The organism is Sporosarcina sp. P16b, from assembly GCF_002743065.1.
Taxonomy (GTDB): Bacteria; Bacillota; Bacilli; order Bacillales_A; family Planococcaceae; genus Sporosarcina.
Map to the genome: position 1 here is coordinate 1 of NZ_PDYO01000014.1, position 57671 is coordinate 57671.

Below are 57671 nucleotides of genomic sequence, written 5' to 3' on the forward strand. Positions count from 1 at the left end.
TGTTCTTGTTCTCTTGTGGTAAACAATCGTTCAGTCATATTTATCCGCTCCCACATCTTTTTTCTTAATTATAAACAAAAGTACCCCATAGGATAGACTTTTTTCAAAGTGTCTATCGTATAGGGTACATTTTATCTCCCTTAGCCTGTCGATCCCGTAGAATCTGCTGCTCCTCTTCAGGAGAGTTTCGCAATACAGCCATTTTCGTCGCATTCCCAACACCATGGATCACGCAGTCGGTGCGACTATATAACTCCAGCATCTCTTTCGCAGCGGGCTCATGCTGGAATACCGCATGTGCTTCTTCACTAAGAGTATCTGGATAATAAAACGCTTTATACGTTGCATGACACGCTTCTGCAAACGAAGCAGCAATCATATTCGCCTGTAACCCAATTTCTTCCCCCACGCCACCTCTTGCTGCGATGAATTGCACATCTGGCAACTCATCTTGCTGCATAAACGATGGAATCGCGGCTACTGAACTGCCGCCAGTTACTGCGACAATTTCATTACCTGTAATACGCGAGCGGAATTGTTTTGCTGCTTGCATACCGAGTAGTTTTTTCGTCAGGGGTGAGTCATCGGAATTCCCTTCCACTACATGTACTTTTAGAATGCCAAGGCGCTCCGCCAACTCATTCGCAAGTTGTCGTCTGCCCGATCTTTCCTCCATCGTATCATGCAATGCAAAGAGCACTTCTATACCTTTTTCCGTAGTTGACACGCCTTCTTTCGCAATATGCACCAATTCCTGCTCTTTCAATAAATCGAGCATCGTACGCGTTTCCCTCTCGGAATAACCAGAGACAGAGCTAAGCGTTCTTCTGCCAACAGGGCCCGACGCTTTGATCAGTTTCAACATATGATAGCGTTGCTCGATCAACAGTGGAAGTTCAGGTATAAGTGCGAGTTGCGCTTCATAAAATGATAAGTTCACTCACATCACTCTTTTCAAGTGGGTTGTATTTGATCCCGGTTGATTAATAATGTCCCACCTAGTGTAAAAAAATACTATACATGAAGTATAGCATATTCAGAAATGAAACACAACAAGAAAGCGTTTACATTATTCAATTAATTCCAAAATATCGATATAGCCGATATTTCCATAGGCCACCACTTGTCCCTCGTGCTCAACAACTGGAATCATCAACATATATTTCTCATGAATTTCGTCATCTTCCTCTATATTAATCCTCTGCCACTCGAGTGAATGATCTTCCGCGACCAAACGAAGCATTTGTTCCGCTTCTTCGCACAGCCCACAATTAGGTTTCGTGTAAAATTGAATTTTCATATGTCGGTCACCTCGTTTTTATTTATGATTACATGAAACTGTTTATATTTCTAGGGATTTGACTTTTTTGGGGTGGTGGCTGGGTTGGGTGGGATGGCGCGGCGGATAGAATGTAGGAATATAAGGTATAGGGCCGCGGGCATTGAGCGGATGCAAGGCTTCATTGAGCGGGTAACGGGAAACTATGAGCGAATGCGAATTGCGATTGAGCGAATAACGTTACGCATAGAGCACTTGCAGGGGCACATAGAGCGGATAGCGTGCTACATTGAGCGGCGCGCACCGCAAATGCCAAAACTAGATGGCGCGGCGGATAGAATGTGAGAATATAAAGTGTCGGACCGCGGACATAGAGCGGATGCAAGGCTTCATTGAGCGGGTAACGGGAAACTATGAGCAAATGCGAATTGCGATTGAGCGGATAACGTTACGCATAGAGCGCTTGCCGAATCACATAGAGCAGATAGCGTGCTACATTGAGCGGCGCGCACTGCAAATGCCAAAACTAGATGGCGCGGCGATAGAATGTGAGAATATAAAGTGTCGGACCGCGGACATAGAGCGGATGCAAGGCTTCATTGAGCGGGTAACGCTACGCATAGAGCGCTCGTGGAAATTCATTGAGCGAATAACGCTTCGTATAGAGCACTTGCAGGGGCACATAGAGCGGATAGCGTGCATCATTGAGCGCGCGCCACGGACATAAAAAAAAGTGACGATCACTCACGAATCGAGTTATCGTCACTTCCTGAGAAGCAAGCTATTACCAACTTCGGCCTGCTCCGCCACCACCACCGGAACCACCGCCGCCGAAGCCACCAAAGCCTCCGCCGCCACTTCCACCTCCGAAGCCGCCACCACCGGAGCCAGGGAAGTATATCGGTCCGACGCTAGATCGACCACGTGGACCGCCACCACCGCCTCTTCCTCCACCGCCAAAAAAGACGCGGAAGATAATGTAGAGAACGATGATCACTATAACAAACGATGGAATGCCAACGTCTTCTTCACCTTGTTCGGGGTATGCGATTGGCAACTCATCACCTTCAAGTCCGTATTCCGCCGCTATTTCATTATAGAATGCTTTGTATACTTCCATAATCGCAAGGTCTGGTTGTTCTTGCCTTAAATAGGGCATCGCGAGTTCATCAATATAACGTCCGACTTTCCCGTCAGGAAGTGCTCCTTCCAAACCGTAGCCGGTCGTTAAATAAAATTTGCGCTCAATACCTGCCGCTTCATTTTTCTCTGTGGAAACGACAAGTAATGCGCCATTGTCCATTTCTTTATCGCCTAATTGCAATTCACGAAGCAAGCGTAGGGCATAATCCTCTACAGGTTCACCTTCTAGGGAATACACTGTACGAACAGCAAGTTCTGCTTTCGTAGCCGCTTGCAAGCGAATGCCATACTCTTCTATTTCCGCTTCTTGAGCGGGTGATAAAATATTCGCATCGTCGACTACTACTTCTGTAATCGCATGAACCGTCGTAGTACCAGTAAGGGCCACTAGTAGCGCTACGAGGAACATGCAGACGCGGTTCATCACTTCACGTCATCCCCAAAATCGACTGATGGCGGTTGTTGCGCCCCTTCGACCGCTTTGAAGTATTCTTTTTCATCGAATCCAAAGATCGAAGCCACGATTTTACCTGGGAATCGTTTAACGGTTCTATTGAAGACAGACACGACGTCGTTATAATCTTTACGTGCCACAGCGATACGATTTTCCGTGCCTGCTAATTCATCCATTAGCTGTTGGAAATTTTGGTTCGCTTTTAAATCTGGATAATTTTCCACCACTACTAATAAACGACTCAATGCGCTCGATAGTTCTGAATCTGCCGCTGCTTGTTCTTCAGGACCTCGTGCGCCGGCCATTTTACTACGTGCGTTCGCAATGTTTTCAAGCACCTCTTTTTCATGTGAGGCATATCCTTTCACCGTATTCACTAAGTTCGGGATTAAATCTACTCTACGTTGTAATTGCGTTTCAATCTGTGCATACGACTGGTCGACGTCTTCTTCCAAGTTTACTAACTTGTTGTAAGAAGGAACGATCATAATCGCTGCGATGATTAATAACACTATAATGGCTATAAGCGGGCCAGCTATTTTCTTCATACATCACTACTCCTCTCATCATTTCATTAGTATGTACTTACCCTACTTCTTTCACTCACCAAACTTCCTGTCGCGATATTTTAAAAGTTATTGGTTAGGTCTATGCCCCATTTACTTCCTATATATAAGCATAAACTACATACAATATGATGCATCTAATCAATCATTTATGCTTTTAGATAAAATCGGCAAGAATATTTTTCTAAACTACTTTACAGACAATTTTGAGTAGGCTATACTAATAAAAGTTGTACGAAGGAAACAATATAGTACCAACCATGCATTAGAGTTGCATAAGGGAAACTATTGTTTTATATTATTACCTATAAAAAAAACTATACTGCTTCTTAACTAAAATAAAAGTTGTATTCCTTTTATCTGAAAGTTGCACCAGGGAAAGAAAAGAGGAGGAAACTGGATGATACATCCGATAACAGTCAATAATATAAGTGTTTCGTATGACGGCCATGAAGTCGTAAAAGACGTTTCATTTTCATTTGGATCCGGAAGTTTGATTGGTGTTCTCGGGCCGAATGGTGCGGGTAAATCTACATTGATGAAAGCGATGCTTGGCTTAATCCATAAAGATCACGGAGATGTAAAGATCGGTAGCGAGACGGTGGATTCCATGCGTAAGAAAATTGCCTATGTTCCTCAGCGTTCCAATATTGACTGGAACTTCCCTATCGTTGTAAAAGATACGGTTTTGCTTGGAACCTATCCAAAAATCGGCTTGCTCAGACGTCCACGTAAAGCGGATAAAGAGTGGGCAATGGAATGTTTAAGGCAAGTAGGAATGGAGAGCTTTGCCAATCGCCAAATTGGTGAATTATCAGGCGGGCAGCAACAGCGAGTGTTCCTTGCACGTGCACTAGCCCAAAAGGCGGATTATTTCTTTCTCGATGAGCCTTTCGTGGGGATTGACGTATCGAGTGAAGAAATCATTATTGGGATTTTGCGTGAAATGCAAGCGAATGGCAAAGTGATTTTCGTAGTTCACCACGACTTGTCAAAAGTGAAGAAATATTTTGATGGGCTAATTCTTATTAACAAAGAGTTAATTGATGCAGGTCCAACGAATAAGGTATTCCAATCAAGCAATATGGCGAAAGCATATAACCGTGAATTTATGATCGACGGCTTGGAGGTTTCTATGTAATGGAATTTATTCAAGACTTACTGACGTACGGCTTCTTACAAAAAGCATTGATTACGTCGATCATGGTTGGCATCATTTGTGGGATTATTGGTAGTTTCATCGTCCTTCGGGGCATGGCATTGATGGGCGATGCGATTTCCCACGCAGTTCTACCGGGTGTTGCCATTTCGTATATGCTTGGAATTAGCTATTTCTACGGCGCAGTGTTTACGGGTGTTCTTACAGCATTCAGTATCGGTGCCATATCCCAAAATAGTCGAATCAAGAATGACTCTTCGATTGGCATTGTCTTTTCAGCGTTTTTCGCTCTTGGGATTATTTTAATCACACAAGCTAAAAGTGCGACAGACTTGACGCAAATTTTATTCGGTAACGTGTTGTCTGTCCGCAGTTCCGATATGTGGCTGACATTGATCGTCGGTGCCATTGTGATTTTGGTAGTCATTCTGTTCTTTAAAGAACTACTCGTTTCCAGTTTCGACGAGACGATGGCTGCAGCTTACGGTTTAAAAACACGTTTGATTCACTACGCGATTATGTTTTTACTCACACTGGTTACAGTCGCTTCCCTACAGACTGTCGGGGTGATCCTCGTTGTATCTTTATTGATTACACCAGCTTCTACAGCGTATCTGTTAACCAATCGACTATCGGTCATGGTCGTATTGGCAGCATTTTTCGGTGCCCTGTCATCCATCACTGGACTGTATTTCAGCTTTTTGTACAATATGCCATCGGGGCCCGTGATTGCCTTGACAGCGACAGCCATCTTCATGTTGGCATTTTTATTCTCACCTAAACAAGGAATTGTCGTTGGTATGTTCCGCAAGAAGTTTAAACGTAAATCGATTACAGGCGCAACCAACTAAGCGACTAACCGTCCCGACAGAAAAAATTAGTATTCATAAAGGAGTAGAATGTAATACATGAAGAACTTAGCAAAATGGCTAACACTGTCATTGCTCGCTGTATTTCTGTTAGCCGCATGTGGGAATGAAAAAGGTACGAACGCTGGTGACAAAGCAGCGGAAACAGACGACAAGCTGAAAGTCGTTACTTCATTTACCATCATTGCGGATATGGCACGCGAAATCGGTGGGGACTACGTGGAGGTATATAATTTAGTGCCAACCGGAACGGACCCTCATGAATATGAGCCTTTGCCAAATGATATCAAAGCCGCAACCGATGCAGACGTATTATTCTACAACGGTTTAAATCTTGAAGGCGGAGAAAAAGGCTGGTTCTTCAAAATGATGGATTCCGTTGGTCAGAAAGACGAAAACATCTATAGCTTAACCGAGGAAGTAGAACCTAAGTATATTGGTGGAAAAGACGGGACTGACGAGGAAATCAACCCACACGCGTTTATCGATCCAGCTGTTGGTGTGAAAATGGCAGAAGCTATGCGTGACGCATTGATTGAAAGACACCAGACAGAAAGTGAAAAAATTCGAGAGCAAGGCGATGCGTACGTACAACGTCTACAAGAATTAGATGATGAATTTGCGGAGCGCATTTCTACGATACCTGAAGAAAATCGTGTGCTCGTAACAAGTGAACGTGCTTTCCAATACTTGAGTGACCACTATGGCTTAAAAGAAGCGTTTATCTGGGAAATCGATACGGAAGAGAATGGTTCTCCTAAACAAATCAAAGAGCTCATTCACTATATCCAAGAACATAACGTGCCTGTATTATTCGTGGAATCTAACGTAGATACACGCCCGATGGAAACTGTTTCTGCAGAGACTGGTGTTCCAATTGCTGAAAAGCCCATCTACTCTGACGAAATTGGTAACCCTGGTGACGCAATCGATACGTATATAAAATACTTGAACTACAATATGAATCTCATCCACGATGAGTTAAGCAAAGAACGATAATTAGCACGATTTATCAACTTGAGACAAAAAGGAAGCCAAACTACCCTGTTAACGGGTTCGGAACACAGGGAGAAAATAGTAAACAACATACTGATTGGGGACATAATTCGCATATGAATTGGTGTCCCTGTTTTTGTTGTTATATCAACGTTTAAAGGGTTTTTATAGACGAAAGGCAAGGCTGAAGCAACAGCGGGAGGAATTTTAGGAGTTGAAACGTGGGATGTTTGCGGCAGCCGGTTTGGATAGGAGAGGGGGCGTTTTCTGCCCCCTCTTTTTTCCATCGCTTTGTTTATTTAGGACCACCGATATCGTTATGTATGATGGTAATTGGCTTACCTTTTTTCTTTTTATAACTTGAATCACTATACATTTGAATTTCGTGTTTAACTTGGAAAACGTGACCAGCCATACGCATAGATCGTTTATCAATAAAGTAAGCTGTTTTCATATTCTCACTTATAATTACTGTTGCGAATGCAGAGAGAGGTGCAGTGTATGGAAGTGGAATAGCCAATAATGAACCTAGTGCTGCAATTCCGCCTTTAGCTAATATGTCATTAGCCTTTGTGCTTCTTTTTTTGGTATCGACGTAAATCCAACTTGAAGCTTCAGCTTTACTGGTAACTAACTGAATACCATTGCTGTCCTTTGTCAAATTGACTGGCGCTAAAGATAAGCTAAACATCATTAGTGCGGCAGTACCTGTAAGTAAAAATTTTCTCTTAAGCAATTTCATTTCTCCATCTCCTTAATATATTAGTATTGTAATCAAATTGTTTTACTGTATTATTTTACTACACTATTAAAAAAAACAAAGAGGCTTAAAGGAGTAACAACTACAACTAAATACCAGTCTTTAGTTGTAGTTGTTAGTAGTTTGATAGTAATAATTGAACCTCAGGGTTATCTTTTTACCACTGGCATGAACTTCACTTAATGTTTTTTAATGATACTAAACAAATCTAAGGAGAATCAGAAATGAAAAAAATGCTTCTTAGTCTAGTTACCGTTTCAGTTATTCTACCTTCACAAATACACCCTGTGAATAAAATTGAAGAGTTGCCACCTTGTTCAGCAATACTTAAATCAACAAAAAACGTACCTAAAAATGCCAGAGGAGTAGCACGGATTTATACTATTGAAAGAAAGTCTACTGATGAACGAACAAGTCTAAGTGTTCATGCTGATTAACCTGTTATTCACGTTGGTAATTGGACTTTCCTCCCCAACAACCGAACCCGTTACTCCCCTGTGGCTTCCTATTTTGTTTGTCTAAAAGCATTGAACATATAAGCCCTAACTTATATGATATAGATACTTATAATGAAAGGAGTATTTTATGAATCCTAAACAAATGGAACGTTACTTAAAAACCATTGGAGATCAATCCCGATTACAATTACTGAAAGCATTGGAGCAAAAACCTTTATGCATTTGTGATTTGAATACTGTACTAGACGTATCACAACCCGCAATCAGTCAGCATATGCACAGACTAAAAAGCGATAAAATTGTGCTGAATGAACGACGTGGACGCTGGGTATATTGGTCACTTAATCGTTCCCATCCCCACTACTTCTTATTACTGGAACTATTGAAATTATTGCCGGTTCCTACTATTGAATGTAGCAAGGAGGAGAACCCATGCAAATAATACTGGCTTCCTTAATATTTCTTCTTACACTGATCTTGGTCATTTGGCAACCACGCAACCTATCCATCGGCTGGTCTGCCATCGTCGGTGCAGTTCTCGCTCTACTTGCGGGTGTCGTCAGTTTTACTGATGTCATCGACGTAACGTCTATCGTATGGAATGCTACATTGACGTTCGTCGCACTGATCATCATTTCATTGATCCTTGATGAAATCGGATTTTTCGAGTGGTCCGCATTACATATGGCGCGCTTCGCCAAAGGCAGCGGCGTGCGCATGTTTTTACTAGTCATCCTACTTGGCGCTGGTGTATCGGCTTTATTCGCGAATGATGGAGCTGCATTGATACTTACTCCCATTGTCCTAGCGATGGTGCGTGCACTTAATTTCAAAGAGAAAATGATTCTCCCCTTTGTCATGGCCTCAGGATTCATTGCGGATACTACTTCCTTGCCACTTGTCGTCAGTAATCTCGTGAATATCGTCTCTGCCGACTTCTTCGGTATTGGTTTCGCTGAATACGCAAGCCGTATGATTATCCCGAACTTCTTCAGTCTTGGGACAAGTATTCTCGTGTTGTATATGTATTTCCGTAAATCTATACCGAAACGTTTCGATGAAAAGTTGTTGCGTACACCTGCGAGCGCGATACGCGACCATAAACTGTTCAGCATTTCATGGATAGTGCTCGGTTTATTACTGATCGGCTACTTTATAAGTGAATCATTAGGTTTACCCGTCTCCTTCATCGCCGGTTCCATTGCGATTATGTTCTTGCTAATTGCGAGAACGAGCGAAGCGGTGCAGACTAAAACGGTAATCAAAGGTGCTCCATGGGCTATTGTGTTCTTTTCCATCGGGATGTACGTAGTCGTCTATGGCTTGCGCAATGCAGGATTGACGTCTGTTCTGACCGCGTTGATCGAGTGGACATCGAGCCATGGCTTGTATGCCGCTACGATTGGCATGGGGTTTATTGCGGCAATCCTGTCATCGTTCATGAATAATTTGCCGACTGTGATGATAGATGCGCTAGCGATCCAGGATGCTGCGGTTCCGCCCAATGTGCGGGAAGCGTTGATTTATGCCAATGTAATCGGGTCTGATTTAGGTCCGAAGATGACACCGATCGGTTCGCTCGCCACATTACTGTGGTTGCATGTGCTGTCGTTAAAAGGCATACGGATCTCTTGGGGATATTATTTCAAAGTGGGTATTGTATTGACTGTGCCTACTCTCCTCATTACGTTGACAGGGCTATGGTGGTGGCTTTCAGTTTCTTAAATCGGTTGTCAGTTAGACAGGAAATATACTTGATTAATATAGGCCCCACTCGGTGAGATAACCTCTTTTCTCACTGTGTGGGGCCTATATATATTGATCGAATCCTTATAAGCAATAATTAGATGGTAATTCAGGTGCAACGATGACAACTGTATTATCTATAATGAATCTTCTGAAATGACTTCTAGAATTTCTGTTATGAAAATTAATTGGTTTATTCTTCCAGTAAGCGTAGTTCATGTGGTATTTTTCACTTCTGGCTATTACTAACGTCAGCATATGTTTTTATAAAAAAGCCTTCTGTTTTTGACCATTCGCAATACAATATATTTTGAAGATTCACATGCCCTATGTGTTCCATTTCAGCATAAAGCCATGACTCCGTTTTGCCAATAAAGTCTAAGACCTCTTTCTTAATTTGTCCCTCATCGATTAGTAGGACGGTCGGTTCTTCTTCTCGGTTCTCCAGGTTCATATCCTGAACAGCCACGGGTTTATACTTGGCGTATTGATTAATTGAAATATCTCCCCCTGGCTCAATAAATAAGTCCCGTACTTCTCTCAACGAAAAAATGCCTTGCATACGAAGCATCGTTCTCAACTGCTCCATTTCTAATTGGTTTTTTTTCATCAATTTTTTATTGATTTTCCCATCATGGATCAACTTGTCTGTTTCTCCTTTAATCAATATTCGTAACGGATTAGATAAGGTGACAATTTTCTCCACGGCATAAATGGCAGTTGCCCACACCACAACCGAAAATAAAAACATTGGGATGGATATCTTTTCGTCATAGAGGCTCTCTTCAAGAACGCCACCGAATACGAGGAGATACACCACATCATAAGGTGTCATTTGACTCAAGTGTTTTTTCCCTAGTAATCTTATGACAACTAGGAGAGCCACCAAGCCGATTACAAGCTTGCTACCATTCAGTAAGTAATCCACCCTAAACACCTCCAAACTTATTCACAACTAACAAAAAAACAGTTAGCTAGTGAGCTGAGCTGCCTACAACTCTTTTCTCTTTATTTTACCTAGCATTTTTTTCACTTGGTAGTTGATTTAACGTAGTTTCAACTATAGCACTTACAGATAGCATTTCCCGTTTGCACAGTGACCTAAACAAGGAAAGTCCGTTTGTTTACTTACCCCATTTTATGCAAAGGAAAGATCATCTTCTGATTGCGGAATTCTCAAACGAAACCCAAGATTGCCAAGAGATATTTAGCAACGAAGTTTAAAAGAAGTGCCTGACGGGGAAAATAAGAATAGAAAGCCGAGAGCAATAGAAATTCGAGCATAAAAAAAGCGTTTGAGCATAATCGCAAAATGCGAACTGTTCAAACGCTTCACTATGATGCCCTCGGCGGGAGTCGAACCCACATTTCAAGCTTCGGAGGCTTGCGTGCTATCCATTGCACCACGAGGACTAAACGTGTAGTATCAAGCTTTAACTATAATTACTCAACTACAGAAAAAAGCTTTTCTTCTGTAAGAGACATCTTCCATTATATCGTAGAATATAATGAAAAGCAATGTGTATTTTTAAGGCAAATGATTTGACCTTTGTTGACCTTAATAGGTAAAATACAGTTATAGTTGAAATACGAAATGATTTCAACCGAACGAATATTATGAAGTGATTAAAGGAGGAAGTCTAATTGAATCTAATTCCTACAGTTATTGAACAAACAAATCGTGGTGAGCGAGCGTACGACATCTACTCTCGTCTATTAAAAGACCGTATTATCATGTTGGGGAGCGGCATTGACGACAACGTGGCAAACTCCATCGTTGCACAACTGCTATTCTTGGAAGCTGAAGATCCAGAAAAAGATATCTCCATTTACATTAACAGCCCAGGTGGAAGTATCACAGCAGGTATGGCAATCTACGATACAATGCAATACATCAAACCAGACATCCGCACAATCTGTGTAGGTATGGCAGCATCTATGGGTGCATTCTTGCTAACAGCTGGTACAGAAGGTAAACGTTACGCTTTGCCAAACGCAGAAGTAATGATTCACCAACCACTAGGTGGCGCACAAGGTCAGGCAACTGAAATCGAAATTGCTGCAAAACGCATCTTGCACCTACGTGAAAAACTAAACCAAATCCTTTCAGATCGCACGGGTCAGCCAATCGACGTCATTGCAAAAGACACAGACCGCGATAACTTCATGACTGCCGAACGCGCTAAAGAATACGGCCTAATCGACCACGTTCTAGAACGCAGCGAAATCGAAAAGAAATAATCACTATAGGTTGTCCGGAACGCCAAATGGCCTTCCGTGACAACCTTTTTATTTTGTATTTTTATATAGGTTTGGTTTGGGTTGGGTTGGGTTGGGTTGGGTTGGGTTGGGTTTTTACCAATCAAATGCACTAGCTCTCTAACTCCAGAAAGAGACACTTGTTGGCCGGAGTGGAAGGCGGCGACTCCGAGAGGATCAGCGTGAGTTCGAGACCCTGGACAGGTGCCTTAATTTCTGCAGAGTACACAGAAATACGGCAAAGCGAACCCTTCGCTGTTCGCTTGGCTCGGGCCACGCCCTCCGGAAAGCGTCCGCCTGGAACGCAGACCAACAACTTCTCCACGTCTCCCTTTACTAAGCGAAAAGATAAAAAAAGATGACGAAACCTCACAAGGTCACCGCCACCCATTTCTCATACTATTCAACTTACTGCTCCTCTTCCACTATGTCAGCCAAATTCTGAAGAGCCAAATCTTCATCAATCCCGTCTGTAATCAACGTGATCTCCGTCCCTTTCGCAATCGCCAAACTCATAATCCCCATGATACTCTTTGCATTCACTTGACGATTATCCTTCTTCAAATAAATATCAGCCGTATACTTATTGGCCTCCTGCACAAATAACGCCGCCTGTCTCGCTTGCAAACCAGGTTTAATTCCTACTTTCACTGTTTTTTCTACCATATTGTGTGCTCCTTTTCTTCCTCTTCTTTAGAAGGATCTACTAATAATTTACCGTAAACGATCTGCGATTTCTTCAATCTTACGCAACCGATGATTGACACCCGATTTACTAACCGGTGTACCGGTTACTAGCTCGCCTAGCTCTTTTAGCGTCACATCTTGATGAGTAACACGTAATTGAGCAATCTCTTGTAGACGTTCCGGTAATTGATCTAAACCAATCGTGCGCTCAATCAATTTAATATTTTCTACTTGCCTTTGTGCTGCACCAATCGTCTTATTCAGATTAGCGGTTTCGCAATTCACTAGCCGATTCACACTGTTGCGCATATCTCGCATGATTCGCACATCCTCAAACTTCATTAGGGATACATGTGCACCGATGATGCCCAAAAAATCGGATATTTTTTCTGCTTCTTTTAGATACGCGATAAATCCTTTTTTGCGTTCAATAGATTTTGCGTTCAAATGAAAATGGTTCATCAACTCAACAAGTGATTGACTATGTTCTTGATAGCTCGAGAAGACTTCCAAGTGATAAGAAGACGTCTCCGGATTATTAACGGAACCTCCTGCCAGGAAAGCTCCCCGTAAGTATGCGCGTGCACAGCAGTCTTTTTCAATTAGCTGTGGATCGATCGTGTTAATCATTTGGAAGTCATGTGTCATAATGGATAACTCTTCCAGTAAGTGCTTGGCTCCATCACGAATCCGGCAAATATAGACATTGTTTTTCTTTAAACGCATTTTTTTCCGTACAAGCAATTCCACTTTATATGGATACAACGCCTTCACATTCGAATACAAACGACGCGCAATAGAGGCATTTTCCGTTTGAACGTCAAGACTAAGTTGTTTATTTGAAAAAGACATAACGCCATTCATACGGATGAATGCCGCAATTTCTGCTTTCGTACAACAATCATCCGTTTCAATCTGCGTCAATTCTTTCTTTGTTTTGGATGCAAAAGACATGATATTCCCCCTCTTCGGCGATTTTCACATCTATCCGCCTTCTACGTTCTCTCTATATAACGCATCAACATATCTGACACTTCCATTGTTTTATGCATAACCGTCCCATCGATAAGAGACGCGATCTCTTGCACAAATACTTCAGGCACTAGCGCTTGCAGGCACTCCAAATCATTTTCCACAAGCCAAGGCTCTTCATTTTCAGCCAGGTTATGCATACGTCTGAACGCTTCTACATTATTCACTAGAACTGCATCAAGAAACGGTGCTCCCGCATGATCATAGAGTGCCTGAACATGCTCAGAAGCAGTATAGCGATACGTTTCGCCACGTTGTGTGGTTAAGTTACCAACATAGACTTTTTTTGCAGCACTTTCGAGAATCGCTTCGCGAATGTCCTGCACTAAAAGTGTTGGCAAAGTACTAGTATACAAGCTTCCCGGTCCAAATACGATTAAATCTGCATTTTTTATCGTATCGGCTGTTTCCGGTAATGGTTTTACATCTTGAGGCGTGATGAAAACGTTACGGATTTTCCTTCCATAGAGAGGAATTTTCGATTCGCCTGTAATGATTGAACCATCTTCAAGCTCTGCATGCAAGGTAATTCGCTGATTTGCAGCAGGTAATACGGTTCCTTTAATATTCAGAACAGCACCCATCTGCTCGACTGCACGGGCGAAATCACCAGTAATCGTTGTTAAGGCCGTAAGCATCAAATTCCCAAGAGAATGTCCCTTCAATCCATCTGATCCCTCAAAACGATGCTGGAACATTTTTTCAATCATAGGTTCGACATCTGAAAGCGCTGCCATAACCTGTCTTATATCTCCAGGTGGCGGGACGTTGTACTGGTCCAATAAACGACCTGAACTTCCCCCATCATCCGCCACCGTCACAATAGCTGTCAATTCAATTGGATAACGCTTTAAACCGCGAAGGATATTAGATAATCCTGTACCGCCTCCGAACACAACAACGCGTTTCTTTATAGTGGATTGCATATTCATGTCAACCCTTTCTTTTTTCAACATCCCGATGCGATACATGTGTTGGGTAATCGCCTTTAAAAACGCCTGTAAAGTATTCAGCGAGTGTAACAGAACGGTGTTGACCACCTGTACAACCGAACGCTATGACTGCCTGACCTTTTCCTTCTTGTTTATACTGTGGAATTAAGAACTTGAATAAGTCCGTTAGTTTCTCAATTAATTCTTTCGTGTCCGCCCATTTCAATACATAATCCGATACTTCATGATTTAAACCTGTCAACGGACGTAATTCTTCCAAATAAAACGGGTTCGGTAAAAATCGTACGTCGAATACTACATCTGCATCAATCGGCATCCCATGCTTGAAACCAAATGATACAAAATTCAAGGTGAAGTTCGGCTCGCCTGCTTCAGAAAACTCCCGTGTGATTTTTTCCCGTAAGTGCTTAGGCTTTAATTTCGATGTATCAATAATAGAACGTGAAAGTCCTTTTATTTCAGTCAGCAAATGACGCTCTTTCCGAATCCCTTCGAGTAACACGCCACCTTCAGATAATGGGTGTGATCTGCGCGTTTCTTTATAACGTTTCACAAGAGCTTCATCATCTGAATCCAAGAACAATAAGCTGGTTTTGACATCTTCCATCTTGAATAACCCTTCGAGTGCAGTAATCATGGAATCAAATAAACTTCCACCGCGCGTATCCATCACTGCGGCAATACGTCTCATCTGATTATTCGACTTCATCATCAAATCGAGGAATGTTACAAATAGTTCGGGTGGCAAATTGTCGATACAATAGAATCCCATGTCTTCAAAGCATTGCATAGCGACTGTCTTACCTGCACCTGACATACCCGTAATAATTACCACTTCATATTCATTTACCACTTGTGGTTGATCCATAAATATTATTCACCTTCCATTGATTGTTGAAGTGATTCCCGCAAGAGGCGGAATTGCTCTGTATAATAGAATGTTCCATACTGCATGCCTTTCTGATTAACCGCAAAGAGCAAATTCTTGCGATCACCTTCCGCCATTGGCAGTGTATGCAAACTTTCTAGCGGATGCCATTCTAATTCACCTTCGATAGTTGTCTTCATCAATTCCCCAGAATAATCATGTGCGACAAATGTGAAGAGTAACCATTCGTTCAATAATTCTATACCCTCATCGTCCATAATCATCATCGTATATATGCCTTTTACATGTGGCGAGATTGCCTGCGCACCGGTTTCTTCGAGAAATTCACGATGAGCTGCTTCATAGACCGATTCACCTTCGTCTATTTTCCCTCCCGGTGCCACATACCATCCACGCCTCGGCTTCTTTAGTAATAGGACTTGACCGTCTTTCACCACGAGCAAGTTAGCAATTTTTTGCATATGTAGTTCCCCACTTTTCAAGTATGTATGTATAGTATACAACGCTTTCATTGAAAACGAAAAAAAAAGACGGCTATTCACGGAAGATTATACCGTAAATAGCCACAAAGTTGCTATATTATGAAAGGGGGTGTCTTTCTTTTTCTATTATCCCTCTCTTATATTGCAAGACGATTACACACACGTTACAATTTCAACGATCGTTTATGCCTTTGCTTCTACTTCTTCCGCCAACTCTTCAATATACTTCTGAGCTGCTTGAGCTGCAATACTGCCGTCTCCTGTAGCCGTCACGACTTGGCGTAATAATTTCTCCCGCACATCGCCAGCAGCAAAAATACCAGGAATTTTTGTTTCCATAATATCATTCGTTTCGATATAGCCGTTTTCATCCAAAATGCCGAGATCTTCGAAAGGCCCTGTTATGGGATCCAATCCTATATAAACGAACATACCTTCCGTTTCCATTTCGCGTTCAGAACCGTCTTCAGTTGAGACGAGCGTCAAGGAACCAATCTTACCATCCTTTTCATTCACTTGCTTAACCGTTGAATTCCAAATGAAATCAATCTTCTCATTTGCGAATGCACGCTCTTGTACGATTTTTTGTGCACGCAATGTATCACGACGGTGGATGATTGTTACCTTGTTAGCAAAACGTGTTAAGTATGAACCTTCTTCTACCGCCGAGTCACCGCCGCCAATTACGACGATATCTTTATTACGGAAGAATGCTCCGTCACATACCGCACAATAACTCACACCACGACCAGTCAATTCTTCTTCGCCCGGAACGCCTATCTTGCGGTATTCAGCACCTGTTGCCAAGATGATTGCACGTGCTTTATATTGTTTCTCGCCCACATAAATTGTTTTGAATTCGCGGCCGTCTTCGATTTTCGTTACGTCACCGTAAGCATATTCTGCACCGAAACGTTTCGCATGATCGAACATTTTTGTGGAGAGATCTGGACCTAAAATACTCTCAAATCCAGGATAGTTCTCTATCTCTTCTGTGTTGGCCATTTGACCGCCTGGCATGCCTCTTTCTAACATCAATGTAGACATATTTCCTCGTGATGTATAGACAGCCGCTGTCATACCTGCTGGTCCTGCACCCACGATGATTACGTCATAAATCTTTTCTTCCGTCGTCATAGTCGTTTTCCTCCTTCAAAATATGCACCTTATTTGGTGTTATTCACTTCGTCAAAAATTTCATCTGACTGGCAGATAAAACTATCGCTATATAAAATCGTACGAGAAACACACTCGAATTTCAACTTAAATGCAACTTCTGTAAGTAGTTATTCTTTTGTATAAGGCAGAAATTGAAGCAATTCCTGAATATACTTGGATAGCGTTGAAACGGATACGTTATAGTTTTCTGCTACAGATTTCTTTGTCACTTTTTTGTCATGCGATGATTGGAACATATAATCTGCCGCAGCAGCAAGTGCATGCACGTTACTGAACATATATTTCTGTTCAAGTGCATGTTCACATAACGTAAACCACATTTGAAAGAATTGTACACTTCGCTCATCAAGCGGTTTATACTCTTCATACAATAGATCGCAAATAGCTAGCGCTTTTTTCAAAGCCTTTTCGAATGGATTCGTCACTTGGAATGAATAACTCAGGCTATGCGCTAAAAACAACTGTTCCGCAGCAGTCAATTTTTCAACGTCTATATATCCTGGATGCGAAAGGATTTCCTGTAAATGTGACGACTTTCCCACTACATATAAGCCGAACATTCGCTCACTGCGATAAGGACTCGAAATCTTTTCAATTAGAAACGGAACATCCTCTTCGTAAGAATCTACGTCCACCTCTTCGTCCAATGATTTCCATGGTTCAAAACCTTCTTTAGTAGGGTCCAATTTCAGCAAGGCTTCATTTGCCTGCTCCGCTACTTTTCGGTGACCTGTAAAGTATGCAGCATTCGCCAGCCAGAAGTAGTATCCGACATCACCTTCAAATCCGCGTTTTTGTAGACTGCGAAGCCAGTGATACGCTTCTTCATAACGACCTGTCAGCGCAAATGTCGCTCCTAATTTATAGCGTTGTTCGAATTGATACGGTTTAATCTTCGACAACAGTTCCATCATGCTGTTCAGACGCTCTTCATCCCGATTGTAATAAAAGAACACTGCCAAGTTACACAGCGCATGGATATTGCCTTTTTCCTCACGTAAGACATTGTATAGAATATCTTCCGCATGTTTTTCTTTACCTATATAAAAATACGCAAGCGCCAAATTATTATGGACAGCCCATGTCTTTGGATAATCCACTAATAAATCTTCAAGCACGTCAATGGCATCTTCAAAGTCCCCTTGTTCCATCATACGGCGCGCTTTTTCTTGCCTAAATATGACTTCCCCATCAAGCTGTTCGCCTTCTTCAACAAACATTTCTTCTTGATCGGCGAATTCAGAGATTTCATGGGCTTCTTCCACAAATACGCCATCCGGTGCTATAGCAACATATTTCAATGCATACTGCTTCGCTTCACGCAGTAGGCCAAGATGTGCGTGAACTTCTGCTAAATAGAATGTCGTCTCTTCATTGTTTGGATCCAGGTCATCAGCCGTTTGCAGAAGTTCATAAGCATCTTCAAAGCGGCCAACTTCCATAATAAACACACCGTATTCCATATGTGTCAGTGCATCTTCTGGATTCAAATCCAGTGCACGTTTATAATATTTTTCCGCATCAGAAAATTGTTCACGTTGCATAGCTTGCATCGCGCGTTTACGATAAAAATCACCGTCAGGCAGGAATGATATAATTTTATCTTTTTTAAAACGTTGGTTGTTTTTCAATCGAACTCCTCCGAAAAAGTAAGAGGAACGCACTTGACGTCCCCCTGCAATGTATCCTCTAGTATAGCACAACTACATAGCCCGTCATTCATTTGCTTTCACGTGCTGCACGTTCTACCATTTGTTCGGCCGTATATATAATACGCACTGGATTTCCGCCAGCAAATGTACCGGCCGGAATGTCTTTATTGACGAGTGATGCAGCGGAAACAATGGCACCATCACCAATTTTCACACCCGGCAAAATCGTTGTATTGGCTCCAATCAGTACATTATTGCCTATTTCCACATCTCCAATACGGTATTCGTCTATCAAGTATTCATGCGCTAAAATCGTCGTATTAAACCCAATTATGGAGTTTTCACCGACAGAGATTCGTTCCGGAAACATGACATCCGGTACAACCATTAGCGCAAATGCCGTATGTTTTCCAACTTTCATCCGCAAGAACCATCGATATAGAACGTTTTTCCACGAAACAAATGGCGTGTACCGCGCAATCTGAATGACGATGAAATTTTTTGCTACCTTAAAGATCGAGATTGTACGGTAAATATGCCAAAGTGAATTTGCATCTCCTTTGGAAGGATGCCGTTCCGTGCGTCTCATAGTTTGATTCCCGCGGTGATTTTAAGTAAGTCGGACATATGTTGCAACATAAAGTCGGGTTTAAATGTCTGCAAATATTCTTCCCCTTTTAGTGCCCATGCAACTGCCGCAGTTCGTGTTCCTGCATTTTGTCCTCCGAGTATGTCGTGGAAGTTATCCCCAATCATGAGTGACTCTTCTGCTGTTCGATCAAGGCGTTTCAATGCCAGTAAAATCGGCTCTGGATCCGGTTTAGGATTGATTACATCATCCAGTCCAATCACAGTCTCAAAATAAGGTGCAATGCCTAGAAGGTTGATCCCTCTTTCTACCATATCGCGCTTCTTTGTGGAAACGACTGCCATCTTCAAGCCTAGATCATATAATTTACGAAGCGTATCTGTCACACCTTCGAATTCGGTTACATAATCATCGTGATGCGCTAGATTCCATTCACGGTATTCTGCTACCAGTTCTTCTGTCTTATCCGGTGCAATCGAGGAAAAAGTATCATGTAATGTAGGTCCGATAAACGGTAACATCTCTTCTCGCTGGAAACGTCCAGGGAAATGTTTTTCCAATACATACTGGAAAGATGAGAGTATTAACTCATTTGTATCGGCAAGCGTTCCGTCAAAATCAAATAGTAATGTAGTAATTGGTTGATTAGTCAATAACAGCTTCCCCCTTCTCTCTCGGCTGCTTCCATAAAATACTCACTGTGATCGTCAATACAATGGCGGTCACAAGCCGAATTATCAATAATGGCCAAATCGGTATACCGAGTGGCAGGAATAACAGTGTATCCTCAATTACCGCATGGCATGCCATCAAGAAAATGAAGGCCAGTGTAATATCGCGTTTCGATACGCCATCTTCCTGCACTGCTTGAATCATGACACCTGCACCGTATGCCAAACCGATCAATAATCCCGCAACGAGTGTCATCGACGCATTGGGTTTCACACCAATCATTTTTGTAAACGGTGCCAACCCAGTAGAAAAACGCTCTAAGTAATTGCGATCTTTCACATACTGCACAACTAACATTAATGGAATGACGATCAATGCCAACTGCAAGACACCAAATGTTGACTTTTCAAGTCCAAGTATGAAAATCTGCAAAAAGCCTTCTGGCACAACTTCCGCTTGCGGCGTTAGACCGTATTGCGCGATTTCATTGCCGCCTGTCCAGAATATATTAATCAGCACTCCAGCTAGCACAGCCAATCCAAGTCGAACGACAAGCACTGTCCATAGTTTAACGCCTACTTTTATGGCGACAGCTGTCTCAATGAACAGATTATGCGCAAAGCTGATCATCACAGCAATGATGAATACTTCTTTAACCGTTAATTCCAATGAAATGATGCCCGCAATTCCAGCATATAAGTTTAATGCATTACCAAGCACGAGGGGCACAGCTGCTTCACCACGCAAGCCAAATAGATGCATAATAGGTTCAACCAATTGCACAAGCCAAGGTAAGATAGGTGTAAACTGCAAAATGGTTACAAGCAAAGTAATAGGGAAAATGATCTTGCCGAGTGACCATGTCGTTTTTAATCCCACTTGTAAACCATTTTTCAATGTATTGGATAGTGCGATATTATGTTTATTTGTCATCATAGTTCTCTTTCACTTTCATTACATATCTACGATACAACAAGATGGCAAGACCTACGACAATTCCTGTTACAGATACTAATTGTGCTGCCCGCAAACTACCGATGACATATAGACTATCCGTCCGCATCCCTTCAATATAGAATCTACCGATTGAATACCAAATGACGTAAAATAAGAAAACTTCGCCTCGTTTCATCTTCAGCATTCTTCGGATAACTAAAATCAAAATGAGTCCGACTACATTCCATAACGACTCATACAAGAATGTCGGATGATACGTTATACCCTCAATCGTCATTTGATTCATAATCCAGTCAGGAATTATTGTGTTTTCCTTAAACGTATCTGAAACCGGTCCACCATGGGCTTCCTGATTCATAAAATTTCCCCAGCGACCGATAATTTGTCCAATTAATAAACCAGGTGCCGTAATATCTGCAACTTTCCAGAAGGATACCCCACGCTTCCTACAGAAAATCACCGCTGTAATGACCGCACCTATTAAGGCACCGTGGATGGCAATCCCGCCATTCCAAATTTGAATGATTTGGTCCGGATGATCACGATAATAATCCCATGTGAAAATAACATAGTAAATTCGTGCACTGATGATGGAAATAGGAATCGCCCAAATGAGCATGTCCGTTAGTAAGTCGGGGTGCATTCCCCGCTTTAGCATTTCTCGTTGAACTACCATAAATCCTAAAATAATTCCGAGCGCGATCAAAATACCGTACCAGCGAACTTCTAGGCTGCCAATACTGATCGCGACTGGATTAATCGCTAGCATGGATACATTCACTTAGTCGCGCTCCTCTTCTTCTAATAGTTCTGCATTGTCTGCGATTGCTTGATCCAAACGCTTGGTAAATTCCTCTGCAGCATTAACGCCAAGACGTTTCATGCGATAATCCATTGCCGCTACTTCAATGATCACCGCGATATTCCGACCTGGTCTTACGGGGACGGACAATTTCGTAATTTGCGAATCGAGTATCTCGACCTTCTCTTCATCAATTCCTAGACGATCATAATGCTTTTTATCATCCCAAATCTCTAAATCGACCGCTAACAATACACGCTTATCATCTTTCACGGAACTTGCACCAAATAACGTCATCAAATCGATAATACCGACACCGCGAATCTCTAGCATATGCTTCAACAGTTTCGGTGACGTTCCGATTAAGATGTTATCGGATACTTGACGAATCTCAACAGAATCATCTGCAACTAGTCTATGCCCTTTTTTGATGAGTTCTAACGCAGTCTCACTCTTACCTACCCCGCTACCACCTGTTATTAAAACCCCTACGCCATATACATCGACTAGCACACCATGAACTGTCGTCATCGGAGCGAGTTGCCCGACCAAGTAATTCGTCAGCATTCCAGAAAACTGTGTAGTCTTATAATCCGTCCGAAGAACAGGAATGTTTTTCTCTTCAGCTAATTGGCTCAATTCTTTTGGACCTTCCTCGCCATGAGCAATAATGAAAGCCGGCGTATCATCCGAGCAAAGTCGCTCTAAGCGTTTTCTTCGCGTAATGGCAGACAATGTTTCAAGGAAAGACATCTCCTTGCGCCCGATCAACTGCACACGTTCGGCAGGATAATAATCAAAATAGCCCGCCATCTCAAGCCCCGGCCGTGAAATATCACTCATTAGGATCTGCTTATGAATGCCTGCGTGTCCAGCAATCAATTCCAATCCAAATCGATTCATAATATCTTCTACTGTTAATTCACCCATGAAGTTCCTCACTTTCTGCTACGATGTACGTATTCCGGCAATCTTTTGCCGAATCATCGTTTCCTGTGCTTATGTACAAATCATTCAAACCTATTTTACCATGAAGGAAATGAAAAGAAATGGATTACTTCTTGATCTATATTCCCTTTTTGTATCCTTTTCAAAAGTCTTCTCTATATAGAGGATAAAGGAGAGTGGACAGAATTGACACTAATCATTCTTGATGCAGGTCACGGGCCAGATACACCAGGCAAAAGAACGCCTGATGGAAAGCTTCGTGAGTACGATTTTAATGCAGCAGTAGCTGTACTGGTCGGAGAGTTTTTAACGAAGGAAGGTATGACAGTAAAGTATACGCATGCGTCTACACACGACGTACCTTTAGGTGAACGAACAGCTTCGGCTAACCGTATGAGAGCGGATGCCTTTGTTTCAATCCATGCAAATGCATTCGGCAATGGCTGGAATACGGCACAAGGGATTGAAACGTATATGTATCCACAAGCAAGCAAAAGTTCCGCAGTTCTCGCCTCTGCGGTACAGAAAGCTTTAATTTCTGCTTGCCAACGTCCCGATCGCGGCGTGAAGAAGGCCGATTTTGCGGTCCTGCGTGACACCAACATGCCCGCGATTTTAGTTGAGTGTGGCTTCATGTCAAATCAGACAGAGGCTACTCTATTGCAAAGCAAAACGTATCAACTTCAATGTGCACGAGCTATAGCTTTTGGCATTTTGTGTTGGGAGTATGTTAGATGAATTGGGGAGATGCGGGAGGCAATGAGCGAATATGAGTCGTGATTGATCGTGTATTGCGTAGGTATGAGCGGTTACAGACCGTGATGGAGCGGTTAGCTCGTGTCATAGGGCGGTTAGCTGATGTCATAGGGCGGTTAGCTGATGTCATAGAGCAGCTACGCAAGAACTATGAGCGTTTACACGAATTTTATGAGCGCCCTAAGCGACTGCCCCCATCTAATTACAAACATACAAAAAACACCTGCACCGCCAGAAACGGCAAATGCAGGTGTTTCATTAAGCTATCAATCCATATCGACAGAGTTATAACGGACCATAACAGTACCTGTCTTGGATTCACCCGTAACATGCAATGGCTCTTTCGTTGCGTCCTCCACATTCTTGCTGAAACGGATTGTACGGTGCAAGAACTGCTCTTGCTCTTCCACACGTGATACGTCATTCAACCGTAAGTCAAGCTTACCCATGTTGGATGAAATCTCTCCCTTTAGACCTAAAGATGACGGGAAGTAAATTTCAACCGTACCGCTGATAGACTTCGCTTCTAATCTTTTTGCATCAGGGGATGAAGTCGTCAACGTCACGTTTCCGTTTAGGGATTTTGCGTCTACATCATTTACCGCGCCATCTACATAAACTCGACCGTTTAATGTTTCAGCCTCTAACTTTTCACCGGTAACTTTTAATAAACGTACCATACCATTTGCAGTTTCCAGCTTCGCTTCATCGAATTTACTATCTGCACATTCGATTTTACCATTCGCAGTTCTAATACGTAGATCTTTAAAATCTACACCATCCACTGAACAGCCACCGTTTACTAAACGTACAGAGAGTTTACTATACGGTGTGGCAGTCGGTACATACAGATCGACATTTACTTGTAACATCTTCAAGTCGCTTCCGATGCGCAACTTATTGCCGTCTTTTACGAACAATAACTTTTCAAGGAACTGACTAAGCGCGTCTGCTTCGGAATCATTATTAAAATGCTTTACAGAGAACTTCGCCATGATCTCGTCATTGTCAGAAGGATGAACTTTTACAGTACCATGGTCAATATGGATGATAATTTCTTCGATATCTTCTACCGATTTACTTTCCGTATGTGTAAAGGAGACAGATTTGCTGAATGGTGCTTCGAAATCGAATTTTTTCACACGGTGTACGGCCGTATCCATAAATTGCATGAAGCGGTCACCTGCTGTGACGAATTCTTTGCGGATATCCTCGAAGAAAGCATCAGCTGAAGAGTTCTCTTCTGCTGTTCCTTGTTCAGATTCTTTACCCATGGCTTCCAGTAATTTCAATGCTTCATCAGCTGTGATTTTACCTTCTTCAAGCATCGTTAGTATTCGTATGCGTTCATTTTGCATATCCGGATTCCTCCTCGTTTTGACTAATTTTTTTAGCAACTATCTATTTATACGGTTCTGCGGAACAAAAGTTTCATTTTCTATTTCGTTACTACACTTTGAATTTGTTCCTTCATCCGATTTCGATCTCTTTCTAAGATGGTTTTCAAATATTTCCCTGTGTAGGACTCTTTAACTTCTGCTATCTCTTCCGGTGTCCCCGTTGCAACAATTTCTCCGCCTTTGTCTCCGCCTTCCGGACCGATATCGATAATATAATCAACCGTCTTAATGACATCCAAATTATGCTCAATAACGAGAACCGTGTTACCCCCATCAACTAGACGTTGAAGAACTTCAAGTAACTTGGCAATGTCATGTACGTGCAAACCCGTTGTCGGCTCGTCTAAAATATAAAACGATTTACCCGTGGAACGTTTATGCAATTCCGAAGCCAATTTCACACGTTGGGCTTCCCCACCTGATAGTGTCGTTGCGGGTTGACCTAATTGAACATAACCTAAGCCTACATCAACTATCGTCTGTAATTTACGGTGGATTTTCGGGATATTCTCGAAAAACACCACTGCATATTCCACGGTCATCTCCAGTACGTCCGCAATATTTTTTCCTTTATATTTCACTTCCAGCGTTTCCCGGTTATACCGCTTGCCGTGACATACTTCGCATGGTACATATACATCCGGAAGGAAATGCATTTCGATTTTAATGATTCCATCTCCACGGCATGCTTCACACCGTCCACCTTTTACGTTGAAACTAAAGCGACCTTTTTTATAGCCCCGAACTTTTGCTTCATTCGTCATCGCAAAGACATCACGTATATCGTCAAAAACGCCTGTATACGTAGCTGGATTGGAGCGTGGTGTCCGTCCGATTGGTGATTGATCAATATCGATGATTTTTTCCAAATGTTCCACACCACTAATACTCTCGAACTTTCCAGGTCTTTGTTTGGAGCGATTCAATTTCTGAGCCAATGTTCTATGCAAAATATCATTGACCAATGTACTCTTACCTGAACCAGAAACACCAGTAACTGCAATAAATTGACCGAGAGGGAATTCTGCGTCGATATGCTTTAAATTGTTCTCCGAAGCACCTTTAACGATAATGCTGCGTTCATCACGTGATCTTCGTTCAATCGGAAGTGGAATGAATTTCTTTCCGCTTAAGTATTGTCCGGTCAGCGATTTCTTGTTTTTCATAACTTTTGCAGGTGTACCTGCAGCTACCACTTCTCCTCCTGCCACACCAGCGCCAGGACCGATATCAATTAAATAGTCCGCAGCCATCATCGTGTCCTCATCATGTTCTACAACAATCAATGTATTACCGATATCTCGCATACTTTGTAACGTGCCAATTAGTCTGTCATTATCCCGCTGGTGAAGCCCGATTGAAGGTTCATCCAGTATATATAGAACACCCGTCAAACGTGATCCAATTTGTGTAGCCAAACGAATTCGTTGTGCTTCTCCACCAGATAATGTCCCTGCTGAACGAGATAAATTCAGATAGTCGAGACCTACGTTCACCAAAAAGCCCAAGCGTTCCTGGATTTCTTTTAGGACCATATCTGCAATTTGTGTATCTTTCTCGGAAAGAATTAATTGGTCAAAGAATTTTGTCGTTTCAACAATCGAGCGTTCCGTGATTTTTCCGATATGCTGACCATTCACTAATACCGCAAGTGATTCGGGCTTTAGGCGGTAGCCTGTGCAAGTAGGACATGACTTTTCTGTCATATATTTACTCATCTGCTCACGAATGTAGTCTGATGATGTCTCATGATAACGTCGTTCAACGTTGCGCAAAACCCCTTCGAAATAAATATCGCTATCACGGGTATTACCAAATTCATTTGTATAGCGGAAGCGAATCTTTTCTTTTCTCGATCCTACCATCAGTTTTTCAATATCCGAGTCAGCCAATTCGCTAACCGGTACATCCATTGGAATTTTATAGTGCTTCGCAATCGTCTTCAGGAGTTCTGGATAATACTGCGAGCTTGTTGGCTCCCATGGGGCAATGGCGTGTTCTTTTAGCGTCAAATCACTATTTGGAATGACTAAATCTGGATCCACTTCGAGTTTCATTCCAAGTCCGTCACATTCAGGGCAAGCGCCGAATGGGCTGTTAAATGAAAACATACGTGGTTCGAGTTCGCCAATAGAGAATCCACAAATTGGACATGCGTGGTGTTCACTGAAAAACAGTTCTTCTTCACCGATTACATCTACCAGCACATTTCCGTCAGCTAGTCGCAAGGCGGATTCCAACGAGTCACTTAGACGTGTTTCGACCCCTTCCTTCATGACAATTCGATCGATGACGATTTCAATCGTATGTTTTTTATTTTTATCTAACTCTATATGATCATCCAAATCAATCGTTTCACCGTTGACTCGAACGCGTACATAGCCTTGTCTTTTGATATCTTCAAATAATTTAGCATGCGTCCCTTTACGTTCTGAAATAATTGGAGCCAAAATTTGAATTCTTGTACGCTCAGGCAATTGAACTACACGATCCACCATCTGTTGAATCGTCTGCGTAGAGATTTCAATGCCATGATATGGACAATGTGGTTTCCCAACTCTCGCATAGAGTAAACGCAAGTAGTCATAGATTTCTGTCACCGTTCCTACAGTAGACCGTGGATTTTTACTAGTTGTTTTTTGGTCAATGGAAATGGCGGGTGACAATCCTTCTATAGAATCCACGTCTGGTTTATCCATCTGTCCAAGGAACTGACGCGCATATGCGGATAATGATTCCACATAGCGGCGCTGCCCTTCCGCGTAGATCGTATCAAAAGCTAGTGAAGACTTGCCTGAACCCGACAGGCCCGTAAGCACAACCAGTTTATCGCGTGGAATCTTCACCGTAATATCTCTCAGGTTATTCGCTCTCGCTCCCTGTATTACAAGTTCTTTATTTTTCATGCGGACTCTACCTTTCTGCTTTCAGTTCTATTACGGTATCGCGTAACTCTGCAGCTCTTTCGAAGTCCAAGGCTTTTGCTGCATCTTTCATTTCTTTTTCCAATTTGATTAGCAATAAGCCTTTCTCGTCTTTCGATAACTTCTTGCCGTTCGTCACCTTTTGCAAATACGATTCCGTTTCTTCAGCCACTTGAGTCGCACGGATCAATTCACGTATCGGTTTGACAATTGTCGTTGGCGTTATACCATGTTCTTCATTATAAGCTATTTGAATTTCACGACGACGTTCCGTTTCATCAATGGCTTTCTTCATCGAATCTGTCATTTTATCTGCGTACATAATGACGCGCCCTTCTGAGTTACGTGCTGCGCGACCAATTGTCTGGATCAACGCACGTTCTGAACGCAAGAATCCTTCTTTATCCGCATCCAAAATCGTAACCAATGATACTTCCGGGATGTCGATCCCTTCACGCAGTAAGTTGATCCCAATTAATACATCATACGTACCGACCCGTAACTCGCGAATAATTTCTGTACGTTCCAGTGTCTTAACGTCAGAATGGAGATACTGAACTTTAATCCCGATATCTTTTAAATAATCCGTTAAGTCTTCTGACATTTTTTTCGTCAGAGTGGTAATCAATACACGTTCATCTCGCTCGATTCGAAGATGTATTTCATCCAATAAATCATCAATTTGTCCTTCAATAGGACGCACTTCAATGATTGGATCCAGTAATCCTGTAGGACGTATAATCTGTTCTACCATTTCGTCTGTATGCTCAATTTCATAAGGGCCCGGCGTTGCTGAAATATACATCGCTTGGCGAATATGCTTTTCAAATTCTTCAAACATCAATGGTCGGTTGTCCAATGCAGAAGGCAAGCGGAAACCATGTTCTACCAATACTTTTTTCCGCGCTTGGTCTCCATTGTACATGCCGCGAATCTGCGGCAAAGAGACGTGACTTTCATCCACGACAATCAAAAAATCGTCAGGGAAGTAATCTAGCAATGTATAAGGTGTTGCACCTGCTTCACGCAACGTTAAATGTCTGGAGTAGTTCTCAATGCCAGAACAGAAGCCCATCTCTCGCATCATTTCCAGATCATAACGCGTCCGTTGTTCTAAGCGTTGCGCTTCCAATAACTTATCGTTATCTCGTAAATATTTAAGCTGTTCTTCCAATTCAATTTCAATATTTTCAATTGCTTTTAATAATTTTCCTTCACGTGTAACGAAGTGGGAACCAGGGAAAATAGCCACGTGATCACGATCACCGATGACTTCACCTGTTAAGGCATCCACTTCACGGATTCGTTCAATTTCATCTCCGAAAAACTCTAGACGTATACAACGCTCATCACGTGCCACCGGGAAGACTTCGACTACATCGCCTCTGACACGGAATGTACCCCGCGTAAAATTAATATCATTGCGTTCGTACTGAATGTCCACCAGCGTGCGCAATAGTTGATTACGCGGTATTTCCATTCCCTTGCGTAATGAAAATACCATTTCATTATATTCCTCTGGTGAACCAAGACCGTAAATACAAGATACAGATGCCACAATCAATACATCATTACGCTCGAATAAAGCACTAGTTGCGGAGTGACGAAGTTTATCGATTTCATCATTGATCGATGAGTCCTTTTCAATAAAAGTATCCGTCTGTGGCACATACGCTTCCGGTTGATAAAAGTCATAGAAGCTAACAAAATATTCTACCGCATTATCTGGAAAAAATTCTTTGAACTCGCTATATAATTGGCCAGCCAACGTTTTATTGTGGGCAATGACCAGTGTAGGTTTATTGATTTCCGTCAGTACATTAGAAACTGTAAATGTTTTACCTGTCCCCGTTGCACCAAGTAACGTTTGATGTTTCTTGCCTTCTTTTATGCCGTTAACAAGGCTATTGATCGCTTTTGGCTGATCTCCTTGCGGTGTATATGGTGCCTGCAATTGAAATGTTTCGTTCAAATGGTTCCACTCCTCTTCTTAAACACCTATCCTTCTATTTTACCACAACTATTGTTTTTTCTAAAGAAATAACGAACGTACGTTTTAAGCTAACTCTCTATGTACTTTATTGTACCCTTGTACTTTGTGAAAGAAACTTACAGCTAAGACATTCTATACAAATAAAAAACACTGCCAGGATTTTGTCCTAGCAGTGCCTATAAATAAATTATTTCGTTTTAAGTTCGTATCCATGTTCTTGTGAAATGTCGAGCAATTGTTGTGTATACAGGTCGAATGCTTCTTTGTCATTTTGATCCAGCGCATCGTCAATCAATAACATGATTCGCGATTGTGTTTGTTCCCAGTGAATGTGTTGTAGAAACAGATCCCAATAGATTTCGTTCAGCAGCTTTTCCGCTTGGAGAGAAGTGCTATTATTACCTACCGCTTTCAAAAATTCAGCATATGAGTTGTTATTATTCATCTCTCTCACCCCTGATACCTTTTAGTAATTATATATGCAATAGAATATAAATCGCAACCATTATTCTAACTATTCGAACTTTTGAATTATTTCAATGTGGTTAGTGGAGTATTTACTAGGCACATATATTCAGATGATTCTGTGACAATTCTTATATTATGAACTTTAGTTCAACTTTACTAGTATCTATTATCAAATTTCTATCATTTGCTCTTTGGTCAATCGGATCGTTGCCTCACCGACAATGAGTGCGATAGCCGCAATCAAAACAGGTATAATGCTTAGGCCGTATAACGGTAATGCCGCAAGTAATAGAATGATTGCATGTAGCCAAATCAGTTTTCTCACTAACGAACGAACCGCTTTGATTTGCGATTTTTCCTGTTCTTCGGGAAACAGCTGATCCATAGTAAACTCGTCTCCACCTTCAAGTGCCAATATCAACTGAACAGCAGTCGCAAACGCTAGCGCTCCTACAAAGATGAAAGATACAATTGGTAACGGTATTAAGAACGCACCCAATGCAGACAACGCCGTTAATCTAACCCACAACCAGAATGTATCATCTGTACGAATAAATGTCCTGACGATTAAGTACTTTTGCACATCCTTGCGCTTGAATGTAGAACGTTTCATAGCCATCGTTAACCAGCTACGCTTACTCACGGATCCAACTAGATGCGGTACTTCCGTGAAGTAATTCGCAAATCGATAAAAACGCATCATACGATTTTGTTCCAATTCAATAAACTGCTCATACGGAAACGGATAACGCGCTGCTTGTTTATCCCAAAACTTTGCATAGAGCATGGCGATAAGAATTCCGATAAAGATGGCAACTGTACTCCAAGTAAGTGCGAATTGAATCGTTAAAAATGTTAAAACCAGTCGAAGAACACGATCCGGCCAAACGAAGTCATGATTCGCAATACGAACGCTGTATTCAGTTCCTACAAACAGTCCTTTAAACACAATGATCACCAACAATACAAGAAGATAATCAATGCTCGTTCCCACTTCTGTTGCCTTTAATAAAGGCAACGCAATTACCATAGCAATCAATGGTAGCGGAAGTTGTGAAAACGTCGACCAAGTGATCGAGCGTCTCATATAACTCGACAATTGATTTTCTAATGGCAAGAAAAAAACAATGTCTGCCGGCTTGAGTAACGTGGTTGGTGCAGCTTTCATTAACAAAAGCGCAAGGACAACGGATATGATTAAGGCAGAAGGGAATGTAACAGGCACTTCTTTTAGCCATTCACTATATGCATACCCACCCGCTCCAATGGCAAACATGAAAACGATAGCCAAATGTCCAGTGAATACATAGCGCATATATTTCTGTAGTTCATTGACGTAATGGAAGAACCGCTGTCCCCAAATTTCATGCATGTTGTTCATAATCAGTTTCCTCAGTCATGGCAATATATAAGTCATCAAGTGTTGCATCTGGTCGCCCGAATGCTTTGCGCAAGTCGTCCATCGTCCCATTCGCACGTACCCGTCCTTCGTGCAACAAGATAATGCGATCACAATACTTCTCAGCCGTTGCCAATACGTGAGTCGACATCAAAATAGAAGCACCCGCATTTTTTCGTTCAATGATTTGATCGAGCAAAGCGCGAATTGCCAATGGATCTAATCCAACGAATGGCTCATCGATAATATATAATTTCGGTTCTACCAGAAAAGCACACATGATCATCACTTTCTGTCGCATACCTTTGGAAAAGTGAGCCGGAAACCACTTTAAACGTTTTTCCATACGGAACTCTTTCAGCAACTGTTCGGTACGGATTTCAAATTGTTGCTTGTCCAGTCCATATGCCATCGCAGTCAGTTCTAAATGTTCTTGTAATGTAAGTTCCTCGTATAACACTGGCGTCTCTGGAATATAACTGAATGATTGGCGGTAATGTTCTTTATCACTAAACGTCGCCCCGTCAATCTTGATTATTCCTTCAAGCGGATTCATCACACCGATAATATGTTTGATTGTTGTACTCTTTCCTGCGCCATTCAGACCGATTAATCCGACCAGTTCCCCCTCTTCTAGCTGAAATGAAAGGTCATGTAAAACAGGCCTGCGCGTATAACCACCTGTAACGTGTTCTAGTTCTAGGATTGCCATTATCTTTCCCCCTATCTTCTGGTATTATTTTAGCAAAGAAATTGTAAAATTGCTTTATCCGTCTTCGTTAACTATCTGAAAATATGCTACAATACATCCAAACATGAAAGGAAGTGTAGAAATGACCTCATGTATTTTCTGCAAAATTGTAGAAGGAACGATTCCAGGAGAAAAAGTATACGAGGATGATCACGTTATCGCCTTTATGGATATTATGCCCGTCACGAAAGGACACGTACTCCTAATTCCTAAAACACATCGTGAAAATGTGTATGAATTAACTGAAGATGAAGCCGCGAATTTATTTAAAGTGGCACCAAAAATCGCCAATGCATTAAAAGAAGAATTTCAACCGTGTGGAATGAATTTATTGCAAAACAATGGCTCTTTCGCAGGTCAGTCAGTCTATCATTTCCATATGCATTTAATACCGCGCTATGACAAATCAGATGGGCTGAAAGTAGAATTTGATACAAAAGTAGAACAGTTCCCGATGAACGTAGTGTCTGAATTAGCTACCCATATTTCTAGACGACTGCAAGAATAACATGGGGAGGTTGTAGGCAGAAGCGTACGATGTTTTTCTTCATCACTCAAAAGGAATTCTACTCTTCTGTCCACTTCTTCAAACCGTTAGAAAAGCTTTTGGTTGTATAATATTTCATTCATATCTTGCTCAACTATGCACTAACATGCTTTAATAAAATAATAACTATACAAAAGGAGTGTTCTCTATATGAAAGCGTCCACATTCTTTATTGGTCTGGCGGCAGGTGCTGTTACTTCTGCGGTAACTGTTCTATATTCTACACCAAAAGCCGGAAGTGAACTGCGTGACAGTGTCAAAAATGCATCACTCGAATTGAAGGATAAGTTGAAAGATGTCAAAGGGCAAGTCGCGGATCTAAAAGATTCTGTAACCGATCTAACGAAGGAAGCAAAAGAGCTTGTACCAGAAACTGTCGAAGAAATGAAGGTTTCTGTAGCCGACTGGAAGCGCTCGACCGAACACAATAAGAAGCGCTTAGAGAAAGAGATTTCTGCAATTCAAGCAGCTTTGGATGATCTCGAAAAATCAATTGGAGCTCGCTAACGTATTTCCATTTAGGCACCAGTTGTTCACTTGCTAATCTTTGAGTGCGTACCCATAGTAAAACAGCTGCATTCTATGGGATATACACTCAAACTAATTTATTTTATTATTCCGTCTTCTTTATTTGTTGTTTTTTTGGTATAATAAATAAAATGACAGAAAGAAAGCAGGTGTCTCGATGGCCGATCAAAATATTTCACGTAAAGACGCCATGATCTTCAATCAGCGTGTAGCCCAAATGTCCAAGGCATTATGGAAAGCTGTAGAGAAGGATTGGCAACAATGGATTAAGCCGTATGAACTCAATATTAATGAACATCATATTTTATGGATCGCCTACCATTTGGAAGGTGCTACCATTTCAGACATCGCAAAGTTTGGTGTAATGCATGTCTCAACCGCCTTTAACTTCTCAAAAAAATTGGAACAACGCCAGCTTTTATATTTCTCAAAAAAAGAAGATGACCGACGTAATACCTATGTAACAGTTTCAGAAAAAGGCAAAGCATTACTCATCCAGATGAATGAAAATTACCATAATGAAGATTATAGCGTACTTCAGAGTTCCCTCCCTATTCGTGATATTTATGGCAAATTCCCTGAATTCCTAGAAGTCATGTCAGTATTGCGTAACATTTATGGAGATGATTTTATGGACATTTTCGAACGCGGTTTTCAGAACATTGAGAAGACATATGTCGATTCAAATGATTACCTTATAAAATCTAAAGTAGAGTCTTAATCACCTGCTCTTTAGACAGTGTAGTTTTTTCCTTTTGATCACAAATTCTGCTATGATAGTATAGAAGCAGAAAGAGGAGGTCTATAATGGTTATTGCAATTACCATTCTATTTTCATTGTTCTACTTATATCAAATTAATAAAATGACATTTGCTCTTTGCCAATCTAGAGAGATTCCAGAAGATAAGCAGCCAAAGATTTATCGAACTGTAAACATTCTGATCACGATCCTCATTTTATCCTTATATGTAGAAGTATTCTTTAGTGCCTGACACTATGTATGCCCGCCCCCATTGCTGGAGGCAGGGCATTTTTTAATAACAGAATGCTGCACCGACGATGATCAACAAAATGAACAACACAACAATTAAAGCAAAGCAAGATGAACCTGATCCGCCCTGTGAGTAACCGCTCATGAAGGCACCCCCTTTCACATTGTATCCTATGCGAAAGTAGAAAAAACCGGTTGGGCTGTTTCAGATGAATGGAACCTTTTTGTTTTTCATACGTTATATGATATAGTGTTTACTTGAAGAATAATCAGAATCTATACTTAGATTAGGGGAGTTAATTACATGAAAAAGAAGATGTTAGCATTTACACTTGCAGCTTCGGTTGCAGCTTTATCCGCTTGTTCTGGCGGGGATGAAAAAGTTATGACGTCCAAAGCAGGAGATGTAACGAAAGATGAATTTTATCAAGAAATGAAAACATCTGTTGGTGAACAAGCTCTACAAATGATCATCTTAGAAAAGGTTCTGGATGACAAGTATAATGTAGACGATAAGCAAGTAGACGCAGAATTTGAAAAAAACAAAGAACAACTGGGTGAAAACTTCGAAGCTTTCTTAGCTCAACAAGGTCAAACACCTGAGAGCTTCAAGAAAATGATTCGTTTGAATAAATTGCAAGAAGCTGCATTGACTGACGGCATTGAAGTCTCTGACGAAGAGTTAAACAAGCGTCTCGAAGAATCTCAATCAGAAATCAACGCTCGTCACATCTTAGTTGAAGATGAAAAGACAGCAAAAGAAGTAAAAGAAAAGTTGGATAAGGGAGAAGACTTTGCAAAAGTAGCAAAAGAATACTCCACTGACCCAGGCTCTAAAGATGAAGGTGGAGATCTTGACTGGTTCGCTTACGGTGTAATGGTTCCTGAATTCTGGAACGCTGCATATGACTTAGAGCCAGGTAAAATCAGTGAGCCTGTTCAATCAGATAACGGCTTCCATATCATCGAAGTAAAAGAAAAGCGCAAAACTGATGATAAAAAGATTACGGATGAAAAGAAAGACGAAATCCGTCATGAACTATTGATGGAAAAGGCTGATGAAAACGAGCTATTGAGTAAAGTTGCAAAGCTAGTGAAAGCAGCAGATGTAAAAATTAAAGATGAAGATTTAAAATCTGCACTTGATTTGTTCAAGATGGAAGAGCAACCGGCTGAAGAAGGTACTCCAACTGACGAAAAAGCACCTGCAGAAGATGCTCCAGCTGACGATGCTGAAGTGGAAGTTAAAGAAGGTAAGTAATATATGAAAAAGGTCTGCCTTGGAAGTTATGACTTCCACTGGCAGACCTTTTTTGTGTTTTTATAATCGTACTGTTTGCCTGTTTTCTTTTTATTACAATGATAAGTAAAAACTCAGTATCTTCATGCCACCGTTCTTCTTGTTAAAACCACAACTTAACAAAATTTATTATTTTGCAACGGGTCGTGCCCCGTTCCATAGTAGTTTATTCAAAAGTAGGCTTGTAGAACGAACGGTTATCTAGCGGGAATACGCGCTCGGAGAACTCGCCTGGCGTAGTCTTTGACATTACGCGGTTTAGCATATTCATCTTCGCATCAATATTATCGATATAATGAAGAATTTCCGCCTCTTTCAACATCGGGCGCTTTGGACTGCCCCACTCCTCTTTACCGTGATGAGACAACACCATATGCTGAAGTAACATCACTTCTTCACCATCGATCTCCAGCTCTTCTGCTGCCTTGGAAATTTCATTGACCATGATCGTAATATGACCTAGCAAGTTCCCTTCAATCGTATACTGCGTGCCGACTGGACCTGACAACTCGATGACCTTTCCGATGTCATGCAAAATAATTCCTGCATACAGCAAGTCTTTGTTCAACGTCGGATACAATTCCGCAATCGCCTTGCCAAGTTTCAGCATCGAAACTACATGATCTAGCAAGCCGGATACGTAGTCATGATGATTTCTCGTAGCTGCTGGATATAACACGAAGTCCTGCTGATGCTTCTTCAGTAAATGACGGGTAACACGCTGAATTTGTGGATTTTTCATTTCAAAGAAATATTGCATCAATTCGTCTAGCAATACTTCCTTACTCTTTTCAGCAGACGGTACTAAATCTGCAATTGTCACGCCTTCATCTTCTTTTACAGGACGGATTGCTTTAAGACGAAGTTGGTTTTTCCCGCGGTATTCATGGATTTCTCCACCTACTTTTACGATGGTCGCTCCCTGATACATCTGGGCTTGTTCTTCACCCGCATCCCAAAGTTTTGCTTCAAGGTCCCCACTTTTATCTTGCAGAATCAACGTCATGAACGGACTCCCCTGCTGTGTGACGCCTTTTGTTGCCTGCTTAATCAATAAATACATATCGATCGTTTCACCGACTTGATAGTCAAGTAGTTTTTTCATCAGTAAATCTCCCCTTTTACTTTTCGTCCAATCTCAATTGTATGAGGTTCACTTGGCCATTTCAATTTCATTTCTTGATGGCAAGTAAAGTACAGAAATTGATGTGATGGCTGTAACTCCGTAAGTATTTCTATCATACGCGAAAGTCGCTCATTATCAAAGTGAACAAATGGGTCATCCATAATGATTGGGAACGGGGCACGCTCTGATAATTCATAGGCTAACGCTAGTCGTAAAGAAAGATAAGCTTGTTCTTTTGTAGCTTGACTGAGCTCATTGATCATGAACGTTTGTCCCTCGGCAGTGACTGCCTCAAAATAACCTTCTGCCGTTAAACCAATCGTCGCGTACCGATCCCCTGTTAAATAGCTAAACCATTTATTCGCTTGAATGAGTACGGCTGGCAATTGATGTTCTTTCCACTCACTCATCGTCTGTCGAATCGACTCACGGACAGCTTTACGGATTACCCATTGCTCTGTCATTTCTTCCAACTCGGCTTTTCGCACTTCTACTAACTGCTGGAGCTCACTGTACGACTGACTGGTACCCATTTGTGAGATTTCATGCCCTACTTTGACTTGCTCATCTACAAGCGCTTCTACTTCTTGCCGTATTATTTGAAGGCGGTTCGTCGTCTCGCTGCGTTGTCGTTCTAGTTCCGGTATAGTCCACTCTTTTACCAATGGTTCCTTATTGTATAAGGAAAGCTGGGCTTCTACTTCTTTTAGCTGTCGTTTCAGCAATTGTGCATCTTGATCTTGCTGATACGCTGTATAAAATTGCTCTTTTTCTGATACGCCAACGATCGTAAACAATTGTAAAATTTCCGCTGTTGTCGTTTCCAACAGCTCATTTGTTTCTAGTAATTGCTCTTTGATTTCAAGTACTGTTTTTTGCTTGCTTAACTGCTTTTCTTGCAAGCTATTCTGATGAAGTAGTTCTTGGCGAATTCTTTCAAATAAACCTTCTTCCGCGACAGGTCCGAGCACTTTTTCCACTTCTTTAATTAGCGACTGTACGTGTTGCGTCGCGGTTAGTAAACGTAGCCGCCATGTTTTCTGATCTATTTCCGCATCCTGGAACTCGCGCAGTAGGCGGAAGCTTTCCTGAATATTGAATGTCAAATCGAATGGTTCATCTTGCAACAGGTCTTGCCATTTCTTCACCGCTTGTTGTTTCTGTTCGTAAAGTTGTTCCATTTCTTCCGCATATTTCTGTAATTTGTGATCCAGCCTTTCAATCTCTGCTGCCACTTGCCGTTGGTCACGCTGTTGCAGCTCATCACGCTCAGCTAGTCTTTCGAGTTCTGCTACTAACGGTTCATTATTTCGAATGAACGATTGCTGATCTGATACAGAATCGGGTCGTTGTTTCCATAACCAAGCACCGACCGCCACCATTACTATACCGAGGCACGTGAACAACCATTGCTGCTGCAAGACACTATATGCCCCAATCGCTAGGCCAATGAGCATAATAATTACTGGAACCATCTGATTCGATGCCTGCTTATCCGACGCAGATATAATGAATTTAGCTTCCGCGAGCTGACGTTGCAGTTCGGGCAAGGCCGTCAGTTTCTTTCGTTCAGATTCAGTCAATTGCATACGTTCAGTATGTTCTTTTCGTTGCTCTGATTCCTGCCGTTCACTTTCCGCTTCCGCGAGAAGACGTTGCAATGCTTTTAATTGCTGATCCAACTCTTTCTGTTCTTCGAGGATTGGTTCAAGCTGGCGTTCACGTTGGATGGAAACATCCATCTTCCCTATCGACAACTGCTGATCAGGGGTTAATCCTAAACGATTACTGAGTTGCTGTAGTTTCTTTTCGAGCAAACGGATTTCTTGTTCAGCAGAAATTCGGTCCGTACGTAACCGATGCCACTCTGCTTCTTGTGTGACCCAGCGCTCTAACTGTTGCCTTTCACTAGTAGGCCGTAAATCGATCCATTCCGATTGCCATTCCGCTTGTTCTTTCTCTAGACGTGTTTTCTTTAATTGCAATTCGGATTGTTTACTAGCCAGTTCCTCGTACCGTCGGATGCCTGCCGCTGGGAATGTATCTGTCAAGTGGGAAAGTTGTTCAAGTAATTGATTACGTTGTTGCTGTAGCGGAACAATTTGCATGGCAATTCGTTGTTCTTCAGACTGCTTATAAAGACGTTGCTCTTCCAAGCGTAAAGTCGCCACTTGCTCGTCGAGTTCTTGCTTGCGACTAGTAAGCGGTTCATACAACGATAGCTTCTGCTGCTCTTTTTGCATCGCTTGTTCAAGTTCACGTATTTCGGTCAGTTTTTTATTCATCTGTGGTATTTTCCCAGACTTTTTGAAGAGGCTACCCATTTCTTTCTCCATCTTCTTTTCCACTTTCCAAAGTGTATCCAGGCCGGTCGTTCCGGATGCAAGTAATGTACGGCTTAAATCATTTTCATCCATCTTCTCGAGACCTTGTAATTGGAATAAGGAGAAAGAGAATATAGATTCAAATGCTTGTCGATCATAACCTCTCAATAACCTCTTTAGTTCGGCTTCCTCCATAATGCGCCCATCTTCAAAACGGATTAAGACGTCACCTGAGGACTTACCACGCACCCGCTCAATCATCCAATTACCATACTCATGATCTTCTATATACAGACAGCCGCCATATTTACCACCTGTTTTCGGCTCATAGCGCAATTCCTGTTGATTCTTTTGAGGAAATCCAAATAAAATATGAAGGATGGCTTGCTGAATGGTCGTCTTCCCCGCTTCATTCGGTCCATACAAAAGATTCATACCGGGGCGCAGATTAATTTCTAGATTCTCATGCTGACCGAATCCATAAAGAAGTATTTTCTGGATTTTCATTTCAGCTCTCCTTCAACAGTTCATTCTTAAGCAATGCAGTTGCCTGCTGTTTCAACCGCTCAAAATCCACAGGCTTCAATGCCTCTAAATAACGACCGGCTTTATGACTGTATACTTCTTTCACCAAATCATGCCAGTCATTCGTTTCCCAAGAAGAAATGGTTCTTTCCACCGGTTCCAGTAAAGAATTCGGAACTACTGAATCATGGATTGGTGGCCATTCAATTGCTGATATCCACACAAATGGTTCTATAGCTTCATACTGTTCTCGCAAAATGTCGAGCCATTCCCCTTCCACTCTAGCCAAGTCGTTTGTAAGGCCTTCCGTCTGTTCCATCACTAACTCCACGACGACGCTACCGGCTTCAGCTGTCAGTTGATCTATCGCTTCCTGACAAGCAGAAATCCAGTCATCTGCGTATTCAATTCCTTCGCACGAAACAGTCAATGAAGTGTACATAATATCCGATGTGCCTACAAATTTCATGGACGTCTGAGTCGAAGTCAACAGGACATCATAAAAACCTTTCTGTCCTGATTCATTGCGATGACGACCTTGAATATTGCCGGGATAGACGATCGGTGGTTCCTCTGATAATAGTTGGCGTTTATGAATATGCCCAAGCGCCCAGTATTGATAGTGCTTATCTTGCAATTCACTGACTGTAAACGGCGCATAGACAGCGTGCTCTACATCTCCTGCCACACTTCCGTGTAATAGACCGATATGTATTCCGTCAGTAGCTTCCGGATAATCCCTAATCATTGGTTCTTTCACATGGCGCTGCGGATAACTGAAGCCGTGTAAGTATATTATCTCGTCACGGATAGCCAATTGTTTTTGTTCTACTTGTTCAGAAAACACATGGACATTTTCAGGCAATGAAACTCTAGTCCATCTGCCCGCCAAGTGATCATGATTTCCGTATGATAGATAGACAGGGATATTCACTTTTTGAAGTTGTTGCATACCTTGCTGGAAACGAATTTGCGCACGCAAGCTACGGTCTTCACCGTCGTAAATATCGCCAACAATGACAATGAAATCCGGTCGCTCTTTGACTGCGTAGGCTATAAATCGGTCGAATGCAGCGAATGTGGACTGCTGCAGTCTGGCTAGCTCGTCCGGACCTGCTGCGGCCATGCCTATAAAGGGGCTGTCCAAGTGCAGGTCGGCTGTATGTAAAAAACGTATAGGTTCCATAGATCGCACCTCTTCCACGAATACTCGTTCCTATTTTACCATATATCATCTATTACTGGAAAGTGAACATCTATAAATGAGGTGACTTGAAGGCACCGTTGATCGACGTTCCAGGCGGACTCTTTCTGAATGGGAAGGTTAGAGTAATAGTTAAGTAGATCGCTACACTAAACTTAACTAAGTTGAAAGACATAACCAATTATGACGCTATCGCCAAAAAGTGATCTACATCCATCCACAAATAAAAATAGGATTGAGACGGACGCGGGCTCATGGGAAAGCGTCCGTCAGCTGGAGCTTCCATCCCTTCATGGTCACTGACCCCACTTACACTTGAACTTGAATCCACGAAAAAAGAATATCCCAAGAAGCACTGTGACTTCTTGGGACACTTAAACCTATTCTTTTCCAAGCTGTATAGCCTTCTTCAAGTCCTTCAATGAACGGGATGGCCCATACATCAAGACACCGCCACGGTACACCTTTGCTCCGAACCAGCCAAGGATGAAGATGGTCACAACCATGATTCCTATCGAGAGCAAAGGCTCCCATAAAGGTAAGTCAAGCATGCCTACTCGTAGGAACATGACAAGGGGAGCGAAGAATGGGATGAACGACGCGATTTTCAAATAGCCCAATTCTGGATTCCCAAGTCCAGTTGCTGCGATGATGAAGGCTGCAACAATCAGCAACGACATCGGCATAATCATTTGCTGAACATCTTCTGTACGACTCACTAACGAGCCAAGCAAGGCCGCGAGTGTGGCGTATAAGAAATAGCCGAGTAAGAAGAATATCACAGCGTAAATAAGTGTACTTACTTCTAGGTTTTCTAAACTAAAGAATGCAGATAGCTCATTTTTCTCTCCTGTGGAAGAAAGTCTATATGCTAAAAATCCTGACACTGCATAGACGAGAATTTGCACAATCCCGAGTGATCCGATTCCTAGTACTTTCGCAAACATATGTTTAACAGGCGATACGCTCGAGATAAGAATTTCCATCACGCGTGAGGATTTTTCAGTTGCGACTTCGGTTGCAATCATCGATGAATAAATAATAACGGCAAAGTAAATAACGAACATCAATACATACACCAAGATACGAGCTTGGTTTAGTTCTTCTTCTGATTTTGCTGTTTCTGAAATATTATGTTTCTCAAATTGAATGGGTGCAAACAACTCGGAAACTTGTTCAACAGATAGAGAGAGCCTTTCAGCTTTCACCTCGGTTTGAATGTTCTGTAATGCGTCTTGCAGAGCAGAAGGTAAAAATTGATCTACTAGACTGCTTGTAGTGTAATTCGCTTGAATCGTTTGATCCGCATCGAAACTTAATTCCATGAACGAGGCAATTTCTTCCGATTTTACTTGCTCTAACAGCTGATCTTTCGTGTCTTCTGTCAGCTCTAATGAAATTCCTTGCTCATTTTGCTGAAGATGTTCAAGCAGACGGTCAAATAACACTCCACTTTCATCAACAACCAGTACACGATCATCTTCTTCATTCCCCATCATTTTACCGACCTTTTCCATAATGCTCGGCAAATTCGCGAAAAGAAAAATCCCTGCTACCATAATAAGTGTCGTAATGAAAAATGATTTTGTTTTAGCTTTAGTTAAGAAGCTTTGTTTGAAAATAATCCAAAATTCACGCATGCTCATTCCCCACTTTCGCAATGAATATGTCTTGCAAAGATGGTTCTTCTATTTCAAACTGACGAATCGGTCCCTTTAGCAACGCTGCTTGCAACAACGTATGCGCCACTCGTTCATCCTCCACTTGAAAGACTGCACCTTCTAATGAGTGATGAGTTGTCGTTACGCCTTCGATGCTCTCTAGCTCCATTAAAGGAAAGTCTGCACGAATCCGGACATTTTGTTTGCCGAATGAACGTTTAACGTCACGCAAATTTCCACTGACTAATTGTTTGCCATGGTGAATAATACTGAGTTGCTCACATAACTCTTCCACATGATCCATGCGGTGGCTAGAGAATAGAATCGTTGCCCCGCTGTTACGGAAGTCTACGATTGCTTTTTTTAACATCTCTACGTTAACTGGATCAAGTCCCGAGAACGGTTCATCCAAGATAAGTAATTGGGGATTATGTAATAATGCAGCAATGACTTGTATCTTTTGCTGATTCCCCTTCGATAATTCTTCTACCTTTTTATTTGTATTTTGTGGTACTTCGAAACGATCCAACCAATGAAGTGCTGCACTTTTCGCTGCGGACTTTTTCATTCCGCGCAGCTGTCCAAGAAAGATTAACTGATCTAGCACTTTCATTTTTGGATAAAGACCTCGCTCTTCAGGCAAATAGCCAATTAGCGGACTCGTTTCATACGAAATCGTGCGACCATTCCATGAAATATTTCCTTCTGTCGGGGTTAATAATCCCAAAATCATTCGAAATGTAGTGGTCTTCCCTGCACCGTTCGCTCCAAGGAATCCGTACATCGTTCCTTCTTCCACCGTCAATGACAGCTGATCCACTGCTGTGAAATCGCCAAATCGTTTAGTTACTCGTTCCAATTCCAAAGCCATACACATCATCTCCTTCAATACTCTCTATCTCGTTCTACGTTCCAAAAGACAATATGTTTCACAATCATAAATATTCTTCCACTACATTCTAACATGAAGTAACTTTTTGCACTTCTATTAAATGAATCATTATTCATTTCGCACGATTCATAGTATACTAGGTAAAAGATGATGGAGGCGATATAATGAAAACCTACAAACTAACAGCGTACGAAAAAGATGGTTCATTAATTACAGAAGAGACTTTCACTGCGGAATCTGATGATGCAGCAAAAGAACAAGGTCATCTGCTACTGACAGAAAAAGATTTGCTCGAGCGAACACACCGCCTAGCTTCCCCTCTTGGTAAACTATTATTATTCCATACATGAACAACTGACAAAATCTCCATTTTGAGGAGGTTTTGTTTTTTATACGATAATCCTGAACAGAGGGATATTGTATTGCGCACAGTTACAAATTTTTATACAAATAGCACAAGATTTTTTCAGAATTTTGTGATACGCTATGGTCGTCAAGAATTCGTAGAAGGAAGTGACTCGTTTGAACATTGCTTTGATTGCGCATGATGAAAAAAAGGCTGAATTAGTCAATTTCACAATTGCTTACGAGCAGATTTTTGCTAAACATACTCTTTACGCAACGGGCACAACAGGATTACGCATCATGAAGGAAACCGATCTTTCTGTCACACGACTCATGTCGGGTCCACTCGGTGGTGATCAACAGATAGGTGCCATGATCGCGACGGGTAAGCTAGATTTAATTTTATTTTTCCGTGATCCGTTGACTGCACAGCCACATGAACCTGATGTGAGCGCCTTACTTCGATTATGTGACGTCTATGGTATACCTCTCGCTACGAATTTAGCTTCAGCGGAGTTACTATTGCGTGCTATAGAAAAAGGCTATTTCTCATGGAGAGAAACAGCCGCTAAGTATCAATAATTCTATAAAAATGATCATAGATATAAACGAGACGCGCAGTTTTCATAGCGCGTCTTCTTTCCATTTATTGGCCTGTGAAGCTCGGTTTTCTTTTTTCAATAAATGCCTGTACGCCTTCGCGATGATCAGTAGTTGAGCGCATAGCTACTTGTGCTTCGCCTTCAAGCTTCAAGATTTTCTCGAGTTCAGCGATGCCTGTTGCATGGAGTATTTTCTTTGTTGCGGCCATGGAAGCTGTTGGGGAGTGTAGGATAACTTGAGCACGTTGTTGTGCCGTATTCCACGCTTCTCCGTCTGCTACCGCTTCATCAACGAGTCCGATATGCATGGCACTTTTTCCATCCAGTACTTTCCCGGACCAAATGAGTTGTTTAGCTCTGGCTATACCTACGCGTTCCTTCAGGAAGAAGTGACCGCCACCATCTGGTACGAGTCCAATGCCGATAAAGTTCATTGCAATTTTACTGGATTCTTCCGCAATGACAACATCGCATGCAATTGCGATACTGCATCCAAGCCCAGCTGCTGCACCGTGTACAGATGCGATCGTGATTTGCGGCATGCTATACATAGATAATGCCAATCTGGATAAGTCGATCATAATATCTTCCATTTTCATCGGGCTACTCGGGTCAAGCATCGCCTTGACGTTGCCACCGGCGGAAAATGCTCGACCTGCTCCCCTGAACAGTACGACATGTACTGATGAATTGTCTTTTAGTTGATCTACGATATCTGTCAATTCTTTCATCATAACTCCATCCATCGCGTTCATTACTTCAGGTTGGTTAAAGGTTACTGTTGCTAATCTTCCTTCAATTTCCACTTTGATTTGTTTTGTCAAAATTAAATCCCCCTTTATATGAATGGTTGTTCATTCATTATATTATACACAATTACCTGAGCATTTGCATAACTTTAACAAAAAAAATTCCCTCGATCAGTTACGACGAGGGAATCCGTATTATTTTATTGTTTCTGAAGACGGAAATAACTCTTCCAAATACGCTATTTTCTTATCTATGGCCTCTTCAAACCCTACTATATAGGCGCCAGGTTCTTTTGGGTTATGGAATTGCGTCAGCTTGCCAGTTGCCGGTTCCATGAACTTGCTTGAAGCTCCGCAACCTAAACCGATAATGGTCTGTGCTTCTTCCATGATCAATATGTTATAAAGACTTTCTTCACCTGGTTTGGAATAACCGACATTTTCAAGATTTCCTAAAATGTTTTTCTGGCGGTATAGATAGTAGGGTATATAGCCGTTATCGCGCGACCATTCTTCTCCGCGTGTCATCATTTTTCCTACAGTTTCCCGATCCGCCACTTGGTACTTGTCCTTATTCCGTGTCATTTCAGAAGCACGCTTGAACGACAATGTATGGATGGTCAAAGATTCCGGCTGCATCTTTTCTGTTTCAGCCAATGAGTGTTCGAATTCTTCAAGACCTTCATTCGGCAAACCGATGATTAAGTCCATATTAATATTGCGCATTCCTTGCTCTCGGGACAACCAATATTTATCGATTGTTTCCTGTACCGTGTGATGACGGCCGATTGCTTTCAATGTTTCATCCGTATAGGACTGTGGATTGACACTGATTCGATCTATGCCCCACTTCTTCAGTACTTCGAGTTTCGGTACCGTAATCGTATCAGGACGCCCGGCTTCCACCGTCACTTCACGAACATGTTCCATATAAGGGAATGAGTCCACCATCGTTTGATAGAGTGCATCCATTTCATCTGCTTCAATAGACGTGGGTGTTCCGCCACCGAAATAAATTGTCGTAATACGAATATCACGCTCTTTTAACCATTTACCCATCGCGCGCATTTCTTCATGCAAGCCGTCTAGGAATGTTTCCACTCGTCCACTTTTTCGATGAATTGCATAGGCTGGGAACGTGCAATACGCACATTTTGTTGGACAAAACGGTATGCCAATATATATACTCACTTGTTCTTTCAATGAATACAAATCTGGCAATGCATTCAGTTGAACGTCTGCAATTTCTGCAATCAATTCACTTTTTCGTACGGATACCCTATGCCGTTGCTGAAGTAGCTGCTTTGCTTCCGCAACCGTATGGCCATCTTGACGATACATATGATACAACTTTGTAGGTCGGATTCCCGTTAGGATCCCCCACTCTTGATTCATTCCAGTTGCTTGTTCTAGCGCATCTAGCAATACGTGGGAATACATTCTTTTACGCTGACGTATTTGCCCGCGTTCTTCTATTTCCTTTATCTCTTCGGCAAAACGCGATGTATACTGCTTACCTTGCCATTGAATATCCACCGTTACACTTGGTGATTCTTCGTATTCCTCGGTAAACCGTAATTCAATTGCTGTATCATCTGTCTGTTCCGTAACTATTTTAGACTGTTCAAAAAATAAATTGGCCAAGTGTGTAAACATTCGTATCCAATCTTGGGGGAATTGTTGATTTACATGTAATTGTTGCATGATTTTCTCCTACTCTCCATCTGTTGAAAAAAACCGGCCAAGGCCGGTTTCGATGTATCTATTAATTAAAGCCTTCATATAAATCTTGAATCGGTTTCAATACTACACGGTTTACTTCTTCAATCAATTCGCTAAGCTTCATTTCAGCAGTCAGCATAGCCAAGATTTTCGGGTTTTCTTGAGCAAGTTGCGCTGTTTTCTGTGCGTGCTCAAGCTCATCTCCTTCAATCTCTTCACCAGCCATTTGTTTCTGTTGTAAATTCATTTGGATTTCGCGGAAGCTTTCGAACAATGCAAGAGCCTGTTCGTCACCTTTCACATCGGCCATTGCTGTTTTCACCGCTACATACTCATCTGTTTTACGTAAAGTAGATTCCAATTTGTTCATATCATCATAAATGTTTACTGACATACTATCTCCTCCTACAATCCATTTAATATAAGTGCAATAACTCCTTGCACAATTCCTATGATACCACCAAGAAATGCGCCCAGAACCGTAATCATTTTAAACTCTCTGCGTGAAATGCCGAGAACTAGATCTTCTAGAACAGCCACAGGGAACGTGTCTACTTGCTCTTTCACCAGCTCATCAAGTTTTAGCTTTCTTAATGATTGTTCAAGGTGCGCTTCAGCCTGTGTGAATAAAAAGTTGACAATTTGTGGTGTCACATTGTTAGCCGTCCATGTGGATCCTTGTGGCCAATAATGTGACAAACTGTGATCGAGTCTTTCTTGTAGTGCCAATTGATCCAGTGCATACTTTCTCACTGAAGCAAACACACTATCAAAGTCGAATCCAGACGTCAACTGTTCCATTGGTTGTTGCTGAACATTTTGCCACTCTTTCCAAATCAGTTTATCTAATAATTCTTTTGTTCCAGGCGCTTCTATAAATCTCAATGCTTCCCGTTGAACCTTGCCGACCAGCGACTCCGATTCTCCAAAAAACATATTGAGCATGCCACCGAATGTCCCTTTTGAAGCCAAGAAATCATCGATCAACTTTTGGAATGTCTGTCTTCCTTCTGCTGAATCCACAAATTGACTTGCGCGAATTAGTACAAAGTCAGAGGCTAAAGGAATTCTTTCTTCGATTTGTTGTTGCCAACGAAGCGGCATAACTTCCTCCACTGTACCTGTTGTTACTTTAACTTTCATTTCATACAATTGTTGATCAATTAATGTGATCAACTTGTCTTCCACTTGTTCTGGAAGTTTGTCGGCACCCGCAAGCTTGAGCCAATCGTTCAAGGTCTTATCTGATTGCAGGATGTATTTATCCATTTGACTTTGGATAAATGTCTCTACACGCTTTTCCATTCCAGGAGTCAACATCTTTTTCCGGAATAGGTCAGGTGTCAGCAAATAATTTGTCACTGTTTTTCCAAGCTGAGTCGCCAATTCATTTCGGCGCTTCGGAATCAAGCCGGGTGTAAACGGCAAACGTGTTTTTCCAATGTATTTTGCCTCATGTGGCCTAAACAGCATCTTGATCGCCAGATGATTCGTTACTCCACCAATCAACGCGCCAATAAACGCCATGAACAAAATAGTTAGTACTATTTTCAATCGCTTCACCTTATTCCACTTGGTCTTCGTTCCAATTATAACAAAAACCAGCTGAATGAAAAGCAATTAGAGGCGGAGATTTCTGACTTTACATTTGATAGCAGTTCAGGTACGTTGCAAGTAGAGTATTACTTACCACAATCCTATGTTTTCACGTACCATTAAAGGAGGCAATCATTTCATTGAAAAAAGAAATTATCGACCACTTAGGAAGAACCGTTGTGTATAATTTCCCACCCAAACGAATCGTCACATTATGTCCTGGTATTACAGAAACTTTATTCGGAATTGGACTTGGAAAAGAAATTGTTGGACGCACAAGGTATTGTAAATATCCTGAACAGGTTAAGAACGTTCCCGCAGTCGCAGGAACGAAAGATTTGAAGTTGGAAAAAACACATGAAGTACAGCCCGATTTAATTATTATGGAAAAAGAAGAAAACACAAAAGAGATGGTCGAAATTCTTTCCGAGTTCTATCCGGTATATGTAGCGGAAGTGCAGACGATCGAACAAGCTTATAGAATGATTACAGATATGGGATCGTTGACTGATCATGAGCAACAATCAAAATCGCTTGTCGCGGAAATCAAGCAAGCATTCACGACGCTCCCCACACTTCCTGCTGCACGAGTTGCTTATGTCATTTGGCAAAAGCCGTATATGGTTGTCGGCAAAGACACCTATATCAACTCGTTATTACAAAAACTCGGTTTCATCACACCTTTCGCGGAATCATCTGACCGCTATCCAGCTGTAACGGAAGAACAATTTAAGGAAGCTGATCTCGACTTAGTCTTGCTATCATCTGAACCCTATCCATTTAAGGAAAAACAACAAATTCAGTTCCAGGACATGTTACCTAATTCAAGGATCCAGCTAATTGATGGCGAAATGTTCTGGTATGGGGTTCGAATGCTTGAAGGTGCCGATTATTTCAAAGACTTTTCCTTCGATGTTTGATTTAATTTACTCCATTGAATATGGTAGACATTCGAATAGCATGCTCCATATCATCATGTAAAGCGATAAAAATCGGATCATATGCCTCTTCAAAAGGAATCGTCAAAAACAGTTCCTTACACTGTTCCACTGCTTCAAGTTCATTAACTAGCGCATTTTTAGCTGATTCTTTCAAATTCGTACAAGGCGCTGGCTTTTTCGGATTCGGCACAAACTCTTTTGTCATTATATAATGAAGCTGCTGGAACATCTCGTAATGACTTTTTTCATCCTCATACGCATGGCGAATGAATTCCTGCCATAACAAATCATTCGTCAGCTGGTACATGGACTTATAATAAAAATATGATTTATACTTTTCCTCAATCGCATTACGTAGTTGAGTAACAAACACACACTCATCCTTTCGTCCTTTTGGTCAGTTTATGAAATGAACGAACAGGATATCACTAATGGAACAATAAAGGAGAAAACAAGATGCTACAACACTTCAGTCATAAAAAAATGTTTGAAGATACTGATCTACCGGGTTGGACTATCTCATTTTATTACCAGAACAAACAATATAAAGGTGATTACCATAAAGACGGCACGATCAATTGGACAAATGGCACACCGCCAGACGAAGAAAAGATCGTCCTAATGGTCCACGATCTCATGACTTTCCACGTCTATGAATGAGATCCATCTAAACCGACCATCCTCTAACTAGAGGAGGTGCTTTTATGGGCAAAGAACAATCAAAAGGTAAACAACAGTTAGAAAAAGAGCGGTTGAGAGTACAAAACCAAAAAACTGAAAATGTCTTTGAAGACAAAAGCCACATCCCCAACGAGCAAAACGCATTTAAAGAAACCCAGCCAAAATACGGTGAGTAAAAATATTGCCTAAGATTGAAGACTTTCCTTATGTAAAGGACATGGTCTTCAGTCTTTTTTAAAAGATTTTTTAAAAGATTTTTTAAAACTTTAAAAATAACAAAATTAAATGTAAATGGATAGTGGTTTCACTGTGTATCAGTGTTACCACATCCATTTTCACTTTATATATCGACACATTGCGTATCCTTAATACGATTTTTTCTGTTCTGTAAGCAAATCGAATTGTAATTTCTCTATAAATAAATTATTATAAAAGATAACTAACTTTACTTTACAGGAGGTGTACGCTTTGTTCTTTTCCCTCATCTGGGTTAAGCGCGAAGCTATTATTTGGATATTGCCATACGATTGGCAGCATTTGCTGCCTTGATTGCAATCACCGCTTTTTTTGTCGCGTGTGAATTCGCAATCGTGAAAGTCCGTTCATCACGTCTCGACCAACTAATCGTCGAAGGTAATCAACGTGCGGTTCTTTCAAAAAAAATTGCCGATAATTTAGATGAATATTTATCCGCTTGTCAGCTCGGAATTACGATTTCGGCACTTGGCCTAGGTATGCTCGGGGAACCAACAGTCCGCATGATGCTAGCTCCCATTTTTGACATGTTTATACTCGATGCCCATGTCGAAACCATTCTTTCATTCACTATCGCTCTAGCGATCGTCACCTATTTGCATGTCGTGGTAGGAGAACTAGCTCCAAAGACCATCGCATTGCACAAGGCGGAAGAATTATCCTTATCCCTTGCCGTCCCACTGAATCTATTTTACCGTCTTATGTACCCGATCATTAAAGGAATGAACGGATCGGCACGTCTTGTTACACGATTGCTAGGCTTCAAATCCATTTCCGAGTTAGAAGTAGGTCATACAGAGGAAGAATTGCGTATCATTTTATCTGATAGTTTGCGAAGCGGTGAAATAAATCAAGCAGAGTACAAATACGTCAATCGTATTTTTGAGTTTGATGATCGAGTCGCAAAGGAAATTATGCTACCACGAACAGAAATGATGACTGTCGATAAAGAAATGACATTATCCGAAGTGTTTGAATTACTAGGCGTTGAACAGTTTACTCGTTATCCAATTATCGACGGGGATAAAGATCACGTCATCGGACTGATCAACATGAAACATTTATTGACGGCCTATATTAAAGATCCGTCAAATGGTAGTAAATCGGTCATTAATTATATGCAGCCCATTATCCGAGTCATCGAAACGATCCCAATTGGAGAGTTACTCTTGAAGATCCAACGCGAACGTATTCATATGGCCGTGCTACTGGATGAATATGGAGGGACTTCCGGTCTGGTCACTATTGAAGACATCTTAGAAGAAATTGTTGGTGAGATCCGCGATGAATTCGATATGGATGAACTACCTGAACTTCAAATTGTTGGCGCAGACCACTATATTCTAGATGCCAAAATGTTGATTGAAAATGTCAATCATGCATTGAACATCGAAATACTGGAAGAGGACATCGATACAATTGGCGGTTGGTTCATGGATCAACGCTTCGAAGCTATACAAGGTGAAAAGATTATTGAACAAGGATATGAGTTTACTGTCAAAGAAGTAGATGGCAACCATATTCTTTACCTAGAAGCAAAAAAGCAACCTCCAGAAGTTGCAACCAATGAAGCTACCGATTCGTCTAAATAAAGCTTTCCCGCCTAAACGGGAAAGCTTTTATCTATTACCAAATTGTAAGGAGATGCTCCATGAATAAAAAACAGGAAAACTGGCTTCTCTCCATATGGGCCGTCGCATTCATCGCTTCACTTGGCTCTTTGTATTTCTCAGAAATCAAAGGTTACATACCTTGTACGATGTGCTGGTATCAACGAATTTTCATGTATCCTATTGTATTGATTGGTTTAATCGCACTCATTCAGAAAAACATATCGATTGCCTGGACTACGGCTTCATTCGCTTTTATCGGAGGCTGTATTTCTCTCTACCACTATGGTATTCAGAAACTGACTTTCTTACAAGACAGTGCTCCTGAATGTAGCGGAGCCTCTTGTACTGCTACATATATCAATTATTTCGGCTTCATTACGATTCCTCTTCTCGCATTGATAGCATTTGCTTTTATTTTCATCGCAAGTCTTGTAATCTTGAAACAAACAAAGGAGTGAAACACATTGAAAAAATTACTAGCTATTGGTGGAGTTATTGTCGTGATCTTCATTTTAATCGTCGTCCTCAATAATAAATCCAATGAAACAAAGCTCGCCGACAATCCGTACGGTACAAATAACCTACAACAATCTACAATTGATTTATTAGACAATGAAAGTTATCAGAACGTCGCACTTCCGGAAGAGATCTTCAAAAAAATTGAAAGCGGTGAACCGACAACTGTTTATTATTTCAGTCCGGAATGCCCGCACTGCATGGATATGACACCGCGTTTAATGCCAATTGCAGATGAATATGGTGTACATGTCTATCAGTATAATCTGCTCGAGTACGGAGATCAGATGAAACCAGAATACGATATTACAGCATGGCCTACACTAGTCCATTATAAAGATGGTAAAGAACAAGGCAGAACAGTTGGTTCACAGCCCGACGAGCAAATTAGAGCATTCTTCGATGAATTTGAAAGCAACTAAGGAGACTACGTAAATGACAAGTTTTCATTATACGACTACACAACCTGGCGAGACGATTGAAAAACTACTAAGAGAACAATGGCAAGGTGGTAAGAAATCTGTGCACCAAATGCGCATGGATAAAAGTGTAACGGATACAGATGGACAACCAGTGGATTGGAAAGAGCCCCTTCCGGAAGGCACCGAACTGGTCTTCGGTTTCACTGAGGCACAATCTGCCTACAAACCAGAAGCATTCAATTCCTTACGTGTACTATGGGAAGACGAACATATACTTGCCGTACACAAACCTGCAGGGGTGTCCGTACACCCGGAACACTTACCGGGTACCGGCACATTGATGAACGAAGTCATGGGTTATATCGAAGCAAAGAGCGGTACCTATGCAGAGCATATTCACCGATTGGATCAGCATACAGCTGGAGTTTTACTTATCGCAAAACATCCACTAGCGAAAACGATGTTCGACCGGATGTTGGAACAGAATCAAATCGAACGCTATTATACGGCTGAACTTGAAGGCCAGCTAAGAAAACCGCGTGGCACGATTAATATGCCAATCGGTAAAGATCGCTATCATGCAACAAAGCGTAGAGTATCACCATCCGGTCAATCCGCGGTCACGCATTTCAAGGTACTTGAACGTAAACCTGATACGACACTTGTTGAAGCTCAGTTGGAAACAGGACGAACACACCAGATTCGTGTCCACTTCTCCCATCTGGGTCACCCTGTAGTCGGAGATCAACTGTATGGTAGCGAGACCATATCAAGAGGACCTTATAAGTTAGTCGCTACAAAGGTCACTTTCACACATCCCATTACGTCAGAGATGATTGTAGTGGAAACTGAATAAAAAAAAGAGCTATCCAGGAGGTCGTAGAGACCACTTGTGACAGCTCTTTTTTATTTCTGTTTGATTAATTACTTGGAAAGTAGGTAGTGGACTTGTAAACTGTTGAGCATTTGAACTTGAATCTACTAATGTCTAAAGTCAAAAAATTTCAAACACTAACAACAGCTACATATCGTCGTCTAAATAGTTGTCCACTTCTTTTCAACTTAATTCGTTTAACTAAATACATTCACTTAAAACGAATCTGGATCTGTACCTGTTCGTTCATCACGGTTTAACGCATCGATCATCGCCATATCAGAAAGTGTCAATTCAAAATCAGCCACTTCACTATTTTCTTGAATACGATCAAATGACACAGACTTTGGAATAACAATCAATCCATTTTGGAGATGCCATTTGATGATGACCTGAGCCACAGTCTTCCCGTATTGCGCAGCGATTGCAGTGAGTGTTGCATCCTCAAGAATTTGACCTCTAGCTAAAGGACTCCAAGACGTTACTGCAATTTGATGTTCACTACAAAACAGACGCAACGGCTCTTGAGTTAGACGTGGATGGAGTTCTATTTGATTTACCATAGGACGAATATTAGCAATTGTAAATATCTCTTGTAAATGTGACGCGTGGTGATTGGAAACACCTGTTGATCGAATCAATTTTTCATCATATAGCCTTTCAATCGCGCGATATGTATCTACGTAGCTGCTGGCAACAGGCCAATGTGTCAAATATAAGTCTAAATAATTCATATCCAATCTAGTTAATGAACGCTCAAATGCACGTAGTGTTTCATCATATCCTTGGTTATCATTCCATACTTTTGATGTCACAAAGAAGTCTTCACGCGCAATACCGGTGTGACGAATTGCTTCCCCCACGGCTTGTTCATTATCATAAATGGATGCAGTATCAATTGCTCGATAGCCTATTGAAACCGCTTTCTCAATAGCTTGAATGGTTTGCTCAGGTTCTGTCATTTTATAGGTTCCTAAACCGAACTGTGGCATTTGCACACCGTTGCTCAGTATAACCATCTGATCAAAAATTGTTGTCATAAAAAATCCTCCTCTTTGAACTACTCCCTAGTGCAATTGTACATTATTTTACAGAATTTACGAATGCTTTTTCGATATAACAGGTTGATTTCTTCTAAAAAAACGAATATTATTGTCTATGGACTTCATTACGTTCGTAATATAAGGAGAGAATACACAGTGTTCCAATTAAAGAAAAATCACACGACTGTCAAAACAGAATTACTTGCAGGAATGACCACTTTCCTGACGATGGTCTATATCGTCATCGTCAATCCAATTATTTTATCCGAAGCCGGTGTCCCATTTGATCAAGTATTTTTAGCCACCATTATAGCGACTGTAATCGGTACGCTTTGGATGGCCTTATTCGCAAACTATCCAATTGCTATTGCACCCGGAATGGGATTGAATGCATACTTTGCATCCATCGTAGTTGGGTCTGACGGTCAACTCGACTACTTGACAGCTTTTTCTGCAGTCTTTATAGCGGGTCTAATCTTTGTCTTATTATCTATGACTTCCTTCCGAGAAAAGCTAATTGAAGAAATTCCCGAAAATCTTAAACACGGTATCACTGCCGGAATCGGTTTGTTTATCGCATTTATCGGTTTACGTTTATCGGGATTAGTAGTTCCCCACGAGTCCAACATCGTTCAGCTAGGTGAACTTACCTCGCCCGCCGTATTACTGACATTGTTCGGATTGCTTGTGACCATTATTCTAATGAACCGCAATGTCTATGGTGCTATTTTTATTGGAATGATTGCAACAGGTATTGTCGCATTCTTTACGAAGCAGTTACAGTTCGATGGTATTGTGAAAATGCCCCACTTACCTGAAGGTATTTTAGTGTGGAATCCGGTACTGGCGATGCAAGATGTTATTTCTTACGGTTTATACGGTGTTGTCCTGTCGTTTCTACTCGTCACTTTATTTGATACAACCGGAACAATGATTGGGGTAGCCAAGCAAGCTGGACTTATGAAAGGCAAATCTTTACCACGTGCTCGTCATGCGCTTCTAGCCGACTCAGTGGCCGCTACAGTTGGCTCAATGGTCGGAACTAGCCCAACATCCGCTTATGTCGAGTCGTCCTCTGGCGTAGCTGTAGGTGGGCGTACAGGGTTGACTACTTTAACAGTTGCAGTGCTATTCATAGCCGCAGCATTTTTCAGTCCTATCGTTAGCGCATTATCTGGTGTCGCGGCCATTACAGCACCTGCTTTGATTATTGTGGGTAGTTTAATGATCGGTGCGGTAAAAAATATCGACTGGGATTCATTTGACGAATCGTTCCCTGCATTTCTGGTTATTTTGACAATGCCGCTTACATCCAGTATTGCGACAGGTATCGCTCTTGGGTTCATTACATACCCATTACTGAAAATTACAAAGGGACAAGGTAAACAAGTTCCCCTATTGATGTATATCTTTGCGGTATTGTTCACCTATCAATTGCTTTTCTTGCCTCATTAAGATTTGTTAGTAACCTGTCACATAAAATGCCAAAGATTATTTCATTTATATAATTTTTACGGTATACTGTAAGAAGGACTATTGATTTCATAGGAGGTACAAACAATGAGACTAATTCTAATTATTGCTGTTTGTTTTGCATTCTTATCTGCAATCTTGACTGGCGGATATGAAAATAAGCCAGGCGAATCAAAAACGAATCAAATGAAGTAAAATAGAAAAGGGATTGGCCATGAGCCAATCCCCTTTTTTTATACATTACGTTAAATGTGCAAATTGCTGTTGACGAAGTGCTTCATAAATAAGAATTGCAGCAGTATTCGACAAGTTTAATGAACGGATATGCTCATCGTTCATCGGAATGCGCAAACAATTCTCTTTATACTTATCCGTAATTTCATTCGGCAACCCGGTAGTTTCTTTGCCAAACACAAAGAAGATATCCTTGTCGGTATCCGAATAGTCAAACGTATCATAGCTCGTCTCTCCGAATTTTGTAATGAAATAAAACTCACCTTCTGGATAGGAGTCTAGAAACTCCTGGATTCCCTCATGATACGTAATATCAACATGCTCCCAGTAGTCCAGTCCAGCGCGTTTCAGCATTTTATCCTCAGTGGAAAAACCAAGCGGCTTGATTAAATGGAGAGCCGTATCGGTGCCCGCACAAGTACGTGAAATATTTCCCGTATTCGCGGGGATTTGTGGTTCAAATAATGCTACGTGAATCGTCATCTTACTACCTTCTTTCAATTAATATGCAGCAGTTCCATGGCCTTCGTAATTTCACTTACTACAAACTCGTCTTCTTCAATGAGCAACACTTCTTTGAGCACCTCGAGCCCTTCTGTCGTACCAATTTCCCCAAGTGCCCATGCGGCTGTTCCTCTGATCATGGGTCGTGGGTCTTCTTTTATTAATCTAGTTAGTTCTGGTATCGCTGATTCATCCTTAAAATGAGCCAATGCAATCAGTGCATTTCGTTGAATGGGATTCTTTCCACGCCAAGAGCCTGACATATGGCCATACTGTTCCTTAAATTGCCGGTTTGATAATGACAAGAGTGACAGCAACATAGGCTTAACGAGCTCGGGCTCAGGTGTGAATGCTAGTTGGTGTGTATGATTCATTCCCTTGTTTTTCGGACAGACCGTTTGGCATGTATCACAGCCATACAAGCGATTCCCAATCTTGTGCCGGAATTCTTCAGGCACTGGCTTCTTCGTTTGTGTCAAAAATGCAATACAACGCTGGGCATTTAATTGTCCCGGCTGTATTATCGCACCCGTAGGACAAACATCCAAGCATAAATTACAGTCTAGACATTGATCTTCCATCGGCTCATCTGGTATAAATGGCAGATTCGTAATCATCTCGCCTAGATAAACGTACGATCCAAACTCCGGTGTAATGATCGAACAGTTCTTAGCCGACCAACCAATACCCGCACGTTCTGCTACTGCGCGATCTACAAGCTCTCCTGTATCCACCATGGAACGAAGCCGCGCATCCGGTACCTTAGTAAGAATAAATAAT

At 41.6% G+C, this 57671-nt stretch carries 61 protein-coding genes and 1 tRNA gene (1 of these 62 running past the window's edge); 23 read left to right on the forward strand and 39 right to left on the reverse strand.

Features of this window, described 5'->3' with window-relative positions; genetic code table 11:
- Nucleotides 1-112: 112 nt before the first annotated feature.
- The 4 genes from CSV77_RS13150 to CSV77_RS13175 all read right to left on the reverse strand — a co-directional run bounded on the left by CSV77_RS13150 (nucleotide 113) and on the right by CSV77_RS13175 (nucleotide 3424).
- The gene (locus tag CSV77_RS13150) at nucleotides 113-940 is read right to left on the reverse strand and encodes a sugar-binding domain-containing protein (protein ID WP_099673753.1); all 828 of its coding nucleotides are present in this window, start codon (nucleotides 938-940) and stop codon (nucleotides 113-115) included.
- Nucleotides 941-1069: 129 nt separating this feature from the next.
- Nucleotides 1070-1300 (reverse strand): glutaredoxin family protein, encoded by a 231-nt coding sequence (locus tag CSV77_RS13155; protein ID WP_099673754.1) that lies wholly within the window; start codon nucleotides 1298-1300, stop codon nucleotides 1070-1072.
- 763 nt (nucleotides 1301-2063) lie between these two features.
- The gene (locus tag CSV77_RS17290) at nucleotides 2064-2846 is read right to left on the reverse strand and encodes a TPM domain-containing protein (RefSeq protein ID WP_099673757.1); all 783 of its coding nucleotides are present in this window, start codon (nucleotides 2844-2846) and stop codon (nucleotides 2064-2066) included.
- Nucleotides 2846-3424: a LemA family protein gene (locus tag CSV77_RS13175; RefSeq protein ID WP_099673758.1), complete on the reverse strand. Its 579-nt coding sequence runs from the start codon at nucleotides 3422-3424 to the stop codon at nucleotides 2846-2848. The genes CSV77_RS17290 and CSV77_RS13175 overlap by 1 nt, the downstream gene beginning before the upstream one ends.
- A gap of 418 nt (nucleotides 3425-3842) precedes the next feature.
- Here CSV77_RS13175 and CSV77_RS13180 point away from each other — a divergent pair, with 418 nt between their 5' ends.
- Genes CSV77_RS13180 through CSV77_RS13190 form a run of 3 tightly spaced genes read left to right on the forward strand, consistent with a single transcriptional unit; the run spans nucleotide 3843 to nucleotide 6469 of the window.
- Nucleotides 3843-4583: a metal ABC transporter ATP-binding protein gene (locus CSV77_RS13180; RefSeq protein ID WP_099673759.1), complete on the forward strand. Its 741-nt coding sequence runs from the start codon at nucleotides 3843-3845 to the stop codon at nucleotides 4581-4583.
- Entirely contained in the window at nucleotides 4583-5452 is an 870-nt protein-coding gene (locus CSV77_RS13185) for a metal ABC transporter permease (protein ID WP_099673760.1), read from the forward strand. Before CSV77_RS13180 ends, CSV77_RS13185 begins: the two co-directional genes overlap by 1 nt.
- 57 nt (nucleotides 5453-5509) lie before the next feature.
- Nucleotides 5510-6469: a metal ABC transporter solute-binding protein, Zn/Mn family gene (locus CSV77_RS13190; protein ID WP_099673761.1), complete on the forward strand. Its 960-nt coding sequence runs from the start codon at nucleotides 5510-5512 to the stop codon at nucleotides 6467-6469.
- Between the two features lie 292 nt (nucleotides 6470-6761).
- On the opposite strand, the gene CSV77_RS13195 is transcribed toward CSV77_RS13190, so the two are convergent.
- Nucleotides 6762-7208 (reverse strand): hypothetical protein, encoded by a 447-nt coding sequence (locus CSV77_RS13195; protein ID WP_099630663.1) that lies wholly within the window; start codon nucleotides 7206-7208, stop codon nucleotides 6762-6764.
- A 242-nt stretch (nucleotides 7209-7450) separates the two neighbouring features.
- On the opposite strand from CSV77_RS13195, the gene CSV77_RS13200 reads away from it, so the two are divergent.
- The 3 genes from CSV77_RS13200 (at nucleotide 7451) to CSV77_RS13210 (ending at nucleotide 9409) form a co-directional block, all read left to right on the forward strand.
- Nucleotides 7451-7663: a YoqH family protein gene (locus CSV77_RS13200; RefSeq protein WP_099673762.1), complete on the forward strand. Its 213-nt coding sequence runs from the start codon at nucleotides 7451-7453 to the stop codon at nucleotides 7661-7663.
- A gap of 148 nt (nucleotides 7664-7811) precedes the next feature.
- Complete coding sequence (locus tag CSV77_RS13205; RefSeq protein WP_099673763.1) at nucleotides 7812-8126, forward strand: ArsR/SmtB family transcription factor; 315 nt, start codon at nucleotides 7812-7814, stop codon at nucleotides 8124-8126.
- Entirely contained in the window at nucleotides 8117-9409 is a 1293-nt protein-coding gene (locus CSV77_RS13210; RefSeq protein ID WP_099673764.1) for an arsenic transporter, read from the forward strand. The genes CSV77_RS13205 and CSV77_RS13210 overlap by 10 nt, the downstream gene beginning before the upstream one ends.
- Nucleotides 9410-9659: 250 nt before the next feature.
- On the opposite strand, the gene CSV77_RS13215 is transcribed toward CSV77_RS13210, so the two are convergent.
- Nucleotides 9660-10358 carry a DUF421 domain-containing protein gene (locus CSV77_RS13215; protein ID WP_099673765.1) on the reverse strand — a complete coding sequence of 233 codons (699 nt, stop codon included), beginning with the start codon at nucleotides 10356-10358 and terminating at the stop codon, nucleotides 9660-9662.
- A gap of 413 nt (nucleotides 10359-10771) precedes the next feature.
- Nucleotides 10772-10843: transfer RNA gene (locus tag CSV77_RS13220), tRNA-Arg, on the reverse strand.
- A gap of 231 nt (nucleotides 10844-11074) precedes the next feature.
- Here CSV77_RS13220 and clpP point away from each other — a divergent pair.
- The gene (clpP, locus tag CSV77_RS13225; protein ID WP_099673766.1) at nucleotides 11075-11671 is read left to right on the forward strand and encodes an ATP-dependent Clp endopeptidase proteolytic subunit ClpP; all 597 of its coding nucleotides are present in this window, start codon (nucleotides 11075-11077) and stop codon (nucleotides 11669-11671) included.
- Nucleotides 11672-12097: 426 nt separating this feature from the next.
- On the opposite strand, the gene CSV77_RS13235 is transcribed toward clpP, so the two are convergent.
- The 12 genes from CSV77_RS13235 to hprK form a co-directional block, all read right to left on the reverse strand.
- A complete protein-coding gene (locus CSV77_RS13235) occupies nucleotides 12098-12355 on the reverse strand; it encodes an HPr family phosphocarrier protein (protein WP_099630643.1) in 258 nt (85 codons plus the stop codon).
- Nucleotides 12356-12403: 48 nt separating this feature from the next.
- Nucleotides 12404-13330, reverse strand: a complete 927-nt coding sequence (gene whiA / locus CSV77_RS13240) for a DNA-binding protein WhiA (protein WP_085131583.1) — start codon at nucleotides 13328-13330, stop codon at nucleotides 12404-12406.
- 41 nt (nucleotides 13331-13371) lie between these two features.
- On the reverse strand, nucleotides 13372-14334 hold the full coding sequence (locus CSV77_RS13245) for a gluconeogenesis factor YvcK family protein (RefSeq protein WP_233212250.1): 963 nt from the start codon (nucleotides 14332-14334) through the stop codon (nucleotides 13372-13374).
- A 7-nt stretch (nucleotides 14335-14341) separates the two neighbouring features.
- Nucleotides 14342-15229, reverse strand: a complete 888-nt coding sequence (rapZ, locus tag CSV77_RS13250) for an RNase adapter RapZ (RefSeq protein ID WP_099630642.1) — start codon at nucleotides 15227-15229, stop codon at nucleotides 14342-14344.
- A gap of 5 nt (nucleotides 15230-15234) precedes the next feature.
- Nucleotides 15235-15711 carry an 8-oxo-dGTP diphosphatase gene (locus tag CSV77_RS13255; protein ID WP_099630641.1) on the reverse strand — a complete coding sequence of 159 codons (477 nt, stop codon included), beginning with the start codon at nucleotides 15709-15711 and terminating at the stop codon, nucleotides 15235-15237.
- A 204-nt stretch (nucleotides 15712-15915) separates the two neighbouring features.
- Nucleotides 15916-16869 (reverse strand): thioredoxin-disulfide reductase, encoded by a 954-nt coding sequence (gene trxB / locus CSV77_RS13260; protein WP_099673768.1) that lies wholly within the window; start codon nucleotides 16867-16869, stop codon nucleotides 15916-15918.
- Between the two features lie 149 nt (nucleotides 16870-17018).
- Nucleotides 17019-18542, reverse strand: a complete 1524-nt coding sequence (locus CSV77_RS13265; RefSeq protein WP_099673795.1) for a tetratricopeptide repeat protein — start codon at nucleotides 18540-18542, stop codon at nucleotides 17019-17021.
- Nucleotides 18543-18630: 88 nt separating this feature from the next.
- Nucleotides 18631-19152 (reverse strand): acyltransferase, encoded by a 522-nt coding sequence (locus CSV77_RS13270; protein ID WP_099630639.1) that lies wholly within the window; start codon nucleotides 19150-19152, stop codon nucleotides 18631-18633.
- Complete coding sequence (gene ppaX / locus CSV77_RS13275) at nucleotides 19149-19805, reverse strand: pyrophosphatase PpaX (RefSeq protein WP_099673769.1); 657 nt, start codon at nucleotides 19803-19805, stop codon at nucleotides 19149-19151. Before ppaX ends, CSV77_RS13270 begins: the two co-directional genes overlap by 4 nt.
- Complete coding sequence (locus CSV77_RS13280) at nucleotides 19798-20757, reverse strand: nucleoside recognition domain-containing protein (protein WP_099673770.1); 960 nt, start codon at nucleotides 20755-20757, stop codon at nucleotides 19798-19800. The genes ppaX and CSV77_RS13280 overlap by 8 nt, the downstream gene beginning before the upstream one ends.
- Nucleotides 20747-21562: a prolipoprotein diacylglyceryl transferase gene (gene lgt / locus CSV77_RS13285; RefSeq protein WP_233212249.1), complete on the reverse strand. Its 816-nt coding sequence runs from the start codon at nucleotides 21560-21562 to the stop codon at nucleotides 20747-20749. Before lgt ends, CSV77_RS13280 begins: the two co-directional genes overlap by 11 nt.
- On the reverse strand, nucleotides 21563-22513 hold the full coding sequence (gene hprK / locus CSV77_RS13290; protein WP_099630636.1) for an HPr(Ser) kinase/phosphatase: 951 nt from the start codon (nucleotides 22511-22513) through the stop codon (nucleotides 21563-21565). It abuts the gene before it with no gap.
- 204 nt (nucleotides 22514-22717) lie between these two features.
- Between hprK and CSV77_RS13295 the strand changes: the two genes are divergently transcribed.
- Complete coding sequence (locus CSV77_RS13295; RefSeq protein WP_099673771.1) at nucleotides 22718-23269, forward strand: N-acetylmuramoyl-L-alanine amidase; 552 nt, start codon at nucleotides 22718-22720, stop codon at nucleotides 23267-23269.
- Between the two features lie 284 nt (nucleotides 23270-23553).
- On the opposite strand, the gene CSV77_RS13300 is transcribed toward CSV77_RS13295, so the two are convergent.
- From CSV77_RS13300 to CSV77_RS13325, 6 genes are all read right to left on the reverse strand, one after another.
- Nucleotides 23554-24645: a DUF4097 family beta strand repeat-containing protein gene (locus CSV77_RS13300; protein WP_099673772.1), complete on the reverse strand. Its 1092-nt coding sequence runs from the start codon at nucleotides 24643-24645 to the stop codon at nucleotides 23554-23556.
- 80 nt (nucleotides 24646-24725) lie between these two features.
- Nucleotides 24726-27593: an excinuclease ABC subunit UvrA gene (gene uvrA, locus CSV77_RS13305; RefSeq protein ID WP_099673773.1), complete on the reverse strand. Its 2868-nt coding sequence runs from the start codon at nucleotides 27591-27593 to the stop codon at nucleotides 24726-24728.
- Between the two features lie 7 nt (nucleotides 27594-27600).
- Nucleotides 27601-29583, reverse strand: coding sequence for an excinuclease ABC subunit UvrB (gene uvrB / locus CSV77_RS13310; protein ID WP_099630632.1), 1983 nt, complete (start codon nucleotides 29581-29583; stop codon nucleotides 27601-27603).
- Nucleotides 29584-29791: 208 nt separating this feature from the next.
- Entirely contained in the window at nucleotides 29792-30049 is a 258-nt protein-coding gene (locus CSV77_RS13315; protein WP_099630631.1) for an IDEAL domain-containing protein, read from the reverse strand.
- 192 nt (nucleotides 30050-30241) lie between these two features.
- Entirely contained in the window at nucleotides 30242-31453 is a 1212-nt protein-coding gene (locus tag CSV77_RS13320; RefSeq protein ID WP_099673774.1) for an ABC transporter permease, read from the reverse strand.
- A complete protein-coding gene (locus CSV77_RS13325) occupies nucleotides 31437-32183 on the reverse strand; it encodes an ABC transporter ATP-binding protein (RefSeq protein WP_099630629.1) in 747 nt (248 codons plus the stop codon). The genes CSV77_RS13320 and CSV77_RS13325 overlap by 17 nt, the downstream gene beginning before the upstream one ends.
- A 121-nt stretch (nucleotides 32184-32304) precedes the next feature.
- Between CSV77_RS13325 and CSV77_RS13330 the strand changes: the two genes are divergently transcribed.
- The 4 genes from CSV77_RS13330 (at nucleotide 32305) to CSV77_RS13345 (ending at nucleotide 34290) form a co-directional block, all read left to right on the forward strand.
- On the forward strand, nucleotides 32305-32730 hold the full coding sequence (locus tag CSV77_RS13330) for an HIT family protein (protein ID WP_099630628.1): 426 nt from the start codon (nucleotides 32305-32307) through the stop codon (nucleotides 32728-32730).
- Nucleotides 32731-32919: 189 nt separating this feature from the next.
- Nucleotides 32920-33276, forward strand: a complete 357-nt coding sequence (locus CSV77_RS13335) for a YtxH domain-containing protein (RefSeq protein WP_099637084.1) — start codon at nucleotides 32920-32922, stop codon at nucleotides 33274-33276.
- A gap of 178 nt (nucleotides 33277-33454) precedes the next feature.
- Nucleotides 33455-34018, forward strand: coding sequence for an HTH-type transcriptional regulator Hpr (locus tag CSV77_RS13340; RefSeq protein WP_099673775.1), 564 nt, complete (start codon nucleotides 33455-33457; stop codon nucleotides 34016-34018).
- Between the two features lie 86 nt (nucleotides 34019-34104).
- Nucleotides 34105-34290 (forward strand): hypothetical protein, encoded by a 186-nt coding sequence (locus tag CSV77_RS13345; RefSeq protein ID WP_099630625.1) that lies wholly within the window; start codon nucleotides 34105-34107, stop codon nucleotides 34288-34290.
- Between the two features lie 42 nt (nucleotides 34291-34332).
- On the opposite strand, the gene CSV77_RS13350 is transcribed toward CSV77_RS13345, so the two are convergent.
- The gene (locus CSV77_RS13350; RefSeq protein ID WP_099630624.1) at nucleotides 34333-34434 is read right to left on the reverse strand and encodes a YjcZ family sporulation protein; all 102 of its coding nucleotides are present in this window, start codon (nucleotides 34432-34434) and stop codon (nucleotides 34333-34335) included.
- Nucleotides 34435-34593: 159 nt separating this feature from the next.
- On the opposite strand from CSV77_RS13350, the gene CSV77_RS13355 reads away from it, so the two are divergent.
- Nucleotides 34594-35550: a peptidylprolyl isomerase gene (locus CSV77_RS13355; RefSeq protein WP_099630623.1), complete on the forward strand. Its 957-nt coding sequence runs from the start codon at nucleotides 34594-34596 to the stop codon at nucleotides 35548-35550.
- Between the two features lie 205 nt (nucleotides 35551-35755).
- Here CSV77_RS13355 and yhaM read toward each other — a convergent pair whose 3' ends face one another.
- The 5 genes from yhaM to CSV77_RS13380 all read right to left on the reverse strand — a co-directional run bounded on the left by yhaM (nucleotide 35756) and on the right by CSV77_RS13380 (nucleotide 43300).
- Nucleotides 35756-36694: a 3'-5' exoribonuclease YhaM gene (gene yhaM, locus CSV77_RS13360; RefSeq protein WP_099630622.1), complete on the reverse strand. Its 939-nt coding sequence runs from the start codon at nucleotides 36692-36694 to the stop codon at nucleotides 35756-35758.
- On the reverse strand, nucleotides 36694-39546 hold the full coding sequence (locus tag CSV77_RS13365; protein ID WP_099673776.1) for an ATP-binding protein: 2853 nt from the start codon (nucleotides 39544-39546) through the stop codon (nucleotides 36694-36696). Before CSV77_RS13365 ends, yhaM begins: the two co-directional genes overlap by 1 nt.
- Before the next feature lies 1 nt (nucleotide 39547).
- A complete protein-coding gene (locus tag CSV77_RS13370; RefSeq protein WP_099673777.1) occupies nucleotides 39548-40750 on the reverse strand; it encodes a metallophosphoesterase family protein in 1203 nt (400 codons plus the stop codon).
- 398 nt (nucleotides 40751-41148) lie between these two features.
- Nucleotides 41149-42408, reverse strand: coding sequence for an ABC transporter permease (locus CSV77_RS13375; RefSeq protein ID WP_099673778.1), 1260 nt, complete (start codon nucleotides 42406-42408; stop codon nucleotides 41149-41151).
- Nucleotides 42401-43300, reverse strand: coding sequence for an ABC transporter ATP-binding protein (locus CSV77_RS13380; protein ID WP_099673779.1), 900 nt, complete (start codon nucleotides 43298-43300; stop codon nucleotides 42401-42403). Before CSV77_RS13380 ends, CSV77_RS13375 begins: the two co-directional genes overlap by 8 nt.
- 185 nt (nucleotides 43301-43485) lie before the next feature.
- Between CSV77_RS13380 and CSV77_RS13385 the strand changes: the two genes are divergently transcribed.
- Together CSV77_RS13385 and mgsA are read left to right on the forward strand one after the other, a co-directional pair.
- Entirely contained in the window at nucleotides 43486-43671 is a 186-nt protein-coding gene (locus CSV77_RS13385) for a YhzD family protein (protein WP_099673780.1), read from the forward strand.
- 172 nt (nucleotides 43672-43843) lie between these two features.
- Entirely contained in the window at nucleotides 43844-44248 is a 405-nt protein-coding gene (mgsA, locus tag CSV77_RS13390) for a methylglyoxal synthase (RefSeq protein WP_199171380.1), read from the forward strand.
- A gap of 64 nt (nucleotides 44249-44312) precedes the next feature.
- On the opposite strand, the gene CSV77_RS13395 is transcribed toward mgsA, so the two are convergent.
- From CSV77_RS13395 to CSV77_RS13410, 4 genes are all read right to left on the reverse strand, one after another.
- Nucleotides 44313-45095, reverse strand: coding sequence for an enoyl-CoA hydratase (locus CSV77_RS13395; RefSeq protein WP_099637081.1), 783 nt, complete (start codon nucleotides 45093-45095; stop codon nucleotides 44313-44315).
- 117 nt (nucleotides 45096-45212) lie between these two features.
- Nucleotides 45213-46721 carry a coproporphyrinogen III oxidase gene (locus CSV77_RS13400; protein ID WP_099673782.1) on the reverse strand — a complete coding sequence of 503 codons (1509 nt, stop codon included), beginning with the start codon at nucleotides 46719-46721 and terminating at the stop codon, nucleotides 45213-45215.
- Nucleotides 46722-46782: 61 nt separating this feature from the next.
- Entirely contained in the window at nucleotides 46783-47133 is a 351-nt protein-coding gene (locus CSV77_RS13405; protein WP_099673783.1) for a YlbF/YmcA family competence regulator, read from the reverse strand.
- Nucleotides 47134-47144: 11 nt separating this feature from the next.
- Nucleotides 47145-48302 carry a DUF445 domain-containing protein gene (locus CSV77_RS13410; protein ID WP_099673784.1) on the reverse strand — a complete coding sequence of 386 codons (1158 nt, stop codon included), beginning with the start codon at nucleotides 48300-48302 and terminating at the stop codon, nucleotides 47145-47147.
- A gap of 173 nt (nucleotides 48303-48475) precedes the next feature.
- On the opposite strand from CSV77_RS13410, the gene CSV77_RS13415 reads away from it, so the two are divergent.
- Nucleotides 48476-49255 carry an ABC transporter substrate-binding protein gene (locus CSV77_RS13415; protein ID WP_099673785.1) on the forward strand — a complete coding sequence of 260 codons (780 nt, stop codon included), beginning with the start codon at nucleotides 48476-48478 and terminating at the stop codon, nucleotides 49253-49255.
- 1 nt (nucleotide 49256) lies between these two features.
- Here the strand turns inward: CSV77_RS13415 and CSV77_RS13420 are convergent, their stop codons facing one another.
- On the reverse strand, nucleotides 49257-49649 hold the full coding sequence (locus tag CSV77_RS13420; RefSeq protein ID WP_099630611.1) for a ferritin family protein: 393 nt from the start codon (nucleotides 49647-49649) through the stop codon (nucleotides 49257-49259).
- Between the two features lie 83 nt (nucleotides 49650-49732).
- Between CSV77_RS13420 and CSV77_RS13425 the strand changes: the two genes are divergently transcribed.
- The 6 genes from CSV77_RS13425 to CSV77_RS13445 all read left to right on the forward strand — a co-directional run bounded on the left by CSV77_RS13425 (nucleotide 49733) and on the right by CSV77_RS13445 (nucleotide 53619).
- Nucleotides 49733-49936, forward strand: coding sequence for a YheE family protein (locus CSV77_RS13425; protein ID WP_099630610.1), 204 nt, complete (start codon nucleotides 49733-49735; stop codon nucleotides 49934-49936).
- Nucleotides 49937-49980: 44 nt separating this feature from the next.
- Nucleotides 49981-50133 (forward strand): hypothetical protein, encoded by a 153-nt coding sequence (locus CSV77_RS16955; RefSeq protein WP_158232078.1) that lies wholly within the window; start codon nucleotides 49981-49983, stop codon nucleotides 50131-50133.
- 333 nt (nucleotides 50134-50466) lie between these two features.
- On the forward strand, nucleotides 50467-51804 hold the full coding sequence (locus CSV77_RS13430; RefSeq protein WP_199173137.1) for a hemolysin family protein: 1338 nt from the start codon (nucleotides 50467-50469) through the stop codon (nucleotides 51802-51804).
- A gap of 59 nt (nucleotides 51805-51863) precedes the next feature.
- Complete coding sequence (locus tag CSV77_RS13435; RefSeq protein WP_099673786.1) at nucleotides 51864-52283, forward strand: disulfide oxidoreductase; 420 nt, start codon at nucleotides 51864-51866, stop codon at nucleotides 52281-52283.
- A 6-nt stretch (nucleotides 52284-52289) separates the two neighbouring features.
- Nucleotides 52290-52763 carry a thioredoxin family protein gene (locus CSV77_RS13440; protein WP_099630608.1) on the forward strand — a complete coding sequence of 158 codons (474 nt, stop codon included), beginning with the start codon at nucleotides 52290-52292 and terminating at the stop codon, nucleotides 52761-52763.
- A gap of 13 nt (nucleotides 52764-52776) precedes the next feature.
- Nucleotides 52777-53619 carry an RluA family pseudouridine synthase gene (locus CSV77_RS13445; protein ID WP_099630607.1) on the forward strand — a complete coding sequence of 281 codons (843 nt, stop codon included), beginning with the start codon at nucleotides 52777-52779 and terminating at the stop codon, nucleotides 53617-53619.
- A gap of 233 nt (nucleotides 53620-53852) precedes the next feature.
- Here the strand turns inward: CSV77_RS13445 and CSV77_RS13450 are convergent, their stop codons facing one another.
- Nucleotides 53853-54677, reverse strand: coding sequence for an aldo/keto reductase (locus CSV77_RS13450; protein WP_099673787.1), 825 nt, complete (start codon nucleotides 54675-54677; stop codon nucleotides 53853-53855).
- Nucleotides 54678-54836: 159 nt separating this feature from the next.
- Between CSV77_RS13450 and CSV77_RS13455 the strand changes: the two genes are divergently transcribed.
- The gene (locus CSV77_RS13455; protein WP_099630605.1) at nucleotides 54837-56135 is read left to right on the forward strand and encodes an NCS2 family permease; all 1299 of its coding nucleotides are present in this window, start codon (nucleotides 54837-54839) and stop codon (nucleotides 56133-56135) included.
- Between the two features lie 258 nt (nucleotides 56136-56393).
- On the opposite strand, the gene trmL is transcribed toward CSV77_RS13455, so the two are convergent.
- A complete protein-coding gene (trmL, locus tag CSV77_RS13460; RefSeq protein WP_099673788.1) occupies nucleotides 56394-56870 on the reverse strand; it encodes a tRNA (uridine(34)/cytosine(34)/5-carboxymethylaminomethyluridine(34)-2'-O)-methyltransferase TrmL in 477 nt (158 codons plus the stop codon).
- Between the two features lie 14 nt (nucleotides 56871-56884).
- On the reverse strand, nucleotides 56885-57671 hold the 3' portion of the coding sequence (queG, locus tag CSV77_RS13465) for a tRNA epoxyqueuosine(34) reductase QueG (protein ID WP_099673797.1). The gene runs 350 nt beyond the window's last position; only the last 787 of its 1137 coding nucleotides appear in the window; its start codon lies beyond the right edge, outside the window; its stop codon occupies nucleotides 56885-56887.

What these genes read in the sequence shown, in the direction of transcription:
- CSV77_RS13155 (WP_099673754.1), bottom strand. Translation starts at nt 1,300, where the DNA reads ATGAAAATTCAATTTTACACGAAACCTAATTGTGGGCTGTGCGAAGAA.
- CSV77_RS17290 (WP_099673757.1), bottom strand. Translation starts at nt 2,846, where the DNA reads ATGAACCGCGTCTGCATGTTCCTCGTAGCGCTACTAGTGGCCCTTACT.
- CSV77_RS13175 (WP_099673758.1), bottom strand. Translation starts at nt 3,424, where the DNA reads ATGAAGAAAATAGCTGGCCCGCTTATAGCCATTATAGTGTTATTAATC.
- CSV77_RS13180 (WP_099673759.1), top strand. Translation starts at nt 3,843, where the DNA reads ATGATACATCCGATAACAGTCAATAATATAAGTGTTTCGTATGACGGC.
- CSV77_RS13185 (WP_099673760.1), top strand. Translation starts at nt 4,583, where the DNA reads ATGGAATTTATTCAAGACTTACTGACGTACGGCTTCTTACAAAAAGCA.
- CSV77_RS13190 (WP_099673761.1), top strand. Translation starts at nt 5,510, where the DNA reads ATGAAGAACTTAGCAAAATGGCTAACACTGTCATTGCTCGCTGTATTT.
- CSV77_RS13195 (WP_099630663.1), bottom strand. Translation starts at nt 7,208, where the DNA reads ATGAAATTGCTTAAGAGAAAATTTTTACTTACAGGTACTGCCGCACTA.
- CSV77_RS13200 (WP_099673762.1), top strand. Translation starts at nt 7,451, where the DNA reads ATGAAAAAAATGCTTCTTAGTCTAGTTACCGTTTCAGTTATTCTACCT.
- CSV77_RS13205 (WP_099673763.1), top strand. Translation starts at nt 7,812, where the DNA reads ATGAATCCTAAACAAATGGAACGTTACTTAAAAACCATTGGAGATCAA.
- CSV77_RS13210 (WP_099673764.1), top strand. Translation starts at nt 8,117, where the DNA reads ATGCAAATAATACTGGCTTCCTTAATATTTCTTCTTACACTGATCTTG.
- CSV77_RS13235 (WP_099630643.1), bottom strand. Translation starts at nt 12,355, where the DNA reads ATGGTAGAAAAAACAGTGAAAGTAGGAATTAAACCTGGTTTGCAAGCG.
- whiA (WP_085131583.1), bottom strand. Translation starts at nt 13,330, where the DNA reads ATGTCTTTTGCATCCAAAACAAAGAAAGAATTGACGCAGATTGAAACG.
- CSV77_RS13245 (WP_233212250.1), bottom strand. Translation starts at nt 14,334, where the DNA reads ATGCAATCCACTATAAAGAAACGCGTTGTTGTGTTCGGAGGCGGTACA.
- rapZ (WP_099630642.1), bottom strand. Translation starts at nt 15,229, where the DNA reads ATGGATCAACCACAAGTGGTAAATGAATATGAAGTGGTAATTATTACG.
- CSV77_RS13255 (WP_099630641.1), bottom strand. Translation starts at nt 15,711, where the DNA reads ATGCAAAAAATTGCTAACTTGCTCGTGGTGAAAGACGGTCAAGTCCTA.
- trxB (WP_099673768.1), bottom strand. Translation starts at nt 16,869, where the DNA reads ATGACGACGGAAGAAAAGATTTATGACGTAATCATCGTGGGTGCAGGA.
- CSV77_RS13270 (WP_099630639.1), bottom strand. Translation starts at nt 19,152, where the DNA reads ATGAGACGCACGGAACGGCATCCTTCCAAAGGAGATGCAAATTCACTT.
- CSV77_RS13280 (WP_099673770.1), bottom strand. Translation starts at nt 20,757, where the DNA reads ATGACAAATAAACATAATATCGCACTATCCAATACATTGAAAAATGGT.
- hprK (WP_099630636.1), bottom strand. Translation starts at nt 22,513, where the DNA reads ATGGGTGAATTAACAGTAGAAGATATTATGAATCGATTTGGATTGGAA.
- CSV77_RS13300 (WP_099673772.1), bottom strand. Translation starts at nt 24,645, where the DNA reads ATGCAAAATGAACGCATACGAATACTAACGATGCTTGAAGAAGGTAAA.
- uvrA (WP_099673773.1), bottom strand. Translation starts at nt 27,593, where the DNA reads ATGAAAAATAAAGAACTTGTAATACAGGGAGCGAGAGCGAATAACCTG.
- CSV77_RS13315 (WP_099630631.1), bottom strand. Translation starts at nt 30,049, where the DNA reads ATGAATAATAACAACTCATATGCTGAATTTTTGAAAGCGGTAGGTAAT.
- CSV77_RS13320 (WP_099673774.1), bottom strand. Translation starts at nt 31,453, where the DNA reads ATGAACAACATGCATGAAATTTGGGGACAGCGGTTCTTCCATTACGTC.
- CSV77_RS13325 (WP_099630629.1), bottom strand. Translation starts at nt 32,183, where the DNA reads ATGGCAATCCTAGAACTAGAACACGTTACAGGTGGTTATACGCGCAGG.
- CSV77_RS13330 (WP_099630628.1), top strand. Translation starts at nt 32,305, where the DNA reads ATGACCTCATGTATTTTCTGCAAAATTGTAGAAGGAACGATTCCAGGA.
- CSV77_RS13335 (WP_099637084.1), top strand. Translation starts at nt 32,920, where the DNA reads ATGAAAGCGTCCACATTCTTTATTGGTCTGGCGGCAGGTGCTGTTACT.
- CSV77_RS13340 (WP_099673775.1), top strand. Translation starts at nt 33,455, where the DNA reads ATGGCCGATCAAAATATTTCACGTAAAGACGCCATGATCTTCAATCAG.
- CSV77_RS13345 (WP_099630625.1), top strand. Translation starts at nt 34,105, where the DNA reads ATGGTTATTGCAATTACCATTCTATTTTCATTGTTCTACTTATATCAA.
- CSV77_RS13350 (WP_099630624.1), bottom strand. Translation starts at nt 34,434, where the DNA reads ATGAGCGGTTACTCACAGGGCGGATCAGGTTCATCTTGCTTTGCTTTA.
- CSV77_RS13355 (WP_099630623.1), top strand. Translation starts at nt 34,594, where the DNA reads ATGAAAAAGAAGATGTTAGCATTTACACTTGCAGCTTCGGTTGCAGCT.
- yhaM (WP_099630622.1), bottom strand. Translation starts at nt 36,694, where the DNA reads ATGAAAAAACTACTTGACTATCAAGTCGGTGAAACGATCGATATGTAT.
- CSV77_RS13365 (WP_099673776.1), bottom strand. Translation starts at nt 39,546, where the DNA reads ATGAAAATCCAGAAAATACTTCTTTATGGATTCGGTCAGCATGAGAAT.
- CSV77_RS13370 (WP_099673777.1), bottom strand. Translation starts at nt 40,750, where the DNA reads ATGGAACCTATACGTTTTTTACATACAGCCGACCTGCACTTGGACAGC.
- CSV77_RS13375 (WP_099673778.1), bottom strand. Translation starts at nt 42,408, where the DNA reads ATGCGTGAATTTTGGATTATTTTCAAACAAAGCTTCTTAACTAAAGCT.
- CSV77_RS13380 (WP_099673779.1), bottom strand. Translation starts at nt 43,300, where the DNA reads ATGGCTTTGGAATTGGAACGAGTAACTAAACGATTTGGCGATTTCACA.
- CSV77_RS13385 (WP_099673780.1), top strand. Translation starts at nt 43,486, where the DNA reads ATGAAAACCTACAAACTAACAGCGTACGAAAAAGATGGTTCATTAATT.
- CSV77_RS13400 (WP_099673782.1), bottom strand. Translation starts at nt 46,721, where the DNA reads ATGCAACAATTACATGTAAATCAACAATTCCCCCAAGATTGGATACGA.
- CSV77_RS13405 (WP_099673783.1), bottom strand. Translation starts at nt 47,133, where the DNA reads ATGTCAGTAAACATTTATGATGATATGAACAAATTGGAATCTACTTTA.
- CSV77_RS13425 (WP_099630610.1), top strand. Translation starts at nt 49,733, where the DNA reads ATGCTACAACACTTCAGTCATAAAAAAATGTTTGAAGATACTGATCTA.
- CSV77_RS16955 (WP_158232078.1), top strand. Translation starts at nt 49,981, where the DNA reads ATGGGCAAAGAACAATCAAAAGGTAAACAACAGTTAGAAAAAGAGCGG.
- CSV77_RS13435 (WP_099673786.1), top strand. Translation starts at nt 51,864, where the DNA reads ATGAATAAAAAACAGGAAAACTGGCTTCTCTCCATATGGGCCGTCGCA.
- CSV77_RS13445 (WP_099630607.1), top strand. Translation starts at nt 52,777, where the DNA reads ATGACAAGTTTTCATTATACGACTACACAACCTGGCGAGACGATTGAA.
- CSV77_RS13450 (WP_099673787.1), bottom strand. Translation starts at nt 54,677, where the DNA reads ATGACAACAATTTTTGATCAGATGGTTATACTGAGCAACGGTGTGCAA.
- trmL (WP_099673788.1), bottom strand. Translation starts at nt 56,870, where the DNA reads ATGACGATTCACGTAGCATTATTTGAACCACAAATCCCCGCGAATACG.